This window comes from Vibrio sp. 10N.239.312.D08, from assembly GCF_041466145.1.
Classification (GTDB): domain Bacteria; phylum Pseudomonadota; class Gammaproteobacteria; order Enterobacterales; family Vibrionaceae; genus Vibrio; species Vibrio crassostreae_C.
Genome location: NZ_JBFSSD010000003.1, coordinates 1 through 57671, shown reverse-complemented (window position 1 = coordinate 57671; position 57671 = coordinate 1). Strand labels below are relative to the sequence as shown.

The 57671-nt window shown below is 44.3% G+C and carries 45 protein-coding genes, 2 pseudogenes and 1 riboswitch (1 of these 48 running past the window's edge); of the genes and pseudogenes, 21 read left to right on the top strand and 26 right to left on the bottom strand.

Annotation, left to right across the window (positions count from 1 at the left end; all coding sequences use genetic code 11):
• On the bottom strand, positions 1-917 hold the 5' portion of the coding sequence (locus tag AB6D58_RS02745) for a methyl-accepting chemotaxis protein (protein WP_017070026.1). Its footprint begins 1201 nt before the window's first position; 917 of the gene's 2118 nt are visible here — the first part of the coding sequence; it begins with the start codon at positions 915-917; its stop codon lies beyond the left edge, outside the window.
• Positions 918-1416: 499 nt separating this feature from the next.
• Here AB6D58_RS02745 and emrD point away from each other — a divergent pair, with 499 nt between their 5' ends.
• The 6 genes and pseudogenes from emrD (at position 1417) to AB6D58_RS02715 (ending at position 12446) form a co-directional block, all read left to right on the top strand.
• Entirely contained in the window at positions 1417-2622 is a 1206-nt protein-coding gene (emrD, locus tag AB6D58_RS02740) for a multidrug efflux MFS transporter EmrD (protein WP_372156465.1), read from the top strand.
• A gap of 348 nt (positions 2623-2970) precedes the next feature.
• A pseudogene (locus AB6D58_RS02735) lies at positions 2971-5061 on the top strand (S9 family peptidase).
• 169 nt (positions 5062-5230) lie between these two features.
• Positions 5231-6037 (top strand): exodeoxyribonuclease III, encoded by an 807-nt coding sequence (gene xthA, locus AB6D58_RS02730; protein WP_372156463.1) that lies wholly within the window; start codon positions 5231-5233, stop codon positions 6035-6037.
• A 156-nt stretch (positions 6038-6193) separates the two neighbouring features.
• Positions 6194-7879, top strand: coding sequence for a type I secretion system permease/ATPase (locus AB6D58_RS02725; protein ID WP_372156461.1), 1686 nt, complete (start codon positions 6194-6196; stop codon positions 7877-7879).
• Positions 7872-9212, top strand: coding sequence for an HlyD family type I secretion periplasmic adaptor subunit (locus tag AB6D58_RS02720; RefSeq protein WP_017070029.1), 1341 nt, complete (start codon positions 7872-7874; stop codon positions 9210-9212). Before AB6D58_RS02725 ends, AB6D58_RS02720 begins: the two co-directional genes overlap by 8 nt.
• A 12-nt stretch (positions 9213-9224) precedes the next feature.
• Positions 9225-9308, top strand: a riboswitch (cyclic di-GMP riboswitch).
• A gap of 33 nt (positions 9309-9341) precedes the next feature.
• Positions 9342-12446 (top strand): hypothetical protein, encoded by a 3105-nt coding sequence (locus tag AB6D58_RS02715; protein ID WP_372051813.1) that lies wholly within the window; start codon positions 9342-9344, stop codon positions 12444-12446.
• Positions 12447-12609: 163 nt separating this feature from the next.
• Here the strand turns inward: AB6D58_RS02715 and AB6D58_RS02710 are convergent, their stop codons facing one another.
• The 4 genes from AB6D58_RS02710 to AB6D58_RS02695 form a co-directional block, all read right to left on the bottom strand.
• Positions 12610-13287, bottom strand: a complete 678-nt coding sequence (locus tag AB6D58_RS02710) for an ABC transporter permease (RefSeq protein ID WP_017062123.1) — start codon at positions 13285-13287, stop codon at positions 12610-12612.
• A 2-nt stretch (positions 13288-13289) separates the two neighbouring features.
• Entirely contained in the window at positions 13290-14030 is a 741-nt protein-coding gene (locus AB6D58_RS02705; RefSeq protein ID WP_017062124.1) for an ABC transporter permease, read from the bottom strand.
• Between the two features lie 79 nt (positions 14031-14109).
• Positions 14110-14880: an ABC transporter substrate-binding protein gene (locus AB6D58_RS02700; protein WP_017062125.1), complete on the bottom strand. Its 771-nt coding sequence runs from the start codon at positions 14878-14880 to the stop codon at positions 14110-14112.
• 137 nt (positions 14881-15017) lie between these two features.
• A complete protein-coding gene (locus AB6D58_RS02695; RefSeq protein WP_004736532.1) occupies positions 15018-15788 on the bottom strand; it encodes an ABC transporter ATP-binding protein in 771 nt (256 codons plus the stop codon).
• Positions 15789-16587: 799 nt separating this feature from the next.
• On the opposite strand from AB6D58_RS02695, the gene AB6D58_RS02690 reads away from it, so the two are divergent.
• The 8 genes from AB6D58_RS02690 to AB6D58_RS02655 all read left to right on the top strand — a co-directional run bounded on the left by AB6D58_RS02690 (position 16588) and on the right by AB6D58_RS02655 (position 29003).
• Positions 16588-18129, top strand: coding sequence for a DUF3360 family protein (locus tag AB6D58_RS02690; RefSeq protein ID WP_017062126.1), 1542 nt, complete (start codon positions 16588-16590; stop codon positions 18127-18129).
• A gap of 307 nt (positions 18130-18436) precedes the next feature.
• Positions 18437-20713 carry a formate C-acetyltransferase gene (gene pflB, locus AB6D58_RS02685; RefSeq protein ID WP_017062127.1) on the top strand — a complete coding sequence of 759 codons (2277 nt, stop codon included), beginning with the start codon at positions 18437-18439 and terminating at the stop codon, positions 20711-20713.
• A gap of 200 nt (positions 20714-20913) precedes the next feature.
• Positions 20914-21915 (top strand): lipid A deacylase LpxR family protein, encoded by a 1002-nt coding sequence (locus AB6D58_RS02680; RefSeq protein ID WP_017063491.1) that lies wholly within the window; start codon positions 20914-20916, stop codon positions 21913-21915.
• 164 nt (positions 21916-22079) lie between these two features.
• Positions 22080-22820: a pyruvate formate lyase 1-activating protein gene (gene pflA / locus AB6D58_RS02675; RefSeq protein ID WP_010437353.1), complete on the top strand. Its 741-nt coding sequence runs from the start codon at positions 22080-22082 to the stop codon at positions 22818-22820.
• A gap of 220 nt (positions 22821-23040) precedes the next feature.
• Positions 23041-23541 (top strand): YfbU family protein, encoded by a 501-nt coding sequence (locus AB6D58_RS02670; RefSeq protein ID WP_017066932.1) that lies wholly within the window; start codon positions 23041-23043, stop codon positions 23539-23541.
• 543 nt (positions 23542-24084) lie between these two features.
• Complete coding sequence (locus AB6D58_RS02665; RefSeq protein ID WP_048607448.1) at positions 24085-26019, top strand: PrkA family serine protein kinase; 1935 nt, start codon at positions 24085-24087, stop codon at positions 26017-26019.
• A gap of 120 nt (positions 26020-26139) precedes the next feature.
• Positions 26140-27411, top strand: coding sequence for a YeaH/YhbH family protein (locus AB6D58_RS02660; protein WP_065676844.1), 1272 nt, complete (start codon positions 26140-26142; stop codon positions 27409-27411).
• A gap of 11 nt (positions 27412-27422) precedes the next feature.
• Positions 27423-29003 carry a SpoVR family protein gene (locus tag AB6D58_RS02655; protein ID WP_372156459.1) on the top strand — a complete coding sequence of 527 codons (1581 nt, stop codon included), beginning with the start codon at positions 27423-27425 and terminating at the stop codon, positions 29001-29003.
• Positions 29004-29195: 192 nt separating this feature from the next.
• On the opposite strand, the gene sohB is transcribed toward AB6D58_RS02655, so the two are convergent.
• Positions 29196-30257: a protease SohB gene (gene sohB, locus AB6D58_RS02650; protein ID WP_371713371.1), complete on the bottom strand. Its 1062-nt coding sequence runs from the start codon at positions 30255-30257 to the stop codon at positions 29196-29198.
• A gap of 142 nt (positions 30258-30399) precedes the next feature.
• Between sohB and AB6D58_RS02645 the strand changes: the two genes are divergently transcribed.
• The 4 genes from AB6D58_RS02645 to AB6D58_RS02630 all read left to right on the top strand — a co-directional run bounded on the left by AB6D58_RS02645 (position 30400) and on the right by AB6D58_RS02630 (position 36684).
• Positions 30400-31140, top strand: coding sequence for a YciK family oxidoreductase (locus tag AB6D58_RS02645; protein WP_050621848.1), 741 nt, complete (start codon positions 30400-30402; stop codon positions 31138-31140).
• A gap of 154 nt (positions 31141-31294) precedes the next feature.
• Positions 31295-32002 (top strand): translesion DNA synthesis-associated protein ImuA, encoded by a 708-nt coding sequence (imuA, locus tag AB6D58_RS02640; RefSeq protein ID WP_372156458.1) that lies wholly within the window; start codon positions 31295-31297, stop codon positions 32000-32002.
• A 3-nt stretch (positions 32003-32005) separates the two neighbouring features.
• Positions 32006-33493 carry a DNA polymerase Y family protein gene (locus tag AB6D58_RS02635; protein ID WP_372156457.1) on the top strand — a complete coding sequence of 496 codons (1488 nt, stop codon included), beginning with the start codon at positions 32006-32008 and terminating at the stop codon, positions 33491-33493.
• Between the two features lie 98 nt (positions 33494-33591).
• Positions 33592-36684 (top strand): error-prone DNA polymerase, encoded by a 3093-nt coding sequence (locus AB6D58_RS02630; protein ID WP_372156456.1) that lies wholly within the window; start codon positions 33592-33594, stop codon positions 36682-36684.
• A 333-nt stretch (positions 36685-37017) separates the two neighbouring features.
• Here AB6D58_RS02630 and AB6D58_RS02625 read toward each other — a convergent pair whose 3' ends face one another.
• Positions 37018-37959, bottom strand: coding sequence for a chemotaxis protein CheV (locus AB6D58_RS02625; protein WP_017062139.1), 942 nt, complete (start codon positions 37957-37959; stop codon positions 37018-37020).
• A gap of 168 nt (positions 37960-38127) precedes the next feature.
• Positions 38128-39345: an ROK family protein gene (locus tag AB6D58_RS02620; RefSeq protein ID WP_017062140.1), complete on the bottom strand. Its 1218-nt coding sequence runs from the start codon at positions 39343-39345 to the stop codon at positions 38128-38130.
• 319 nt (positions 39346-39664) lie between these two features.
• Between AB6D58_RS02620 and pyk the strand changes: the two genes are divergently transcribed.
• Complete coding sequence (gene pyk / locus AB6D58_RS02615; RefSeq protein WP_017062141.1) at positions 39665-41113, top strand: pyruvate kinase; 1449 nt, start codon at positions 39665-39667, stop codon at positions 41111-41113.
• Between the two features lie 159 nt (positions 41114-41272).
• Here the strand turns inward: pyk and AB6D58_RS02610 are convergent, their stop codons facing one another.
• Positions 41273-42487 (bottom strand): patatin family protein, encoded by a 1215-nt coding sequence (locus tag AB6D58_RS02610; RefSeq protein ID WP_017063485.1) that lies wholly within the window; start codon positions 42485-42487, stop codon positions 41273-41275.
• Between the two features lie 41 nt (positions 42488-42528).
• Positions 42529-42618 carry a YnhF family membrane protein gene (locus AB6D58_RS02605; protein ID WP_100214626.1) on the bottom strand — a complete coding sequence of 30 codons (90 nt, stop codon included), beginning with the start codon at positions 42616-42618 and terminating at the stop codon, positions 42529-42531.
• Between the two features lie 145 nt (positions 42619-42763).
• Between AB6D58_RS02605 and AB6D58_RS02600 the strand changes: the two genes are divergently transcribed.
• The gene (locus AB6D58_RS02600) at positions 42764-43357 is read left to right on the top strand and encodes an outer membrane beta-barrel protein (RefSeq protein ID WP_017067207.1); all 594 of its coding nucleotides are present in this window, start codon (positions 42764-42766) and stop codon (positions 43355-43357) included.
• 92 nt (positions 43358-43449) lie between these two features.
• Here AB6D58_RS02600 and AB6D58_RS02595 read toward each other — a convergent pair whose 3' ends face one another.
• From AB6D58_RS02595 to yceD, 15 genes are all read right to left on the bottom strand, one after another.
• Positions 43450-43854 (bottom strand): hypothetical protein, encoded by a 405-nt coding sequence (locus AB6D58_RS02595; protein ID WP_017062144.1) that lies wholly within the window; start codon positions 43852-43854, stop codon positions 43450-43452.
• A gap of 229 nt (positions 43855-44083) precedes the next feature.
• Positions 44084-45514, bottom strand: a complete 1431-nt coding sequence (gene ptsG / locus AB6D58_RS02590) for a PTS glucose transporter subunit IIBC (RefSeq protein WP_048610590.1) — start codon at positions 45512-45514, stop codon at positions 44084-44086.
• A gap of 445 nt (positions 45515-45959) precedes the next feature.
• Positions 45960-46727, bottom strand: coding sequence for a TatD family hydrolase (locus tag AB6D58_RS02585; RefSeq protein ID WP_372156455.1), 768 nt, complete (start codon positions 46725-46727; stop codon positions 45960-45962).
• Positions 46718-47683 (bottom strand): DNA polymerase III subunit delta', encoded by a 966-nt coding sequence (locus AB6D58_RS02580; RefSeq protein ID WP_017070536.1) that lies wholly within the window; start codon positions 47681-47683, stop codon positions 46718-46720. Before AB6D58_RS02580 ends, AB6D58_RS02585 begins: the two co-directional genes overlap by 10 nt.
• Before the next feature lie 6 nt (positions 47684-47689).
• Positions 47690-48322 carry a dTMP kinase gene (gene tmk / locus AB6D58_RS02575; RefSeq protein ID WP_171732063.1) on the bottom strand — a complete coding sequence of 211 codons (633 nt, stop codon included), beginning with the start codon at positions 48320-48322 and terminating at the stop codon, positions 47690-47692.
• A 10-nt stretch (positions 48323-48332) separates the two neighbouring features.
• The gene (gene mltG, locus AB6D58_RS02570; RefSeq protein ID WP_371713366.1) at positions 48333-49349 is read right to left on the bottom strand and encodes an endolytic transglycosylase MltG; all 1017 of its coding nucleotides are present in this window, start codon (positions 49347-49349) and stop codon (positions 48333-48335) included.
• Positions 49346-50224: an aminodeoxychorismate lyase gene (gene pabC, locus AB6D58_RS02565; protein WP_017062150.1), complete on the bottom strand. Its 879-nt coding sequence runs from the start codon at positions 50222-50224 to the stop codon at positions 49346-49348. The genes mltG and pabC overlap by 4 nt, the downstream gene beginning before the upstream one ends.
• Before the next feature lie 104 nt (positions 50225-50328).
• Complete coding sequence (fabF, locus tag AB6D58_RS02560; protein ID WP_010437291.1) at positions 50329-51573, bottom strand: beta-ketoacyl-ACP synthase II; 1245 nt, start codon at positions 51571-51573, stop codon at positions 50329-50331.
• A 93-nt stretch (positions 51574-51666) separates the two neighbouring features.
• Positions 51667-51900 carry an acyl carrier protein gene (gene acpP / locus AB6D58_RS02555; RefSeq protein WP_004737381.1) on the bottom strand — a complete coding sequence of 78 codons (234 nt, stop codon included), beginning with the start codon at positions 51898-51900 and terminating at the stop codon, positions 51667-51669.
• A gap of 166 nt (positions 51901-52066) precedes the next feature.
• On the bottom strand, positions 52067-52801 hold the full coding sequence (gene fabG, locus AB6D58_RS02550; RefSeq protein WP_170962450.1) for a 3-oxoacyl-ACP reductase FabG: 735 nt from the start codon (positions 52799-52801) through the stop codon (positions 52067-52069).
• Between the two features lie 25 nt (positions 52802-52826).
• On the bottom strand, positions 52827-53750 hold the full coding sequence (fabD, locus tag AB6D58_RS02545; protein ID WP_372156454.1) for an ACP S-malonyltransferase: 924 nt from the start codon (positions 53748-53750) through the stop codon (positions 52827-52829).
• A gap of 80 nt (positions 53751-53830) precedes the next feature.
• Entirely contained in the window at positions 53831-54781 is a 951-nt protein-coding gene (locus AB6D58_RS02540) for a beta-ketoacyl-ACP synthase III (RefSeq protein ID WP_017054985.1), read from the bottom strand.
• A 5-nt stretch (positions 54782-54786) separates the two neighbouring features.
• Positions 54787-55812, bottom strand: coding sequence for a phosphate acyltransferase PlsX (gene plsX, locus AB6D58_RS02535; RefSeq protein ID WP_017062152.1), 1026 nt, complete (start codon positions 55810-55812; stop codon positions 54787-54789).
• Between the two features lie 9 nt (positions 55813-55821).
• Entirely contained in the window at positions 55822-55992 is a 171-nt protein-coding gene (rpmF, locus tag AB6D58_RS02530) for a 50S ribosomal protein L32 (RefSeq protein WP_004737376.1), read from the bottom strand.
• A gap of 35 nt (positions 55993-56027) precedes the next feature.
• A complete protein-coding gene (yceD, locus tag AB6D58_RS02525; RefSeq protein ID WP_017062153.1) occupies positions 56028-56555 on the bottom strand; it encodes a 23S rRNA accumulation protein YceD in 528 nt (175 codons plus the stop codon).
• Positions 56556-56704: 149 nt separating this feature from the next.
• On the opposite strand from yceD, the gene AB6D58_RS02520 reads away from it, so the two are divergent.
• Entirely contained in the window at positions 56705-57286 is a 582-nt protein-coding gene (locus AB6D58_RS02520; protein ID WP_372156453.1) for a nucleoside triphosphate pyrophosphatase, read from the top strand.
• A 204-nt stretch (positions 57287-57490) separates the two neighbouring features.
• Here the strand turns inward: AB6D58_RS02520 and AB6D58_RS02515 are convergent.
• Positions 57491-57671, bottom strand: a pseudogene (locus AB6D58_RS02515) (hypothetical protein); the annotation flags it as partial.

Below are 57671 nucleotides of genomic sequence, written 5' to 3'. Positions count from 1 at the left end.
TCACCGTTCTCGCTCCATTGCGTTGTCACTTCACCACCAAAGATAAAGTCGGTCATTAAATCACTGTTTGTATTGCCACTTTGGAAAGTTGAACCGACTGCAATGCTTGAATCATCAGAAGCGATGACCGAACCATCTAGACTAACCACGTAAGCTTTACCCGCACCGTTAAACAAGCTCTGGTCAGATTGAGTAATCACACTGGTTAAACCATCAAGTCTTAGATCAATACCAAGAAAACCAATAGCAACGTCGTCAACCAAAATAGGGACTGAAATAGAGGACGTAAGTAGTGCTACACCACCGCTGTTCACGACTCTCGGTGTACTAATACACGTTTGCCCTGAAGACAAAGGACAGTAAAAACGTTCGCTATTGCTGTCATCATTCAAGATAGATTCTGAAAGAACGTTCGCTAGAACATTTTCACCGTTATCTGCCACCTTCCAGTAAGGAGCAAAACGACCTTTTTCGTTAGAACCAACATAATCAGCATCGACATAATTCGCATCTTCACTATCGAGCAAGTCAGGCTTGAAAACTAGATACGCACCTTGAATAGAGTCGAAATTTAGAACCGAGCGACGAACCATTTCATCCAAGGCGGTACGAAGCTCTTCACTTGGCGTAAAGTTTTCGTCCGCATTGTTTTTTAGAAACTGAGCACTGGCCGCAAGCATCTCTGCGCGGTAAATAGCTTCGTCTACATAACGTTGAGTTTCTTGAGCATTAAGCTGAGAAACAGACGCCAGCAACTGCTGAGTTTTATTGATAACTGATTCTGAACTTTGAGATTTGATGACTTGTTGATTGCTCGTTGCGTTGTAGATCGAGAAACCAATAAGAGACAGTGACGTAATGATTAAACAACAACCTGCTAAGAGGGTTATTTTCCACTGTACCGATAGAGAGCGCATTTAATATCCTTATTTAAGCCAAAAGACTTCCATAACCATAACTATCACATCGACAACGAATTGCTGTACAAAATGTAAACAAGTTAGACGAATAGCTTAGCGGATAATTACAGCACAAATTGCTTACATATAAAACGAAAGTTTATACAAATGTTAATAGCGCGTGTTTTCTTCCTTTTTTCTGTGATTTAAAATGATGTACTCATATAATCATTGGCTGTGTTGCTTAGGTTTTAGCGCTTTGGACATAGCCAGAACATCGATATTTAAAGGAAGCCCACTCCACCCTCTCCCTCTTTAAAATGCAGCAATTTCGGATTAGTTTTTATAATCCAAGCTATAGATTTTTATCTTGCTCAACTTCACACTTTTTGATTGCTAAGCCCGCAATCAAGCTCTAATATCTCGCGCCTAGATTCCCTGAACACTTTATTCATTTGGCTCTCCTTTAATGGAGCGCTAAGGCTTTTTACGTCTTAATTTTTGGAGAGATACGCAAATGTCCGCCTCGTTTCCATTAGCGAAACTTACCTTTTTAATCGCTATTCTGACTGCCGTAGGTCAAATGACTCAAACGATGTACGTGCCTTCTATCGGTCATATGGCAGGTGAGTTCTTAGTTTCGGCATCTTCACTGCAGGCAGTGATGGCGTGTTACTTGATCCCTTATGGTCTGTCGCAATTTGTTTACGGCCCACTTTCAGATCGCCTAGGTCGTAAACCGATCATCGTGATTGGTTTGATCATCTACATCATCGGTACTTTGGTAGCATTGTTCGCTCACGAATATGAATGGTTCTTAGCGGGCAGCTTTATCCAAGGTTTGGGCATCGGTTGTGGTGGTGCGATGTCTCGTACATTGACTCGCGACTGTTTTGAAGGCGCAGAGCTGCACCGTGCAAACAGCTTGATTAGCATGTGTGTGATTTTCTCACCATTGATGGCTCCTGTACTGGGTGGTTACCTAACAGAAGTTTTCGGCTGGCGTTCTAGCTACTTATTCCTCGCGCTGTTTGGTATTGCTGTTGTGATCACTATGATGACGAGCATGATGGAAACACTGCCGAAAGAACGACGCAAGCATGAATCGGTTGCCAACAGCTACAAGTTCGTTCTGTCTGATAAACGTTTCCAAGGTTTCTTATTGGTATTAGTCGCAACCTTTGCTGGTGTAGCCGTATTTGAAGCAGCGGCAGGTGTGTTGCTTGGTGGCGTACTTGGCTTACCGGCAACCACAGTAAGCTTGCTGTTTGTCTTGCCTATTCCAGGTTACTTAGTCGGTGCAGGCTTATCTAGTTACATCGCACAACGTCGCTCTGAGTGCCGTGCATTGAATGTTGGTCTGGTTGCGATATTGGTAGGCTCAACAGTGGTATTGATACCGGGTCTGTTTGGTCAAACAACAGCATTAACTTTGATTGGCGGTGCCACAATTTACTTCTTGGGCGCTGGCATATTATTCCCAGCAGCAACAACAGGGGCACTTTCGCCATTCCCGTACCACGCTGGTACTGGAGGTGCGATTTTAGGTGGTATGCAAAACCTAGGTGCTGGCATCTCAACACTATTGGCATCGTTCTTCCCAGCTCAAGACCAACTGCCACTCGGTTGCCTGATGATTGCTATGTCATTCATCGCTATGCTTGGTTTACGTTGGGTTAATCGTAAACCTGACCACTCAAACGAAATGCCATTGGCTATTTAACGTAAAACTCGAATCTTGCTAAACAAAGGAAAGGGACATACTGAAAAGTGTGTCCCTTTTTGTTGCACATTTATTCCTTCCACTCTCACGTATCAGTAATTTCATTTAACATTGCTTTGATTTTTTGAAAACAATAACAGACACTTACGATGAAGGTGCATATCCAGAATCCAATTATAAATAATATCACTGGAAGAACACCAATGTACCTGAACTCTCACAACAAAGGATGCTGGCATTAAAACGAGTAAGGTACACACTAAGGATATACAGATGCGTATCGCTTTAACCACATTAGCCGTATCAATAGCGCTTGTCGCCGGATGCAGCAATCAAGGAATCTCAACCATTAACCACTACTCTCAATCACAGCTCGTTGCTCAGCAAACCCAAGCACCCGTTGCTAAGAAAGTCCCTCACGCAATGACGATTCATGGTTAAACCCGAATCGATGATTACTATTGGATGCGCGATAATGCACGCCAAGATCCAGAGATATTGCAACAACTTGAGCAAGAGAATCAGTACGCAGATACGGTGTTGAAACATACAGAAGCAGCACAAAAACAATTATTTGAAGAGATTAAAGGCCGAATCGCGAAAGACGACAATTCGGTACCGGTTCGCAAAGGCAGTTACTACTACTCGAATAAGGTCACAGGCGACAACGAATACCCAGTTCACCTGCGTGAAAAAAACTTTTTAGGCACAGACAAGCAAGTCATCTTAGATGTAAACGAGCTAGCAAAAGAGCATGAATTCTTCAGTATTGGTGGCTTAACGATCAGCCCAGACGAAAACTTGTTGGCCTATGGCGAAGATACGCTAAGCCGCCGAATCTACACCATCAAGATTAAAGACCTCACGACAGGTGAATACCTAAAAGATGAAATTGAAGGCGCTTCAAGTGCTATCGCGTGGCAGAACGACAACCAAGCCTTCTACTACATCAAAAAAGATCCACAAACATTGCTAGGTTATCAAGTTTACCGCCACGTTTTAGGCAGCGCTCAAGCAAGCGATCAGTTAATCTACGAAGAGACCGATAGTGCTTACTACACCTCTTTGAGTAAAAGCAAAGATGGTGAACAGGTCTACATTTGGCATTCGAGCACAGAAACCAGCGGTGTCTCAGTCATCGATGCCAACAACCCAGAGGCTACAGCTGAGGCTTTCTACCCAAAAGAGACCGGCATAGAGTACAGCATCGCTAAGCTAGGTGATTGGTATTACATCTACACCAACTACCAAGCGGTCAATTTCCGTTTAATGAAAGTCACAGCTGAAGAGATGCATGATCGCTCAAAATGGGTCGATGTCATCCCAGCAGACGATAATACTCAGCTTGTAGATTTCGAGTTGTTTGATGACCATCTTGTCTACGAGCAACGCGCGGATGGCTTGTCTACAGTGAAAGTTCGCCAACTCTCAACAGGCCACGAGTTTCCACTTGAATTTAACGACACCGCATTTGCCGCTTACCTAACGAGTAACTATGAATTAGATAACGCAAAAGTTCGTATCTATTACAGCAGCTTAACCACGCCAGGTACTTACTATGATTTCGACCTAAGTACAGGTGAATCCGAGCTCATGAAGCAAACACCCGTATTAGGTGATTTCGAAGCGGATAACTACCAATCAGAGCGAATCATGATTACGGCTCGCGATGGTAAGCAAGTTCCTGTCTCTTTGGTTTATCGTAAAGACTTATTTAAGAAAGACGGCACTAACCCAATCTACCAATACGGCTATGGGTCTTACGGCTCTACGATTGAACCTACCTTCAGCTCAACTCGCCTAAGCCTACTGGATAGAGGTTTTGTTTATGCCATCGCACATGTCCGCGGTTCAGAAATGCTTGGTCGCCCTTGGTATGAAGATGGCAAAAAACTGACCAAACAAAACACGTTCAACGACTTTATTGATGTAACCAAAGAGCTTGTTGAAGAAGGCTACGGCGCGAAAGATAAAGTGTTCGCCGTTGGGGGGTCTGCTGGCGGTCTATTGATGGGTGCAATCATCAATCAAGCACCAGAACTGTACCGTGGTATTGGTGCACATGTTCCGTTTGTAGACATTGTGACAACCATGCTCGATGAATCGATTCCTCTAACCACCAACGAGTATGACGAATGGGGTAACCCGAACGATAAAGCCTACTACGATTACATGCTGGGGTACTCACCGTACGACAACATTAAGGTACAAAACTACCCGAACATGTTGGTGACAACAGGCCTCCATGATTCACAGGTGCAATACTTTGAGCCAATGAAATGGGTCGCAAAGTTACGGGAGATGAAAACAGACAACAACGTGTTGCTGTTCAAAACCGATATGGAAGCCGGTCACGGTGGCGCTTCTGGTCGATTTAAACGATTGAAAGAAGACGCACTTGAATACGCGTTCTTTTTGGATTTACTAAAGACTCAATAGATTCTACGTAACTGTAAATATTCACATCATTTAATGTCGCCATTTTGTCTCTACAAAGTGGCGACAGAAATTATCAAGCATGGTTAAATACGATGAACCATGAAATCCACCAAATCAAAAACCTTTAAAGACAAGCAGTGACAAAGGTTTACGAGAGGTATAAAAACAAATGAAAGTAATTAGCTTCAACATCAACGGTCTTAGAGCCCGCCTTCACCAACTGCAAGCTATTATCGACAAACACCAACCTGACGTGATTGGTCTGCAAGAGATAAAAGTGCACGATGAAGCCTTCCCAATTGCTGATGTTGAAGCAATGGGCTACAAGGTTTACTTCCACGGTCAAAAAGCCCACTACGGTGTGGCAATGTTGTGTAAGCAAGAGCCTATCTCTGTGCAGAAGGGTTTCCCAACAGATAATGAAGATCATCAAAAACGCATGATCATGACGACGTTTGAAGATGAAAATGGTGAAAAGGTTACCGTGCTAAATGGCTACTTCCCTCAAGGGGATAACATCAAGCATGAAACCAAATACCCATACAAACGCCAGTTCTACAAAGACTTAATGACTTACCTAAACGACTATCACAACAAAGATGAGCAAGTGATTGTGATGGGCGACATTAATATCAGCCCTATCGACGCAGACATCGGCATTGGTGAACCTAATGCGAAACGTTGGTTGAAAACCGGTAAGTGCTCTTTCCAACCTGAAGAACGCGAATGGCTAAAAACTCTAATGGATTGGGGTTTTGTGGATAGCTTCCGTCTACTGCACCCTGAAGTGAATGATCAATACTCGTGGTTTGATTACCGCTCAAAAGGCTTCGTAGACAACCGCGGCCTGCGTATTGATGTAGTCCTAGCGACTCAAAAGCTTGCCGATAAGTGTACTGAAGCTGGCATCGATTACGAGCTACGCGGCATTGAAAAACCGTCAGATCACGCTCCGATTTGGTCGACGTTTAAATAAAATCCAAATTAAATTTCAAATCAAAAATGCACAAGCTTTTGTTTAGCTTGTGCATTTTTTTTACTTAGCTCAAATCCACTCAAAAAGCTTGAGATAGTTCACATTCTCGCCACTGCCCATCTATACTATTTGGACAACCAATGGAGAGAGTTTTGTATGGACGCAAAGCCTTGGGCCGGTATAAATCCAATTAATCTGCGTAGTTTACTTCCGATGATGGTGGTCAGCGGAGCGATCAGCGTATTGATGTTAGTCGTTCCCTTATTCAGCCTTCAAGTGTTTGATCGAGTCCTCTCAAGTCAAAGTTTAGATACGCTTCTATTCTTGGCTTTCATTGCTGTGTTCCTACTTACAGCCCAAGCGTTCCTTGACGCGTCTAGAGCCAAGTATGCACAAAAGAAAGCGATCAAATTTGAATTTATCGCGTCTCAGCAGCTATTTGAACAAACCTCCTTCTCATCGAAATCAAAAGAAAAACATCTGTTCAACGATATAAGTGAGGTAAAGAGCCTACTCTCTTCTCCAGCCTACTTTGTCATGTTTGATCTGCCGTTCACTCCCCTGTTTCTTATTATTATGTTTGCGATTCATCCATATATAGGATTAGTCGGTGTGGGTGCCGTTGTTTTTATTCTCATGACAACATTGCTTTCTCATTGGGTTAAATCTAAGCACTTTAAAACCACTTACTTAAGCCAGCTCGCAACACAAAGAAAAAACGACGAGTGCTTTCAAAAACACGCCACGATCTTTAGCCAACATCAACAACAAGGTTTAAGTAAGACCTACCAAGAAATATTGGCGGAGAAGAGCTGGTCTCGAAGCCATTTAGATCAAGCCACCTGTTCACTGAGTGCATTTTCTCGTTACATACGTATGGTCCTTCAACTCATCATCATGGCTGTCGGAGCAAGTCTAGTCATTCAAAATGCCATGTCTGCTGGTGGAATGATTGCGGGTTCAATCCTAATGGCGAGAGCACTCCAGCCAATTGAGATGCTCTCTAGTGGTATTCAAGCATGGAAAACTGGTTTGGATGCAAACAAACGCTTAGCTAAGGAATTTGCTTCTCATACTAAACATACCGAGCGAACCGAGTTGGAAACAATTAAAGGTGATCTGGTCATCGACAACGTCACATGGTTCGCGTCTGAAAAACTTAACAAGCCGACTCTTAATGGTTTGAAGCTAAGACTGGAATCAGGAAATCGAGTCGCATTGATAGGCCCTAGCGGGTCAGGTAAGTCTTCCATCTGCAAAATGATCACTAACGGCATATCGCCCTCAAAAGGTGGCATTTCTATCGATGGACTCAATGTTGAGTTGTGGAATCTGAATCAGTTCAAACACACCGTCGGTTATGTTCCTCAGCACATCGACTTTTTACATGGCACTGTCAAACAAAATATCGCCCGATTTGATTCCAACGTTACGGATAGCCAAATCGTCAGATCCGCTATTCAAGCCGGTGTGCATGATGCTGTTGTCGCCTTACCGAATGGATATGAAACGATTATCGGTTCTTTTGGTCATCAGTTATCTGGTGGACAAGCCCAGAAACTTGCCATCGCAAGAGCATTGGTTTTCTCACCTAAGCTACTCGTGCTTGATGAGCCTGATTCCCATCTCGACAAAGAAGGCGAAGAGTTTCTTGTTTCGCTATTACAATTGGCGAAAGAGAAATCCATTTCTGTCGTGATGGTAACGCATAACCCAAGCTTACTCAGACATGTCGATTGGGTTGTTGAATTGAAAAACGGCCAGATAACGCAAGCAGGCGAAGCGAGTAAAGTTGTCCGGTCGCTCTTCAATGTCGCTTCCTCGGAGGTGTCGAATGGCTAGTATTCATCATGACGATAAAGGTATTCACTTCGACGATGGTAGAAAACTGATCTTTTCTACATTCAAAATACAGGTGTTCATCTGGTTAGTTCTTGTGACTACTCTTGGTGGCTTTGCTGCTTGGGCATACCTAGCCCCGCTTTCTTCTGCTGCCATTGCGCCAGGCGTGATTATCGTAGAATCAAAGCGAAAACCCATTCAGCACTTAGAAGGCGGGATTGTAGAAATCGTCCATGTTTCTGACGGCGACCATGTTCAAAAAGACGAACTGCTCATCACGTTAAGTCACACACAAGCTCAAGCATCGCTTCTAAGGCTAAGAGCTCAGTGGCAAAGTGATTTAGCGCGGCTGAACCGCTTACAATCAGAGTTAGCGAGTCATCAAGAAATTCAATTTGATATGAGATTACTCTCCCTTATGAGTGACCCAAACGTATCAAGCTTACTTGATACGCAGAGTAAACTTTTCAGCAAAAGACAATCGTTAAAATCCGGTGAATCCGATGTGTTACAGCAAAAAGTCGAGCAATCAAAACTTGATCTGCAAGGCTTCCAACAACGATTCTTAGCCGGAAATCGAAGCCTGAAGTATTTAGAAGAACAGGTACAAATGCACCAAGATTTGCTTGTTTCCGGTAACACATCCAAATCTCGCTTATTGGATTTACAGCGAGAACGCTCTCAATTACAAGGTAACGTTGCTGACCTCAAAGCTAGAATCGGACACGCCAAGCGCACCATCGCCGAAGCGAAATTAGAGCTGATCAACGCGGATTATACTTACGCCAAAACGCTCGGCGAAGAGATACAAGATTTAGAACGAAAGCTGAATGAAACCAGAGAAGCTATGGTCAATGCTCAAGATATTCTTACCCGGGTTGAAATAAGAGCACCTCAAAGTGGTGTGGTGGTTGGACTTAATGTGGTCTCCGAAAATGCCATTGTTCCACCCGGTGAAACCTTAATGGAATTGGTTCCGCAAAATGACGAGTTGATTGTAGAAGCGTTAGTCAAGCCAGAAGACATTGAAGCCTTACGAATTGGGTTGGATACCCAAGTAAGACTGACCGCATACAGTTTCCGTAAAACACCACCGATTCGTGGAAAGTTAGTCCATATTTCGGCTGACCGCATTAGCGATCAAGCCACAGGATCTTCTGCTTACTTAGCGAGAGTATCGTTAGATAAGTCTGAGCTAGAAGCATTAGAAAACATCTCATTGTACCCGGGCATGCCCGCAGAAGTGATGATATTACTTGAGCAACAAACACCGCTCGAGTATCTACTCAACCCACTCTCTGTGAGCGCCTATAAGGCAATGAGAGAAATTTAACCAAGCGCACAAAGAAGATAAAGCCAAACTCATCGTGAGGTGAGGACGGAAAGCTCCAGATCTCAGGGATGAAGCCGAGATGGCTGGGCTGCCTCTTATATCAAACCGATATATCAGAGGATGATAGCAATGGCTATTCAATTAACAAATAATGTAACTGGAACATTAGCCCAAGAGGCCGGAAATAAGGTTGCTGTTCCAAGTCAAGACCAGTCCCAAAACGGTAACGACAACCCTATTATTCTTGGAGACACCAGTGACAATGCCATTAGAGCAGGGAAAGGAGACGATATTGTCAAAGCCAAAGACGGTGATGATTTTATAGCCTCTGGCCGCGGTTCAGATGCGATTTTAGCTGGTGACGGCAATGACGTTGTTGAATCATGGAATCACTCTATCAACGCAAAAGATGAATCAGGCACATTAAGTATGCCTGAATCTATTCGAGCCCGAGACTCCGACATCGTGAATAATGTCGATGATGTCATTGTGGCTGGTTCTGGTAATGATTACGTTGAAGGTGGTGGTAACAATGATGTGATCTACGGCGACAGAGGAGCCAAGGTCGCTGGGGACAATCTAATCACCAATGGTAATTTTCAAGTTGATCAATCAGATACTAGTGCTGGAGGGCCTGGCTTAGGTGGAAGTTGGGGAACCTACTCTTCATTTAACGGCTGGGAAGCAGACAACGACAACGATGGCGTCGATGCCACCCCCGAAGGATTAATGGAAGTTCAGTTTCAGAGTGTTGGTGGCGCTCCATCCGGCGACCACCCTACCAGCAATGTACTTGAACTTGATTCTCATAACCATAATGGCATTGGCAGCGACCAAACGAATACGACAGCTTCTACCGTCTTCACTGTTGAGCCCGACGCAATTGGCCGTGGTGGTACATTCCAGTTAACTTTTGAATACGCTAATAGACATAAAGGCAGTGAAACTGATACTAGCCCTTTTCAAGTTCTAATTGATGGTGAGGTTGTGGCCGAATTCGATAACAACGGAATCGGTAATGAGCATCAATGGTACACCGCAAAACTCAACGTTGATTTGACACCTGGAGACCACACCCTTTCTTTCAGAGCCACAGAAACAGATACTAGCGAAGATACTTACGGTGCTCTCATCGCTAATGTTGAAATGTATCAATACGAGGCTAACGACTTCTTAGTTGGTGATGGTACACCTCGTGACACAAATGGTAATTGGGATGAAACTTCCGTTTCCGGAGACGATTTGATCCGTGGCGGTAAAGGCGACGACATCATTATCGGCGATAACTTTAATCCTCTCTATTACGATGAACAGCAAGGCGAATTTTTCCTAGATTTTGACAATACCTACAGTGACGAAGACAGTAATAATGTCGCGCTCGACAACGATAACCTTTCAGCTTATGCCCCAGATGGCAGCGAAGCTGACGTCTCCGAATCTAATGGAGGAGTGAGCTCTGGTGGCACGGGTTATGGTGTAGTTGGTTTAGCTCAAAGTGGTGTGAGTGCTCAGATAGGACTCTCATATAACCCAGACGGAACAACAAACGGATCTGAAATGTTGTCGGTTTCCGTTGATGAACATACCATGGCAGCGAAAGTCGGCATCTCCAATTTGTACCTAAATGAAGGAGGGAGCGGAGTCCATGAAACAGGACATTGGGCTGCTTATCGTGAAGGTATTCTTGTTGCTGAAGGCGACTTTACTGCTAACGATTTAGTGAAAGATGACTTTTCTGAAAGTACATCAAACAACAACGGTTTTCTTATCATTTCACCTGTAGATACAGGTTTTAAAGCATTTGATGAAATCCAATTCACTGCTGTAGGTGAAGCCTTCGATAAAAATAGTAACAATACCGCTGATGATTCCAGTGATTACTTCGTTACCTCTATCGACTCTTTAGAGTTGAGTGGTGATGGTACAGATTACCTCGTTGGTGGTCACGGCAATGATGTTATTCTGGGCGGTCACAACAGCAATGGCTCACTCGTCTTAAATGACGACGGTACTTACTCTCTCAATGATTACTCAGGAACTCTCTCAATCACTTTGGAAAGCTCAGAGGCAGGCTACAATAACTCATATGGTTATTATACTGTCGACGATCAAGGCGGTGTAAATATAGACGTTGTGTGGGGAGATGTTCACGCAGCACTAGATAATGCGGGTCAAGAGAAACCAAGCTTTGAAGTCTCTGTCGACGACAGTATTGAAACGCTTGGCTTCTTTATTGTCCCCGACGGCGGTGATAAAGGCGTGACCGACGGCAGCAGTCTTTCTTTCAATGTTGAAGACCTCCAAAATGATTCATCAGTACAAACTCAATCCAACACCGACCAAGATATCTCTGTCGTAGCCGGAGATAACCTTCAATCTGTTGTTTTCAATCTGCAGGTTGATACACCTCCGGGCTATAGCGGTGTTGCTGGTGAAGGTAACCAACACTTTAATGACAATCCAGGCAGTGGTGACAGTGACTTTGATGATGTAGTTACCACTGTTGAGCTAGAAGCTGACGTAGAAACACTACTCGGAGGTAAAGGTGATGATTGGTTAGATGGCGGCGCAGACAACGACCTAATTAAAGGTGGTAAAGGCGACGATACACTGATTGGAGGTAGTGGTGACGATGTCTTAAAAGGCGGCAAAGGTGATGATGTTCTTGCCGGCGGCGAAGGCGAAGATACCTTAAAAGGCGGTAAAGGGGATGACATTATCGATGGTGGTGAAGGCAGCGACATTATAAAAGCTGGCTCAGGTAATGACACCGTTATTTATGATGCTGACGACGCCTTGATCCATGGTGGTAAAGGGTTCGATGTACTGGTCGCCAATGACCCTGGTGGTGTCGATATCGACATGTCGAAGGGGTCAAACATCAATGGGTTTGAAGCAGTCATAGGGGGAGACTCAGCTAATGACAAACTGACTATTTCTCTAGGTAAAACCTTCAATCAAAACCATGACCTTGATGGTAATAGAGCAAAGAACGACGACCAAGTTGCTGAATTCTTTGCTTTAGGAATTGAAGATATCGACGCTAGTCATCTTCAAGGATTCCAATACCAAACCGCAACATCAGTGACGCTAGACCAAGATATGCAAGATAAACTTGGACTCGATGGAACTGAAACGATTACCGCTTATAGCTTCACCAAAGGAGGCAAAGAAGTCATCATCTACACTGATGCATCCTTTGATGGTGATTTCATTGGCGTTAATGAAGTTTAATTGCTTTTTGAACTAGTAAATCAGAAACAAAGTTAAAGGACTTATTGCTTGTGTAATAAGTCCTTTTTGCTTCAAAGAGCTACTCAACTAATTCCTATACAAACCCTAAATAAGAACGGCGCTCAATGAGCGCCGTTTTGTTAACTGTGTGAATACCGTGCAATTAGCTAAGTGGTCTTAGGTAAGCAAGGAAACGTTTCTCTGCGAATTTGAAAATCGCGATGATGATGAACGTTAACGCCATGTAGAACAGCCCTGCCGTTAGGAAAGACTCGAATGGAGCGTAGTAACGTGAGTTAACCAAACGTGCAGCACCGGTTAAGTCCATAATGGTTACGATACCCGCTACCGCAGAGCCGTGAAGCATGAAGATGACTTCGTTACTGTAAGCCGGCAATGCGCGACGCAGAGCACTTGGTAAAATGATACGACGGTAAGTCTTCGGTGTACTCATGCCGTAAGCTTTTGCTGCTTCGACTTCACCTTTAGGTAAGCCGTTAATCGCACCACGAATGATCTCTGCGGTATAAGCTGACGTGTTAAGAATGAATGCCACCAAAGCACAGAACCATGCGTTTTCCCATAATGTGTCTTTCACTGGGAAGAATTGGTCCATACCGTAGTAAATCAGGTACAGCTGAACCAGTAATGGCGTACCACGGAAGAAATAGATGAATGACCAAGCCGGAGCATTAATCAGCATATTTGGACTGTTACGAGCGATAGCTAGTGGTATGGCGACGAATAAGCCAATGATCAAAGCAACGCAAACCATCCAAGCCGTTGTCCATAAACCACCAAGGTAAATCGGCAGGCTTTCAATTATCAATGAAAAGTCCATAACTACCTCGCGTGGATACTGAATTTACGTTCAACCAGCTTAAGTAAGCCCGTTGAAACACTGGTGAAGAATAAGAAGATAATCGCCACAGTCATGTAGAAAGTGAATGGCATTTTGGTTGAACCCGCCGCCAGTGCACTAACACGTACCATGTCTTCTAGGCCAATAATCGAAACCAGCGCAGTGGTTTTAAGTAATACCAGCCAGTTATTCCCAAAACCCGGTAATGCGTGACGAATCATCTGCGGTAGCAGTATGCGGTGAAACGCCTTTACAGGGCTCATACCATAAGCTTTTGCCGCTTCCATTTCACCGCTGTCGACAGCCATGATGGCACCACGGAACGTTTCTGCCATATAGGCACCGAAAATAAAGCCTATGGTTAAGACACCAGCAACAAATGGGCTGACATCAATATAATCAGGTAAGTAAGCGGTCCATTCGTGGTTAGGATCACTGGATGCAAACCACTCGTTGAGCCACTCGTTGATGGAATACAAACTGTTGTTTAAAAGGATTTGTCCACCAAAGAAAATCAGCATCATCAGTACGAGATCTGGAATGCCTCGAATGACGGTTGTGTAGAGGGTTGCAATAGCACGAGCCCAGCGATAAGGCGCGAGTTTTGCTAAGGCACCTAGCATACCAAGAACCATAGCTAAAATTAGCGACAGCAAGGCAACTTCGATTGTGAGCACCGCCCCTTTCAGGATCGACGCTTCATATCCTTGTAAATCAAACATAATGGATTCCAACAGAACTGCGAAAAAGTTGGTAAGACAGGGAGAGGAGAACCTCTCCCTTAAGAATTGACGCTAAAGATTACTGACCGTATACGTCGTAGTTGAAGTATTTAGCCGCGATATCTTGGTAGATGCCTTTTTCACGTAGTGAAAGGATTGCCGCATCTAATTGCTTAGTCAGATCTTTGTCTTGCTTACGAACAGCAATACCCATACCTTCACCGAACCACTTAGGATCCGTTAGAGAGGGGCCAACAAACTCGTAGTCTTCACCACCAGCTTTGTTCAGCACGCCTTCTTCTAGAGCAGATGCATCACCTAGTACAGCAGCAACACGACCGTTTGCTAGATCAAGGTAAGCTTCGTCGAATGAACCGTAACGAACGATCTCTACTGTATCGCCGTAGTTGTCTGTTAGGTATTTATCGTGAGTTGTTGCACGTTGAACTGCAATCTTTTGACCGCTTAGATCATCAAAGTTAAGGCCTGCACCTTTCTTAGCGATGAACTTGTTTGGGATAAGTGCGTATTTACCAGTGAAGTCGATTTTTTTCTTACGCTCTTCCGTGATAGACATTGCCGCGATGATCGCATCATATTTACGAGCAAGTAGAGAAGGAATGATACCATCCCAGTCTTGTGCAACGATCTTACACTGCACCTGCATTTCAGTACAAAGTGCGTTAGCCATATCGACATCGAAGCCTTTCAGTGACCCGTCAGCTTCTGTCCAGCTAAATGGAGGGTAAGCACCTTCAATACCAAAGCGTACTGTTTTCCATTCTTTTGCTTGAGCTACGCCCGTTGCAGCAGTTGCAGCAAGTGCCGCGACTAATAACCACTTTTTCATATCCCTACTCCTGTGATTTAGGTTTTTATGTTTTGCTAGTTTTAATATTGTGTTTGTTGTTGCTTATTAACTTACTTGTTGTGTTTTATTGTTCACACCGTCGCTGTTTACCGTTGGCAACGGCGTTTCAATTCTGATTAATAAATCGATGAGATAAATTGTTGTAAACGTTCAGATTCAGGTTCCGTAAACAGTTTAGCTGGATCGCCCTGTTCTTCCACTAGACCTTGGTGCAGGAACATCACATGGTTTGATACGTCACGAGCAAAAGCCATTTCATGTGTTACCACAAGCATGGTTCTTCCTTCTTCTGCTAGATCTCGCATTACACCGAGTACTTCCCCTACTAACTCAGGGTCAAGTGCTGATGTTGGCTCATCAAACAGCATCACTTCCGGATCAACCGCTAACGCTCGAGCAATTGCCGCTCGTTGTTGTTGTCCACCGGATAAATGACCTGGGTAGTAATCTTTGCGCTCATACAAGCCTACTTTTTTAAGTAGTAGTTCTGCATTTTCAATCGCTTGAGCTTTAGGTACACCTAATACGTGAACGGGTGCTTCGATAACATTTTCGAGAACGGTCAGGTGAGACCAAAGATTGAAGCCTTGAAAAACCATCGCTAAGCGTGAACGGATACGCTGTACTTGTTTTTCGTTGGCAGGAACAGATACGCCTTGGCGGTTGTTTTTCATTTGAATTAATTCGCCATTAACCCAAATCTCGCCTGCAGTTGGTGTCTCTAAAAGGTTGATACATCTAAGGAAAGTACTTTTACCCGACCCTGAAGATCCGATAATCGATACAACATCGCCTTTATGCGCAGAAAGTGAAATTCCCTTTAAAACTTCATTTTGACCAAACGTTTTGTGTAGATCCTTTATGTCCAGCGCTGGTACATCTTTCATGCGCTTTCTCTCCCAAGTTTGTGAAAATGCAAGGTACTCCGACCTTTTCATGCGATACAAACTAGCACCACACGAAACAACATGCAACAAATTATTAACCTGATAAATTGGAATAAATAGCGATTCACTCTGACTTATTATGCAAAAGGTAGCGTTTTCGCCTCAATTTAATGAATGAGTTCTATCAATAAGCTGCAATTACACCCCTTACATTGTTTAAATAAAGTTAATCAAAATGAGATTCACGTAGCTTGATGTCTCACAAGAAAAACAAGTTTTGTGAACTTAGATACGCCGAGATCTGCAAAATATAATCTGCACGCTCAACACTACATACACACCGTAAGGCACAATTATTTTAAGGTTATTACATTGTAAGCATTTCACTCGGAACAGTTGGGAAGCAAGTAATAGTGAAATAACTCAGTAAGAATTGAGTATTGAACTCGAGCCATGACGACAAAGGCTCGAAGAAGATAGGTAAACGTCAATTTGTGAAAACTAATTACACGATTCATCAATGGGAAGTTAATGAATCGCTGCGTTTTGTAGCTTTCTTTCACATATACTCATAAAGTGATCAAGATCAATCACCCTAAAGGGTAAGCTTGTTAGACTCCTCAGCAAAGAATAAGGCATTAAAAATGCCAAACATTTCTTTTAACTTAGCTGCATAAAGCACAGCAAAACCGTGCAACATAATGTTAATGAGTTATAACTAAGAAATAACGCAATTACGCAATTACGCGAACTTATAGAATTCAATTTTAGAATTACTAACAAAAAATATGAGGAATCTATGTCAGACGTTGTCAATAATGCGAACTCTGAAGTAGAAGAGAAAAGCTATAAAGAGCTACACCGTCCTGCTTCTGAATTTGAGAGCCGCTCAGATTATCTAGATCACGAACTTCAAATCATGAAGCCTCGCCGCTTCGGTTTAAACCTTCCAGGTCGTGACTTCCGCTTTGAACTTGAAGATCTTGTTCCTGCACTTGCTGGTACTATTGGTATCATTGCGATGTACTCTGCAGTAATGATGTCGTGGGCTGATGGCCTAACTCAAGCTTGGGATCACGTAAACCTAGGTAAAGACTTCGCAATTGAAGTCGCTCGTGTAGAAATGCTTATTCCTGCACTACTGTTTTGTATCCTTGCTTCTGGTTTCTTTAACCCTAAAGCAAACCTTGCCGGCAACCACGGCCCAATGATCCCTCTTATCGGTACCATCGCTCTCGCTGGTGCTCACCCTCTTGCATTGGCCATCCTGATCGGTGTGTTCGGTCTCATCCTAAGTTTCCTAAAAGGCGGATCTAAACTTGTTAACCTAACTTCTGAAGGTACAGCAGGTGGCTTGCTCATATTCTTAGGCTTAACCGGTACCATGAGCCAAATCAACTCAATTCAAGCATGGGCGGTTGGTCTTCAATCTTCTACTGTTGAAGCGGGTAGCATGGGTTACGTGGGTCTTATCGTTCTTGCTATTACTATTGCTATCTACGCTTTCTTAGCAAAAGTGAACAAGCGTTGGTTAGCTATTCCAGTTTGTGCGTTTACAGGCCTTGCTATTGCATTAGCATTAGGCGCTGGTTTCGATATCGTGTTCGAAACTGAAATGGGCATTCCAAACCTAAACCCAGTTTACTGGTGGGGTTCGACTTCTGAAGGTTGGATGCTTGGCTTGCCAAATGTTGAGCACTTCATCGCTTCGCTACCGTTCGCTATTCTTGCAGTAGCAATGTGGTCACCAGACTTCCTAGGTCACCGTATCTTCCAAGAGCTGAACTACCCTAAACGTTCTGAAAAAGTTCTGATGGACGTAGATGACACAATGACGATGTGTTCTGTTCGTCAAATGGTCGGTACTGCAGTAGGTGGTGGTAACATCACATCTTCTTGGGGTACTTACATGATCCCAGCAGCAATCGCGAAACGTCCAATCCCTGGCGGCGCAATCTTGCTTGGTTCTCTATGTATTATTGTTGCGATTCTTGGTTTCCCGATGGACGTAGCAGTCTGGCCACCAGTGATGCGTGTTGCGCTACTTGTAGGTGTATCTCTACCTCTACTTGAAGCAGGTATGCAAATGGTTAAGGATTCAAAAGATTCTCAAGCGGCTGGTATCTGTATCTTTGGTTCAGCGGTTGTTAACCCAGTATTAGCATGGGCACTAACTATGCTTCTTGATAATAATGGTCTAATTGGTGATAAAGAGCGTGCAAAGCGTCTATCATTTGTAGATAAGATTGTTATCCCTGTTGGCGTTTTAGTTATCTGTCTAGTGGCAATGCTTGCAGTTGGTATGCTAGAAGGTCAGTATGGTCTAAAAGCTTGGCTATAATAGTCCTTACTACACAAAAGTAGTATTGGGATTAAAAAAAAGTTTGGGTGGCAACCCCTGCCACTCAAATTTTTTCAACTTTTTTTGGCATTTATTGATTTAGTTTAAGGTTTGCAGAAATTTTTTAGCGTAGTCTTGAATACATAGAGTAAAGACAACATATAAAAGGTAGTGACAATATATATAACCATATGATGCTTATATGCTCATATATATTGTTATTAATAAGAGTGTACTACCCTTACGAGGGGCGCTGGCTCAACAGTGTTAATGTACGTATTTTTTCTACTAAAAAGGTAGGTATGTCATGGCAGAGCAATTTGCTAAAGCTTGGGAAGATTTTGCTGCAGGTGAGTGGCAAAGCGAAGTAAACGTTCGTGATTTCATTCAAAAGAACTACACGCCGTATGAAGGCGACGAGTCTTTCCTAGTTTCTGAGGGTACTGAAGCAACTAACAAGCTTTGGTCTTCGGTAATGGAAGGTATCAAACAGGAAAACGCAACTAAAGCACCTGTAGACTTCGATACTTCTGTTATCTCTACCATTACTGCTCACGATGCAGGTTACATCGAGAAAGATCTTGAGACTATCGTTGGTCTACAAACTGAGAAGCCACTAAAACGTGCAATCATCCCTAACGGTGGTGTACGTATGGTTGAAGGTTCTTGTAAAGCATACGGTGAAACTCTTGACCCAATGGTTTCAAAAATCTACTCAGAATACCGTAAAACACACAACGCTGGCGTTTTCGATATCTATACTCCTGATATCCTAAAATGTCGTAAGTCTGGTGTTCTGACTGGTCTTCCTGATGCTTACGGCCGTGGTCGTATCATTGGTGACTACCGTCGTGTTGCACTTTACGGTATCGACTTCCTAATGAAAGACAAGCAAGCTCAGTTTGCTTCTCTTCAAGAGCAATTCGAAAACGGTGAAAACCTAGCAGAAACAATGCAACTGCGTGAAGAGATTTCTGAGCAACATCGTGCTCTAGGTCAAATCAAGCAAATGGCTGAGAAATACGGTTTCGATATCTCTGAGCCAGCTCAAACTGCTCAAGAAGCTATCCAGTGGACTTACTTCGGCTACCTAGCTGCTGTTAAATCTCAAAACGGTGCTGCAATGTCTCTAGGTCGTACTTCGACTTTCCTAGACATCTACATCGAGCGTGATATCGCTGCTGGCAAAATCACAGAAGACCAAGCACAAGAAATGATCGACCACTTCGTAATGAAGCTGCGTATGGTTCGTTTCCTACGTACTCCTGAGTACGATGAGCTATTCTCTGGCGACCCAATCTGGGCAACAGAGTCTATGGGTGGTATGGGTATCGACGGTCGTACGTTAGTAACGCGTTCGAACTTCCGTTTCCTAAACTCTCTATACACTATGGGTCCTTCTCCAGAGCCAAACATCACTGTTCTTTGGTCTGAGCAACTACCTGACGGCTTCAAACGTTTCTGTGCGAAGGTATCTATCGATACTTCTTCTATCCAGTACGAAAATGATGACCTAATGCGTCCTGACCTTGAGTCTGATGATTACGCTATCGCTTGTTGTGTATCTCCAATGATCGTTGGTAAGCAAATGCAGTTCTTCGGTGCTCGTGCTAACCTTGCGAAAACAATGCTTTACGCAATCAACGGCGGTGTGGACGAAAAACTTAAGATGCAAGTTGGTCCTAAAGAAGCTCCAATGACTGACGCTGTTCTTGATTACGATAAAGTAATGGACCGTCTAGATCACTTCATGGACTGGCTAGCTAAGCAATACGTGACTGCACTAAACAGCATTCACTACATGCACGACAAGTACAGCTACGAAGCGTCTCTAATGGCTCTTCATGACCGTGACGTTCGTCGTACAATGGCTTGTGGTATTGCTGGTCTATCTGTTGCAGCTGACTCACTGTCTGCAATCAAGTTCGCGACTGTTAAACCAATCCGCGACGAAGATGGCATTGCAACTGACTTCGAAATTGAAGGCGATTACCCTAAATACGGTAATAACGACTCTCGTGTAGATGATATTGCTTGTGAACTAGTTTCTACGTTCATGAACAAGATCCGTAAGCTTAAGACTTACCGTAACTCTATCCCTACACAGTCAGTTCTTACTATCACGTCTAACGTGGTTTACGGTAAGAAAACAGGTAACACTCCAGACGGTCGTCGTGCTGGCGCTCCTTTCGCTCCTGGTGCAAACCCAATGCACGGTCGTGATGAGAAAGGCGCTGTAGCTTCACTAACGTCTGTAGGTAAACTACCGTTTGCTGACGCACAAGATGGTATCTCTTACACGTTCTCTATCGTGCCAAACGCACTAGGTAAAGAACAAGACAGCCAACGTGCTAACCTTGCAGGCCTAATGGATGGTTACTTCCACCACGAAGCTGGCATTGAAGGTGGTCAACACCTTAACGTTAACGTTCTTAACCGCGAAACTCTTGAAGACGCAGTTAAGCACCCTGAGAAATACCCTCAGCTAACAATCCGTGTATCTGGTTACGCTGTTCGCTTTAACTCTCTAACTGCAGAGCAACAAGCTGACGTAATCGCACGTACATTTACTGAGTCTCTATAAGCTCACGCTCAATAGACAGTAAATAATATTAGCCTCGCCAATGTGCGGGGCTTTTTTATATCTGAAATAAATCGCACTACACTCACCTATCCCGCGAAATGTTAGGTTGAGCAAAAAAGCACCCTGCCATTCACTTTTTTTCCACAAATTCTGTCAAATTACGGTAATATCGCGGTTCATAATTTAAGAGTAACTGCTCCATGAAATACCTGCGTTGTTTACCCCTGATTCTTCTCTCTTTCTCATCTTTAGCCTCTGAGCGTTCTACGTTAACTTTTGCTTTAGATAATGATGGTATTTTTGGTGTCGACCAAGACTATACCAACGGCTTATTTCTGGGTTACACATCATCAAGTATTACGCCATATAACTGGGTAAAACCATTGAGTCTTTCCTACTGGGGCGCAAGCTCTCTAGACAAGTGGGAAATCACCATTGGCCACAAGATGTATACGCCTTCTGACATTGAGTTAGAAACGCCATCGCCTAATGATCGCCCATACGCAGGTTACCTTCACACTGAATTCAATTACATCAGCTTAAACCCACAGCAAGCCCAGCGTTTTAATATCACGTTTGGTACTACGGGCGAACGTGCACTGTCTGAAGATGCTCAAAAGCTGGTTCACTCAATCACTAAGTCGGATGAGCCGATGGGTTGGGAATACCAAGTCGATGATGAATGGGCGGGAAGCGTTGGTTACCTAAGCCATTTCAACCTAATGCGTAATCAAGCTCTTGCGAATACTGACTACGAAATCTCTAACGTTTCTGAAATCAACGTCGGTAACTTTAGAAGTGACATTTCAACGGGCTTCATGTTTCGTTGGGGTACAGACTTAGGCGGTAACTTTGGTGCAGCTAACATCACCACAGAAAACCCATTCAAACCGGGCATGATCGGCGCATCAAACGCTGGTTGGTTTACCTATGCAGGCCTCGAAGGTCGCTACCGATTCAACGACCTGACTATCGAAGGCGATCGCTCAGGTGTTGATGAGTACGCTAATAAAAACAACGAAGATCCAGCGATCTACGATGTGACTTTAGAGAACATTCAAGCAACTGCTGTATTGGGTGTCGCTTGGTATAACCGATACGTTGGTGCCTCTTTAGCGCTAACCGCAAAAACACCGGATTACGAAGAAGCGAAAGAGTCAGTGTACACCACTGGCGGTATCACAATGTTTGCTTTCTTCTAGCCACCAGTAAGGGCTTTCGTCCTTTACTTTTCAAGTTTAATAAAGGCAATCATCTTCACAGGTGGTTGCCTTTATTTTTAAAGGTCTCGTTACCATTTGACCCTATTTTATGTACCGTTTTTGTAATAAAATAAACGGTATAAATTCCTCTACGAGAATAGCTCATGTCTACAACTGGTCGCATTCACTCATTCGAATCTTGTGGTACTGTCGATGGCCCTGGTATCCGCTTTATTGTGTTTCTTCAAGGCTGCTTAATGCGCTGTATGTACTGTCATAACCGTGATACATGGGATCTTCATGACGGAAAGGAAGTAACGGTCGAAGAGATCATCAACGAAGCAAAATCATACCGTCATTTCATGAAAGCATCGGGCGGTGGTATCACCTGTTCTGGTGGTGAAGCGATGCTACAACCTGAGTTTGTTCGTGACTTTTTCCGCGCAGCTCAAGCTGAAGGCATCCACACTTGTCTTGATACTAATGGCTACATTCGTAAGCACACTGAAGTGGTTGATGAAGTCCTAGAAGCCTCAGATCTAGTTATGTTGGATCTTAAGCACATGCGAGATGAGATTCACCACGATTTCATTGGTGTATCAAACAGACGTACTCTGGATTTCGCACGCTACTTACACAAAATCGGTAAGAAGACGTGGATTCGTTATGTGATTGTCCCTGGCTACACGGACACACCTGAAGATGCTCATCTGCTAGGCGAATTCATCAAAGACATGGATAACATCGAGAAAGTAGAACTGCTTCCATACCATAAGCTTGGTGCACATAAGTGGGAAGCACTTGGTTTTGACTACCCTCTTGAAGGTACAAACCCGCCAAGCAAAGAGAAAATGGACGAGATTGTTGCTGTTCTTAGCCAGTACCATTCAAACGTAAAATACTAATCTAGACTGACGTTCATAGTGATTTCAAGCGCCTCAATTTCGATTGGGGCGTTTTCTTTTCGAGCCAAACAATCCTTTCACTTTTCTTTACAACTTTTGTTTATCAATTCAAAAAATCATATTAAATCCGTGTTGAGATCATGTTTCCACTCGTAGGAATGCTGTTACTCTTACTGCAACAAAAGAATACAACATTTAGTTTTTTAGTGAGGCTCCTCCCATGGAAATGACCAATGCTCAGCGTCTAATTCTATCAAATCAATACTACCTAATGTCTCAAATGGATCCTGAGAACTCCGCTAAATACCAACGTCTACAAACGATTGTAGAACGTGGTTACGAACTCCAAATGCGTGAGCTTAACAAAGAGTTTGGTTGTTTGACTGAAGCAGAATGTCGCGAAATTATCGACATCATGGAGATGTACCATGCAATGCAAGAGTCGAACAAAATGCTTGCAGAGCAAGAGCGTGCTGAAGTAGACCAACGTCGCCTGCAGTTCTTAGGTTTTGATATCGCTTCTGAAGCGCAGATCGTACACTACGTGCGTTTCCTTGTTGATTCTGAAGGTCTTTACCCTCAATTCGACAAAGCCGATCACCACTTCAATAGCCAGATGCCAATGCTAGAGAAGTACCGTCGCATGCTAACAACATGGCGCAACTGCCCTCGTCAGTACCACCTATGTGCGACAGAGCTATCTCAAATCTTTAGCGCTTAATTCGTTAATAGATCAGCGATAACTTTTAAAAAGTTTCAAGAAAAAGGGTTACTCATCATGAGTAACCCTTTTTTTATTCGAATCACTTGAACTAGAAAACGCAAGCAGCGTCAAATAACGCAGTAACCTTCTAGAGTATCAATTTACCATTTCAAACATAATGAGAATCAATAACGACTTTTTTGATAAACCATTCTCACATTCTCTTGTTATTTTCTGATAGCCAAGCGCATTAGACCGTTCATCATGCAAGATTATCAATAAGGCTCGGCTATGTATCTAACATACATAAATCCAGCACGGGTATTATTAAGCAACCTAAAATCTCAAAACAAACGGCCAGATCCCCTCGAATGTAAAATAATTTGATTCTACGCGCCTCAAGTTGCCTATTGCGCTCGCCACGTTTTTCACACGCAAAATTGTAAATAAATACATAATTGTTAAGCAAAATTGTGGAAGCGGGTCTAACCTTAAAATGTAGGGAGAGCCTATTTTTCAATCGCTCGTCAGTTTTGACTGGTTAACAAGGGGAATGTGACTATGAGTATCTTTGACCACTATCAATCACGTTATGAAGCAGCCAAGGAAGAAGAGCTGACATTGCAGGAGTTCTTAGGGCTGTGTAAAGACGATAAAAGTGCTTACGCTAATGCTGCCGAGCGCTTATTACTAGCCATTGGCGAACCAGAGGTTATTGACACTGCTCAAGACCCTCAACTGAGTCGTATTTTCTCGAACCGTGTCATCTCACGCTACAGCGAATTTAAAGATTTCTACGGTATGGAAGATGCGATTGAACAGATTGTTTCTTACTTAAAACATGCTGCGCAAGGTTTAGAAGAACGTAAACAAATCCTTTACCTACTTGGCCCTGTGGGCGGTGGTAAATCTTCTCTCGCTGAAAAACTCAAAGCCCTGATGCAGAAACTACCAATCTATGTATTGTCTGCTGACGGTGAACGAAGCCCAGTAAACGATCACCCATTCTGTCTATTCGACGTTAACGAAGACGGCGACTTATTGAAGAACGAATATGGCATTGAGAAACGCTATCTTCGCTCAATTATGTCTCCGTGGGCAGCGAAACGTCTACACGATTTTGGCGGTGATATTTCCAAATTCAAAGTCATCAAACTGCGCCCTTCTATCCTCGATCAAGTTGCGATCGCGAAAACAGAGCCTGGTGATGAAAACAACCAAGATATCTCATCTCTTGTTGGTAAAGTAGATATTCGTAAACTTGAGCACTTCTCTCAAGATGATCCTGATGCCTACAGCTACTCTGGTGCGCTATGTAAAGCTAACCAAGGTGTTATGGAATTCGTGGAGATGTTTAAAGCGCCAATCAAGGTATTACACCCACTACTAACGGCCACACAAGAAGGTAACTTCAACGGTACCGAAGGGCTTTCTGCACTGCCATTTGACGGCATGATTCTGGCTCACTCGAACGAATCCGAGTGGCAGACCTTCCGTAACAACAAAAACAACGAAGCCTTCCTCGACCGTGTGTACATTGTAAAAGTCCCTTACTGTCTGCGCGTCTCTGAAGAAGTTAAGATCTACCAAAAACTGCTTGAGCACAGTGAGCTATCCAAAGCCCCTTGTTCGCCAAGCACACTCGATCTGCTATCGCAATTCAGTATCTTATCTAGACTGAAAGAGCCTGAGAACTCGTCTCTGTTCTCAAAAATGCGGGTTTACGATGGTGAGACTCTAAAAGACACCGATCCAAAAGCGAAGAGCTACCAAGAGTACCGAGATTATGCGGGTGTTGACGAAGGAATGTCTGGGCTATCAACGCGTTTCGCCTTTAAGATTCTGTCTCGAGTATTCAACTTCGACCAAGCCGAAGTGGCCGCAAACCCAGTGCACCTGTTCTACGTTATTGAGCAGCAAATCGAACGTGAGCAATTCCCTCAAGAGACCGCTGAGAAATATCTAGAGTTCTTGAAGGGATACCTAGTGCCACGTTACGTAGAGTTCATCGGTAAAGAGATTCAAACTGCTTACCTAGAGTCTTACTCTGAGTACGGTCAGAATATCTTCGACCGCTATGTAACCTACGCAGACTTCTGGATTCAAGACCAAGAGTACCGCGATCCAGAAACAGGCCAGCTATTTGACCGTGCATCTCTAAATGGTGAGCTAGAGAAAATAGAGAAAACAGCCGGTATCAGTAACCCTAAAGACTTCCGAAATGAGATTGTTAACTTTGTGCTTCGTGCCAAGGCGAACAATAACGGTCAAAACCCAGTTTGGACCAGCTACGAGAAACTGCGCACTGTGATTGAGAAGAAAATGTTCTCTAACACCGAAGAACTGCTTCCTGTTATTTCGTTCAATGCTAAGACCTCAACGGATGATCAGAAAAAACACGACGACTTCGTTGCTCGTATGATGGAAAAAGGCTACACCGAGAAACAAGTTAGACTGCTATCTGAGTGGTATCTAAGAGTTCGTAAATCCTCATAAACCAAACTGTATTGAGCTGCTCACGTGAGCAGCTCGTACAAACCAATAACTCTTATATCCTAATAACTCTTATACACTAATAAAAAGTAGGATCGTGACATCAGCTGAGAGGGAGTTCTTATGGCACAATTTATCGATCGGAGGCTCAATGGCAAGAATAAGAGTGCTGTAAATAGACAGCGATTCTTACGACGCCATAAAGAGCAAATCAAAGAATCTGTGGCCGATGCAGTCAACCGACGTTCAATCACCAATACTGAAACTGGTGAAGACGTTACTATTCCTCATAAAGACATCAAAGAGCCAAGCTTTCACCAAGGTCAAGGCGGCGTAAGAGAACGTGTCCACCCTGGTAATGATCAGTTCATCACTGGCGACAAAATTGAGCGCCCTAAAGGTGGCGGTCAAGGTGGTGGTTCTGGCCAAGGCGATGCAAGCCCTGATGGCGAAGGCCAAGATGAATTTACCTTCCAAATTTCAAAAGATGAGTATCTTGATATTCTCTTTGAAGATTTAGCTCTGCCTAATCTAGAGAAAAATCAGGTCAACAAAATCACCGAATGGAAAACCCACCGCTCTGGTTACCAAAGTGCGGGGATTCCATCCAACATCGCTATTGTTCGTTCACTGCAGCAATCTCTAGCTCGTAGAACCGCGATGACGGCAGGTAAAAAGCGCGAGCTTAACCTACTGATGGAGCAACTTGACCAAGTTAAAATGACGGAACCGGCACAACCCTTCGAAGAAAGTCGCTTAAAAGAAGAGATTGCCGAGCTACGCAAAAAAATTGAAAACGTGCCATTCATTGATACCTTCGACTTACGTTTTAAAAACTATGAGAAGCGCCCTATTCCATCTAGCCAAGCGGTAATGTTCTGCTTGATGGATGTGTCCGGCTCAATGGACCAAGCTACCAAAGACATCGCAAAACGCTTCTACGTGCTGCTTTATCTGTTCCTAAACCGCACCTACGAAAACGTCGATGTTGTGTTTATTCGTCACCATACTCAGGCTAAAGAAGTCGACGAGCATGAGTTTTTCTACTCCCAAGAAACCGGTGGCACCATCGTTTCTAGTGCACTGAAACTAATGAAAGAAATAGTTGCAGATCGCTACCCAGCTAATGAGTGGAACATCTATGCAGCACAAGCCTCTGATGGCGATAACTGGGCTGATGACTCTCCTCGTTGTAAAGAGCTGCTGGTGAATACGCTTCTGCCAACTTGCCAATATTACTCTTACATCGAAATAACACGCCGCTCTCATCAAACGCTTTGGCACGAATACGAAAAACTCGAGAGTAGCTTCGACAACTTCGCAATGAAAAACATTAAGACGGTGGATGATATTTTTCCTGTGTTTAGAGAACTGTTCCAGAAAGAGACAGCGTAAGGGGGCTTACCATGACAGCGAAATCAAACGTTGCAGAGAAATCAAACATTGCCGATAGAGACAAGGCTACACAGAAAAAAAACGACAAGATGCTGCCTGATGGTCCAGATTGGACGTTCAACCTATTGGAGAAATATCACGTCGAAATTAAGCGTGTGGCGCAGCATTACCGTTTAGATACTTATCCGAACCAAATTGAAGTGATTACTTCAGAGCAGATGATGGATGCATACTCAAGCATTGGTATGCCTATCAATTACAACCACTGGTCTTTTGGTAAAAAATTCATTCAAACCGAGCAAAACTACAAGCATGGCCAAATGGGCTTAGCCTACGAAATTGTGATCAATTCAGATCCTTGTATCGCTTATCTGATGGAAGAGAACACGGTAACGATGCAGGCTCTGGTAATGGCTCACGCTTGCTACGGCCACAACTCTTTCTTTAAAGGCAACTACCTGTTTCAAACCTGGACAGACGCCGGTTCCATCATCGATTACTTGCTGTTCGCTAAGAAGTATATCAGTGGTTGTGAAGAGAAATATGGCGTCGCTGAGGTTGAGCAGCTCCTTGATTCTTGCCATGCATTAATGAATTACGGCGTAGACCGATACAAACGTCCTGAGAAGATTTCCATTGCTGAAGAAACCGCAAGGCAGGAAGAGCGAGAGGCTTACCTACAATCTCAAGTCAATGAGCTGTGGAGAACTGTGCCTAAAAATCAAGACAAGGAAAAAGAAACCAAAATCCGCTTTCCTAGCGAGCCTCAAGAGAACATTCTTTACTTTATCGAGAAGAACGCACCACTGCTTGAACCTTGGCAGCGTGAGTGTGTTCGTATCGTTCGCAAGGTAAGCCAGTACTTCTACCCTCAGAAACAAACTCAAGTCATGAACGAAGGCTGGGCAACCTTCTGGCATTACACCATTCTTAACCACCTTTACGACGAAGGCTTGGTGAGTGATAAGTTCATCTTAGAATTCCTACACAGCCATACCAGTGTCGTCGCACAACCTGCCTACAACAGTCCTTATTTCAGCGGGATAAACCCTTATGCGCTTGGCTTTGCGATGTTTAGAGACATCCGACGCATTTGTGAAGAGCCAACCGATGAAGACAAAGAGTGGTTCCCTGAACTCGCCGGAAGTGATTGGTTAGAGGCAGTGCACTTTGCAATGCACAACTTCAAAGATGAAAGCTTTATTAGCCAATATCTTTCTCCAAAGATCATTCGTGACTTTAAGCTGTTTTCAGTGCTTGATGATGACCGAAAAAACACCATTGAAGTAAGTGCTATACATGATGACCCGGGCTATCGCCTGATTCGTGAGAAGCTTGCGGCGCAATACAATCTCAGCAACCTTGAACCCAACATTCAGGCGTTCAATGTAGATGTACGCGGCGATCGTTCAATGACACTCCAGTATGTGCCTCATGACCGTATCCCGCTTGATAAAGGCTACGACGAAGTGATGAAGCATCTCTATCGCTTGTGGGGCTTTGATGTGATTTTGGAAGAGCTCAAAGATACGGGTCATAGAGAGATTCTGACGACTTGTCCAAAACGTAATGACTATGGAGCCAAGATTTAATACCAATCGCAGTTCATCGGTGATGGCAATAAAACTCCGCTCCCCCTACACCATAGTGGTCAACCCGCTCGGAAGTGGAGCAATAAAAAAGCGCATAAGTCTGATGACTTATGCGCTTTCTTTTTAAGGCTCAAACGTCTTTAAATAGACGTGAGCCACTAAAGCTAGAGCTAGAGCTAAAACTGAATAAACTTAAACAATTGGCTTTTGGCCGCGTTCAATCAGTTTCATCAGCACGCTGTCTGCAGATTTGCCTGCCACGCCCGCTAGTTTGTCTGAAAGCTTTTTCTTCTGTACGTAGTGAATCGCTAGAACCGTTTTGTTCTTACATGCCTCTACGACTAAATCATCAGAAGTGCAGATCTCATCCACCAGCCCAAGTTCATGTGCTTGCGTGCCAAACCAGTGTTCGCCAGTTGCTACTTTTTCAAGATCTAACGCAGGACGATGGTCACGAATGAAGTCTTTGAATAGGCCATGTGTCTCTTCTAACTCTTCTTTGAATTTCTCACGTGCTTTATCGCTGTTCTCACCAAACATGGTTAATGTACGTTTGTACTCACCTGCCGTTAGCTGTTCGAACTCGATATCGTGTTTCTTCAGCAGTTTATTGAAGTTTGGCAATTGAGCGATAACGCCAATAGAGCCAACAATAGCAAAAGGTGCAGATACGATTTTGTCTGCGATACATGCCATCATGTAACCGCCACTTGCTGCTACTTTGTCTACCGAGATAGTCAGAGGCAAACCTGCTGCTTTGATACGATCAAGTTGAGAAGACGCCAAGCCATAGCCGTGAACCATGCCACCGCCAGACTCAAGCTTAAGTAATACTTCATCGCCTTCACGAGCCACAGCCAGAACCGCCGTTACCTCTTCACGTAATGAAGCCACTTCTTTAGCATCAATGCTGCCGTTAAAATCAAGAACGAATAGATGTGGTTCACGCTTGCTATCAAGCTCCCCCTCTTTCGCTGCTTTCTTCACTTCTTTACCGCGTGATTTTACTTTCTCTTTTTCCGCTTTCTTTTCTGCTTTATCACGGGCTTTGATGAAAGCATCGTCGTGTAGATGGTGCTCTAATTGTTCAATCGTCTGTTTATGGTGTTCAGATAGGTTCGTGATTTCCAGCTCACCTTTAATCGCGCTTGATTTCCCACCCACAGATTTAGCAATCACTAAAATTGCGATGATGGCGATTACAATGGTCGCAATCTTGGCTAAAAACAGGCCGTAGTCCAACAAAAATTCCAATGTCATATCCCCTATTGTATGAATTAGTGTATTGTAACCATCTTGTCACGATTACCAAGAATTTCTCATCATTCCTGCGGTTATCTGTGTGATTAAACATCAATGGAATGACGAACATAATAAAGAAAGAAGGATAAGCACAGTGGATTACCCAATCTCTACAGATGCCCTCAAAGATAAAGTAATTTTGGTTACAGGTGCCGGTGCTGGCATTGGTCGCCAAGCTGCACTAAGCTTCGCTCAACATGGCGCAACTGTCATTCTGTTAGGCCGCAATGTAAAAAACCTAGAATTCATTTACGATGAAATCGAAAGCGCTGGTTACCCGCAGCCTGCAATTATCCCATTGGATTTAAAAGGCGCGACAAAACAGAACTACGTTGATATGGCTGAAACCATTGAATCGCAGTTCGGTCGTTTAGACGGTCTACTTCATAACGCTGGCGTTTTAGGTACTCTGAGCCCGTTTGAGCAGATTGATGAAGAAACCTTTGATGATGTTATGCAGATCAATGTGAAGTCTGAGTTCTTGATGACTCAAGCACTACTGCCTGCACTTAAGAAAGCAGAAGCGGGTCGTATCGTATTTACCTCTTCAACGGTTGGTCACTCTGGCCGTGCATTCTGGGGCACTTACGCAATTTCTAAGTTTGCTACCGAAGGTATGATGCAAATCCTAGCGGACGAGCTTGAAGACACAAATATCCGTGTTAACGCAATCAACCCAGGTGGCACTCAAACACGTATGCGTGCAAAAGCGTACCCTGGAGAAGATGCGAATAAGCTAAAAACGCCACTCGACATCATACCGCTGTACCTACACTTAATGAACCCAAGTGTGACGGACATTAATGGCCAATGTATCGATGCTCAACCTAAGTAGTTGATATTATAACCAATCGTAAAAAGTCGCTTTAATAGCGGCTTTTTTTGTATCTAAATCAAGCACCTAAAACTTAGTTCCTCTGATTTTCATCATTTTGCTTTGCATCTTTTTCATTGTTAAATATACTGTACAAATATACAGGTATTTAATTATGCATGAACTCATAAAAAACTTACAAGACCGCCAGCTAATCTGGAAAGGGCTACAATCAACAACGCTAGGAAGTACCACTTCTACAGGCTATCCGCAATTGGATAAACAGCTTGATGGTGGCTTTCCGACACACGGCGTTATTGAAGTTGAATCACAGCAAGGGATCGGTGAACTTCGCCTTCTTACGCCCTATTTAGCTCAGAAAAACTCGCAAAAACTGGCCATATTCATTAACCCGCCAGGGAAGATTTGTGCCGAGTTTTTTAGCAGCCAAGGCATTGAATTAGAGAACATTCTCATTATCCAGCCGCAACGCGAACTCGATGCGTTGTGGGCGGCTGAGCAGTGCCTCAAAAGCGGCGCTTGTCACTCTGTATTGCTATGGGGAGCCGATCTAGAAATCCACCAAACCAAGCGCTTACAAGCAGCCAGTGAAACGGGCAAGTGCCTGCAGTTTCACTTTAAAGCCACCAGCCATAATCAACTATCCCTACCCGTTTCTTTGAGCATGAAGCTGTCTTCTCACGCCCAAGGATTGAAGGTAGAGGTAACAAAAAGAAAAGGCAGTTGGTCATATGGCAGCTTTATTCTCGATATGACCCACAATTGGCCGTTACTGACAGAAAAAGTCATCAGCATCGACAGTTCACATCATAATCTGTCAGATAATACTGTGTTGGCCTTCCCTATTGCGAAGCAAGGTTAGCGCATGCTGTGGCTTTATCTGCACTTTCCATCTCTGCAGTTGGATACCTTGTTTAATTCTGAGCTATCTAACTCCGAGAAAGTTCACTCTAATGAAGAGTCACACGAGCAACCTATTCTCATCGTGGATGAAAAAGATCACCGTGTGCTGCAAGCTAACCAAGCTGCTCTACAATCGGGAATTTCACTTGGTATGGGGCTAGGGTCTGCGGCGGCGCTTTGCCATAACTTACACGTCCACCCTTACAGTATTGAGCTAGAAAAAAGCAAGCTCAAAGAGATCGCTCAATGGGCGTATTTGGTCACTTCTGACATGGCTTTACTACCACCGAATGGTTTGTTGATTAAAGCTTCTAATATGCTGTCACTTTACGATGGGCTAGATAACTACTGGCATGAGCTCAAAAGTCATTTAGAAACGCTCAATATCCAGTTCAGCTTCGCGACGGGTTACTCGCCACTTTCTGCGATCCTTTTGGGCAAGCAATCCATCAACCAAGTCACTAATAATGTTGAGCAAATGAAAGCATGGGTTAATCAACAAGTATTAAGTTCCAGCGAGCTGCCAACTAAGCAAGTGGAGCGTCTGAACCGCGTCGGCATTAACTTAGTGGATGACCTATTGAAACTGCCTTTGCAAGATGTCGCACGTCGCTTTGATATCGACTTGGTCAATTATGTTGGTCGCCTTAACGGACAGTTCAAGCACCCGATTGATTTCTATCATCCACCGGAGAATTTTCAGCAATATCTCGAGCTATTGTTTGATATTGAAAACATCCTATTTATCGAAAAGCCGCTGCTGAAATTGTTGAATCAACTGGAATGCTTTTTGAAGCTACGTGACCGAGTAGCGTTTGAATTAACGCTGATTCTGCATCTTAGGGATAAAGACGATCATCCTGTCTCTTTCTATTCGGCACAAGGTGATTACCTTGCTGAAAAATGGGCAAGCCTTACCCATCTAACTTTAGAGTCACTAAAGCTCACAGCACCGGTTCAAGGGCTGACTCTCTCTTTGATTCGTCATGGAGAACCGCAAGTCGCCTACCATGATCTTTTCGATGGCAATACAGGAACACTTGCCGCGTTAGATTTGATCTCATTACTGCAAGCTAAATTAGGGCAAGCCTGCATTCAAACACCGAAAATACAGCACGACCCAAGACCAGAGAAGGCCAACCAATATTTACTACCGACACTGGGGAATACGGTAAAAAAGGGACAAATTTCCCAAGATATCGCGCAACAAACTATGACAGCTTCCAACATCAACCAACAGCGACTCAGGCCCAGTATTTTACTACCAGAGCCCGAAGCCTTAACCGAAAGCGTCACCTTATCTCAGGGCCCTGAGCGTATTGTTTCTGGGTGGTGGGATGGCGAAAAAATCATTCGTGACTACTTTATTGCTCACAGTGAAAACGGTCGATGGCTATGGGTCTTTAGAACGCCAAATAAACAGTGGTTTTTGCACGGCTTATTTAGCTAGTCAGCAAGAAAATTTAGTTAAGTCGCACGTTCCACGTACTCTATTTCAACATCCCTTTTCAATCATGTTTACTCGCAATGATTAAGTGAGATTACGTTATGTCTCAGCAATACTCAGAGCTTTTCTGCCAAAGTAATTACTCCTTTCTTGAGGGAGCTTCACACGCGGAAGAGCTGGTTTTACAGGCCGACTTCTTACGTTACAAAGCACTCGCTGTTACTGATGAGTGCTCGGTCGCGGGCATCGTGAAAGTCCACTCTGCAATCAAGCAACATAAACTGTCGCTCAAGCAAATTGTCGGGAGCATGTTTTGGTTAAATGAAGAATGCCAAGTGGTTTTACTATGCCCAAATAGACAAGCCTATGCCGAGCTGTGCCGCATTATTACCAATGCGAGACGTCGTAGCAGCAAAGGGCATTATCAGCTCTCTGAGTGGGATATTATGTCGGCTAAGCACTGCTTCATCCTGTGGCTACCTCAGCAAAAAAATGAAGACGCGCATTGGGGACAATGGCTTTCTCAACATCATTCCGGTCGGTTGTGGATTGGCTTACAACGACACCTCAAACAGACCGACCAACAATACACGGATTACTGCATTGAGCTGTCACAGCATCACCACCTGCCGATTACAGCTTGTGGTGGCGTGTTAATGCACAATGCTAATCGCTTGCCCTTACAGCACTCACTCACCGCGATTAAATATCAAAAACCAGTGACCGAAGTTGGCAGTCACTTACTGGCAAATGCCGAGCGCTGTTTGCGAAGCATCAATAAGCTCTCTCATATCTTCAAAGCGGAGTGGCTAGAAGAGAGCAACCGAATTTCTGAACTGTGCGAATTTGACTTAGGTAGTCTACGTTACGAATACCCAAGTGAGTTGATTCCTCAGGGTGAGACGCCCATGAGCTATCTACGTATGTTGGTTGAAAAAGGAAAACAGGCTCGCTTTCCACAAGGTGTCCCTAATGACATTCAACAAATCATCGATAAAGAGCTGGGGCTGATTGGTGAGCTCGACTACCCTTTCTTTTTTCTCACCATCCACGACATCGTGATGTTTGCCAAAAGCCAAGGAATTCTTTACCAAGGTCGAGGTTCAGCGGCCAATTCCGTGGTCTGTTATTGCTTAGAAATCACCTCTGTCGACCCAAGACAGATCTCGGTGCTGTTTGAGCGTTTCATCAGTAAAGAGCGCGATGAGCCGCCTGATATTGATGTCGATTTTGAACACGAACGTCGTGAAGAAGTCATCCAATACATCTATAAAAAATACGGTAGAGAACGGGCTGCACTTGCTGCAACAGTCATCTCTTATCGCTTCAAAAGTGCGGTGAGAGATGTGGGGAAAGCATTAGGGCTACAAGAAACTCAGCTCGACTACTTCATCAAGAACACCAATCGCAGGGACAAAAGCTTAGGTTGGCAGGCTCAGCTCACTCAATTAGGGCTACAACCTGATTCTTTGAAGGGGCAGCAGTTTATCCACTTGGTTAATGAGATTATCGGCTTCCCACGTCACTTATCTCAACATGTCGGTGGCTTTGTCATATCCTCAGGGCCTTTGTATGAGCTGGTTCCCGTCGAAAATGCAGCGATGCACGATCGAACCATTATCCAATGGGATAAGGATGATCTAGAAACCTTAGGCTTGCTGAAAGTTGATGTGCTCGCATTGGGTATGCTCTCTGCGATTCGTAAATGTTTCGACCTGATCAAACGTATTCACGGGCGATCACTGACCATTGCTGAGATCACTCGCCTTAAGGACGATCCTCAGGTTTACGGCATGATTCAGCGAGCAGACACAGTCGGGATATTCCAAATTGAGTCACGCGCACAAATGAGCATGCTGCCAAGGCTTAAACCGAAGACTTATTACGACTTGGTGATTCAAATCGCTATCGTACGCCCAGGCCCTATTCAGGGTGATATGGTGCATCCGTTTCTCAAGCGTCGAGATGGCATTGAGCCAATCAGTTATCCATCTAAAGACGTGGAATCAGTACTGTCGCGCACCTTAGGTGTACCGATATTCCAAGAGCAAGTGATCAAACTCGCGATGGTCGCTGCAGGGTTCACAGGCGGAGAAGCAGATCAACTCAGACGGGCAATGGCCGCTTGGAAGAAAAATGGCAACGTCTTTAAGTTTAAAAACAAACTCATCGAAGGAATGCAAAAGCGCGGCTATGAGACAGAGTTTGCTGAGCAGATCTTTAAACAGATATGCGGCTTTGGCGAGTACGGTTTTCCTGAAAGCCACTCCGCTTCGTTTGCGGTGTTAGCGTATTGCTCCGCTTGGTTGAAATGCTACTACCCAGAGTGCTTCTACGCTTCTCTGTTGAATAGCCAACCGATGGGGTTTTATAGCCCTTCACAGTTAGTACAAGACGCACAACGACACAATGTGGTGATACTTCCGGTATGTGTGAACGCTTCTCAAAACGACCACACGGTTGCCCCTCATCAGAATGGTCTAGCGATTCGCTTAGGGCTGCGACAAATCAAAGGATTCAGCGAGCATGGAATTCAAAGCGTGCTCGCCAATCGTCCACCATCCGGTTATCGCCACCCTAGTCAGGTGAAACAGTTATCGATGAATAAGAAAGATATCGAGCTACTGGCATCGGCCAATGCGCTACATAACGTTTCTGGAGACCGCTTCCAGACTCGCTGGGCGATCATGGACTCGGCGTCGGATTTACCTCTGTTTAGCCAAGCCTATGACGATGCTGAGGCAGGACATGACGAACATGTACTGCACAAGCCCAATGAGATGCAAGATCTACTCGAAGACTTCACCAGTGTCGGAATTTCATTGAACAAGCACCCCATCACTTTGCTCGAAGAAGCAGGACGATTAGGTCGATTCACACACATGAAAGATTTAATACAGCAAAGACACAAATCTATGGTCACCGTTGTCGGATTAGTCACAGGTAAACAATCTCCCGGCACCGCGGCAGGTGTCACCTTTGTTACGCTGGAAGATAGCACTGGCAATATTAATGTCGTGGTATGGGGAGCAACCGCACGCGCTCAACAGCAAGCTTATCTCACAGCCAAGGCGTTAAAAGTACAAGGGATATTAGAAAAAGAAGGTGAAGTCGTGCATGTTATCGCGGGAAAACTTATCGATATTACCGATGAAATTGTTGGCTTGAAAACCAAATCTCGGGATTTTCATTAGCGAAGTACCAACTGTTCTCAATCGATCATTGGCTAAAGAAAAGAGAGAAAGAAAAACGAAAAAGGGAAGCATCCGCTTCCCTTCAATTCCAGTTGTTGAGTTATGACTCAACTTCAGCTTCCGTACGTCTTTTCTTAAATTCCCTATACAGTAATAAGCTCAAAGTCATGACGACTTTAGACGTTAACCATATCATTAAGAGGAACTACCTTAGATTGTGTGTGAAAAATTACGCTAGTAGTTGAGCATATTTCGTTAAGAAAAATATGCTGCGTGAATATTAGCAAGCGTTTTCTATAAGGCCACTCAAAACAAACCGTACAGCAGCATTAATTATAAAATCTGACGCATTCGCTCTTGAGTCACTTCAACCAAGAGGTCTGGCTGGAACTTAGAAATAAAGCGGTTACACCCTACTTTCTCAACCATAGCTTCATTAAAACTTCCACTTAATGAAGTATTTAGCGTGATGAATAGGTCATGCATTCTTGGGTCAGTACGTACTTCGTGTGTCAGCTTGTAGCCGTCCATTTCAGGCATTTCAGCATCGGTGATCATCAACAATATTTCTTGATTGATGTCTTTGCCTTCATCACACCAGCCCTTAAGTAAGGTCAGTGCTTCTAAGCCATCACAACACTCAATAATGTTCAAACCCAACTGCGACAAGGTGCCTTTGATCTGGTTACGCGCTGTTGAAGAGTCATCAACGATAAGCACATTGCGTCCTATCATCTCCTGAGCTAATTGTTCATCTAAAACGCCTTCAGAGATCGAGACATCGTAATCAATGATCTCAGCCAACACTTTCTCAACATCGATGATCTCGACGATCTTGTGCTGCTCTTCTTCTTGAATATGCGTAATAGCGGTTAGGTAGTTTGCACGGCCTGTTGTCTTTGGCGGCGGCTGGATTTCTGTCCATGTCGTGTTCACGATATTACGAACTTGCCCAACCAAGAAACCTTGTACGGTTCGGTTGTATTCCGTAATAATCAGGTTGCTCTCTTGAGACTCCGCACGAGATGGCGGAAAGCCAATGGCACTGCGTAAATCGATAACAGGCACCGATTCACCACGTAAAGACGCAACACCCGTAATATGATGATGAGAGCCCGGTAAGCGAGTGAGTACTGGCACTTTGAGGACTTCTTTCACTTTAAATACGTTAATCGCAAATAGTTGACGACTATTTAAGCTGAATAACAAGAGTTCCAGACGGTTTTCACCGACCAGTTTGGTTCTCTGATCAACCGAATTTAAAACGCCAGACATACAACACCTTAGTGACAAATAATAACTGTGGCTACAATAGCCTACTTCAATAGGTTAAAGCAAAGCGCCAATGCACAGAATGCTTAAACTAAGTACAACAAATGATGTTATACAAAGCTTAAGTACATGGAAAGGTTCAAGGTAAGGCTACAAGACGAGAAAAAGGGGTTAACCTTCAATAACTTTCATTAACAGTTGGCCATCGTATAAGGCCTGCTTGATGAGCGCAGCACCTGGCATGGTTGCCTGCTTATAAAAACGAGATTCCACCAGCTCTAAGTCTTTATGGTAAACCGATAGACTCTGCTCTTCGATACACTTTTGAATCGCCGGGTATAACACGCTCTTCGCCTGATTGATAACACCACCCACCAAGATTTTCTCTGGGTTGAACAGGTTAATCACAATCGCAATCGCAGAACCTAGATAACGGCCTAACTGTTCAATCACTTCGACAGCCAGCGGATCCCCATTAGCAGCGGCAGCACAGATCTGTTCAATAGTGACGTCTTCAAACACCGTTAGCGTTGATTCTTCACCATTTACCAATCGCTCTTTGACTTGCTCACGGATTGCCTGAGAACTCGCCACCGTTTCTAAACAGCCTCGATTACCACAGTGGCAAAGCTTGCCTTCCTTGTCGATCTGGATATGCCCCAACTCACCGATGTTACCGTGACGTCCTTGCAGAACGCGACCATCAAGAATGATCCCGGCACCTAAACCGTGGTGAATCGAGATAAGAACAGAGTTGTCGTTGTCTTGTGAGTTACCAAACAGCTTTTCTGCTAATGCCCACGCTCGGGTATCATTGGCAATAAAAACTGGCAAACCGGTTTCTTTGTAGATCTCCGGCCCCAACGCTAAGTTTTCAACGTTATAGTGCGGCATCTGCAACACAATACCTTGCTCTGAATTCACCAGACCTGGCAGTGTGATAGCGATACTCGTCACCCTGTCGAGTTGCTCGGCATAGGTTTGGAAGAACTCATCGATTTCATGGAGAAGACGCGCAAGCACATCGTCTTGATCACGTTCATGGATATCAATCTTGGTATCGATAAGCACGTCGCCGCCCAATTCATGGAGCGCGATCGTCAAGTATCCGCGACCAAGGCGCATCGACAAAAATTGCCAACCTTCGTTATTGGTTTGCAGACCGACAGCAGGACGCCCACGAGTCGTGGCTTCTTGAACCGTCGTTTCGTGAATAAGGTGAGCTTCAATGAGTTCACGGGTAATTTTAGTAATACTCGCCGGAGCCAACTCACTTTGCTTGGACAGATCGATACGAGAAATAGGACCTTTAAGGTCAATTAGTTTATATACACGACCAGCATTGACCTGTTTGATATGATCAATATGGCCCGGTTGAGCCATGTACATTTTACGCTCCAGAAATCATCAACGAGGTAATTTTTTTACTTTGCGAAGTAATTGTGAAGTCACTTGGTATATCGCCGTGACCAGTATCACGTATATACATGAATCTTTGTGTATCGAGTCAAATAGTTCGAGGAAAATTAACACCCACATCGATAATTTGCGACTTAATTTTCAGAATAAAACATCGCATTTGAGCCCTGAATTCAATAATTAAAGGCAAATCAAGAAATATCCTCCTAGCTCCCAATAAATTATCAATTAATGCATATACTTAATTCAGTCTTTTAAAAGATTACTTGGCCTCACTCTAGGAGTATTCATGACAGCCGAATTAAGAAAAACGAAAATCGTCACAACGCTAGGCCCTTCTACTGATAAAGGTAACGTGCTTGAAGAGATCATCAAAGCCGGTGCCAATATTGTTCGTATGAACTTCTCTCACGGCACCAGCGACGACCATATACAACGCGCAGAAAAAGTCAGAGCAATAGCAAAAAGACACGGTACTCAAATCGCCATTCTCGGAGACTTACAAGGTCCCAAGATTCGTGTGTCGACATTCAAAGATGGCAAAATCCAACTTGCCGTAGGCGACCTGTTCACTCTCGATAGCAGCCTAGGTTTAGGTGAAGGCAATCAAGAAGCCGTTGGCCTTGATTACAAAGAACTGCCTAACGACGTATCCGCCGGCGATATACTGTTGCTTGACGATGGTCGTGTTCAACTCAAAGTAACCAAAGTGGAAGGCTGTCGCGTTCATACCGAAGTCATCATTGGCGGCCCACTCTCAAATAACAAAGGCATCAACAAAAAAGGGGGTGGCCTTTCCGCAGAAGCGCTAACAGAAAAAGACAAGCGCGACATCGTCACCGCCGCACAAATCAAAGTGGATTACCTAGCGGTGTCTTTCCCTCGTAATGGTGAAGACATGCACTATGCTCGTCAGCTTGCACGAGAAGCCGGCTTAGAAGCTCACCTCGTCGCAAAAGTGGAGCGAGCAGAGACAGTAGCTACAGTTGAGAACATGGATGACATCATAATGGCCTCAGATGTGGTCATGGTGGCTCGTGGTGACCTCGGAGTGGAAATTGGCGACCCTGAGTTAGTCGGAGTACAAAAACAGCTTATACGCCGTGCCAGAGCGCTTAACCGAACTGTCATCACCGCAACTCAGATGATGGAATCAATGATTTCTGCGCCAATGCCAACCCGTGCCGAAGTTATGGATGTTGCCAACGCCGTACTCGATGGCACCGATGCTGTGATGCTGTCTGGTGAAACTGCAGCTGGTGACTACCCAGTCGAGACCGTAAAATCGATGGCTGAAGTCTGTATTGGTGCGGAAAAAATGGCAGGCATTAATAACCAATCCAATTACCGTATTGACCGCACCTTTGTTACTGCCGAAGAAACCGTTTCGATGGCGACCATCTACTCTGCAAACCATATGGAAGGCATTAAAGGCGTTGTCACTCTCACCGAGTCAGGCCGCACCGCACTGATGATGTCTCGCCTGAGTGCCGACATGCCGATCTACGCGCTGTCTCGTAACGAAGGAACGCTTAATCGCTGTACCTTATACCGAGGTGTGACACCAATCTACTTCGAGACAGAAGCCGAAGACAGCTTTGACATTGCACTATCTACACTCACTTGCTTGAAAGAGAAAGGACACCTTAAGTTTGGTGACCTAGTGATCGTCACTCAAGGCGACATTATGGATGTAGCAGGGTCAACCAACTGTATGAGAATCTTGCCTGTCACCTAATATTTGACCTTAAGGCGAAACGATTCGCCTAATCTCAAAAACTTAAAAGGGTTATCGAACCAAGTTCAATAACCCTTTTTCATTTCAGAACACGACTCACTAAAATCTGCTTAAACAGCATAACGAGCTCACAGCATGCTAGCTCATCAACTTCGGGAATTAGTTACCCGCAGCAATGGTGGCTAACTGTGGCATATGCGAGTTGCGAGCGTTTTCCGTTGAGGTATAGGTCTCCACAAATCGGTAACCGGCTTCTAAACCCAATTCGTAATCATGCAGTAAATCATCTTTATGACTCATTAATGAGCTCGATTTAAGCGTTTGACTAGGTGCTATCTGAACCACAAACGCGTCGTCTGGTGGCGAATTCAAAAAATCCTGAGTCAATGAGTAGGTCTGATAATGCACCATCAGCATGTCAGCCAACCCTGAATCAAACTTATCTCCGATTAAATGACTTAAGCGATAAATATCATCTGCACCAAATAGCCAGCGACCACCGTTCAGCAGGTCTAAATGCCCACGGTCACGCTTCTGCTCTTTTGAGCGCATAATTTGTTGTTGGAAGAAAGAGGTCCAGTCGGTTTTCCACTGTTCCACTTTCTGTTGCCAATGGCCTTGAACACTGTCGAAAGATTCGCGGAACCACTCCAGTTCTTCTGCAGATATAGGTTTAGGCGCTTTGACTGAAGATCCCTTAACTGGTGCTTCAACCAAATGGGTATTACCTTCCTCCACCACTGGCTCAGTACGAATCACCACAATAGAACGAGCTTGTCTTCGCCACGCTTCCTGAACTGGGATACACGCCGATACACCACCGTCCACATAAGCACTGTCACCAATAAAGACTTCGTCATTGTACAAGCGAGGAATAGCACAGGTCGCAATCATCACCTTGTACCAATCTTCGCCCAATAATGGGAAGTAGTGGTCTCGTAAGTCTTTGGAATCCGTTACAGCCGCATAGAAGTGGCGATCGCCTAGCGTTTGTCGCCCTAAATCCAGATCGAGCTTATATGGGTAAGCCATGATTTGTTCTAGCGCCCATTCTAATCCTAGGTTCTTTCTGTGTCGTATATAGGAAAAGAGATTGAAGAACTCTGGTGAGGTTGTGAGGTCGAGAACAAAAGAACGTCCAAGGCCTTTATCACGGCACAGATAAGCACATAAGTTGAGAGCACCTGCTGAGGTACCAAAAAATTCGTCGAAGGGGTCAAAATTTGAGAGAAGAAAGGCATCCAGCACTCCAGAAGTAAAAATACTTCTCTGTCCGCCACCTTGAGCGACCAGTGCTGTTTTTCCAGCAATAAACTTAGCGTAATAATCCAAGTCTATTGCTGTATCAATATTGGTTATAATCCCACTATTCATTATTCCCTGAGTATCAAAACTCAGCCTCGCAATAGATGGTATTAACTACCAATCGCAATAAAGCCAAATGAAAGAATGATCATGTAGATAAACACGGTAATTTGTAGGGCATTTTTCAGATTATGGTCCATAGACACCTCTGGTTTATTATTAATTTGTCGAGTCTCTATTTAAGTACTATCAGGTGTGTGAAGTATCTTCAAGAATCGTCGAAATTAGTCGCACAATATTGATGTAACCATCACAATTAGTAAGTGTATGGATAAGGATATACTCATGAATAACAAAGCAAATATGATGGCACTGATTACGCTTCTCTCCGTTTCAAGCGCGTATGCTTCGCCGGAGATCATCATTACACCTATGGTAGGTTATACCGGCGGTGGCAGTGTCGAAGACCAGGACGGTAAAACCTATGACATGAAAGGCTCTGAAAATTACACCTTTGCCATTGAAACGCCACTTGAAAAAGGACGCATCGGCTTCTTCTACTCCAATCAGAGCTCGGAATTAGAAACGCTTAACCTAAGCTCCTCCATCCAATACCTGCACCTTCAAAGCAGCATCTACTACCCTGCTTCGCCTGTGTTGTCGGGTTATCTAGGGCTAGGCCTGGGTGCTTCTTACGTCGATGTAGACTGGGCAAAAGATAAGTATGGATTCTCAACTTCTATCTTTGGTGGCTTAGAGTACAAATTTAGTGACCGACTAGCGTTGAACACACAAGTACGTTGGTTAGGCACGGTTGTCGACAACGATACCTCCGGTGTTTGTAATATCCCAAATAACGGGCAAGAGTGCATCATTCGCTTTGATACCGACTGGATGAACCAATTCCAAGCCAATGTCGGACTGAGTTTTACTTTCTAAGCGGCTCAATGAAGCAAAAATATAAGATCGGCCCAAACTAAAAAACCAGCTAAATGCTGGTTTTTTCATTATTAAAACGGTTTTAGTTCAGGTTAGAACTTATAGGTAACACCTAAAGCGCCGCCCACTTGCAACTCAACACCTTTATACATATCGAGTTCAGGGTGAACTTGAGCGTAAGCATTCCAACCTTCGTAGAAATTCACTTTCACGCCTAACGGCAAGCGTAAGCCAAAGTCGTCATTCCATTCAGCCCAAGCACCAGCACCGACGTACCAGCTCAACGGAGCTTCAGTCTCGAACTGACCACGCTTCAAAATGTAATCAAAGGCAGCGCCGTCATTGCCAATCGTAGCACGGTATTTCTGATCAAATTCCACAACGACACTCAGGTCTTGGTCAATGGCGAGTCCCACTTCCAAAGCTGGAGCTTCAGAAGCTTGAGCAAACGAGGCTCCGCTGCAGCACATAAGGCCGATCAAGTAACGATGTTTCATAATATTCTCAGACTGTATTTAAAAAACGGAAGTCTACTGGAATCTCAGCAAAAGGTGTCATCGCTGGGTAAAAGATAAAAGACACGAAAAATTTAAGAGCAACCATCAACTGATCGAGTTGAATGATAAGTATCTGAGTTAATGGAGATTAAGCACAATAGATCTTTCATAGAGCAGAAAACAAAAAAGGAGGCCTTTCGGCCTCCTTTCAATTTATTGAATCAGAGAATTAACCGTTGTTACGGATCCACTCATCCATGTCTGTCTTAAGGTTGTCAGACTTAGTACCGAAGATAGCTTGTACGCCACCAGCAACTACAACAACACCTGCAGCGCCTAGTTTCTTCAGTTTGTCTTGGTCAACAACTGCTGTATCAGCTACTGCAACACGTAGACGAGTAATACAAGCGTCAAGACCAGTGATGTTCGCTTTACCACCGAATGCAGCAACTAGCTCACCAGCAAGTTCAGAACCAGTCGCAACTGACTCTTCTTCAGTCTCGTCTTCACGGCCTGGAGTTTTAAGGTCTAGAGCTTTAATCACAGTGCGGAATACGATGTAGTAAATTGCAGCGTAAGCAATACCACATACAACCATTAGGCCCATCTTAGACGCGTTGCCAGATAGAACTAGGAAGTCGATTAGACCGTGTGAGAAAGATGTACCGTGTACAAAACCTAGAGTGTTCGCAAGAACGTATGCAGAACCAGCTAGTAGAGCGTGGATTGCGTACAGTACTGGAGCAACGAATAGGAAAGAGAATTCGATTGGTTCAGTGATACCCGTTAGGAATGAAGTCAACGCAGCAGAAGCCATGATGCCCATTACTTTAGCGCGGTTTTCAGGCTTAGCTGAGTGTGCAATCGCGATTGCAGCAGCAGGTAGACCGAACATCTTGAACATGTAACCACCAGCTAGCTGACCGAAGCCATTGCCCGCTGCACGAGATGCGTCATCAGCAACTAGGTAACAAGTAAGAACACCGTTTTGAGTTTCGCCAGCAGCGTTTACACAAGTACCAGCTTCAAAGAAGAAAGGTACGTTCCAAACGTGGTGAAGACCAAATGGAATTAGAGAACGCTCAACGATACCGTAGATACCAAACGCCACTTGTGGGTTTTGGTGAGCAGCCCAATCAGAGAACGCAGAGATAGCGCCGCCAACTGGTGGCCATACTACAGATAGTAGGATTGCTAGACCAATCGCAGAGAAACCTGTGATGATTGGCACAGCACGCTTACCAGCGAAGAAGCCAAGGTACTCTGGTAGTTGAATACGGAAGAAACGGTTGAATGCCCAAGCAGCAACACCACCGACTAGGATACCACCTAGTACACCAGTATCGATTTTATCAACGCCCATTACACCAGCCATTACGCCAAGTGTAGCAGTCATGATGCCATAACCAACGATAGCAGCTAGACCCGCTACACCATCGTTGTTAGTAAAGCCAAGTGCAACACCTACTGCGAACAGTAGTGCCATTTGACCGAATACTGAACCACCAGCTTGTTCCATTAAGTTTGAAACGATTTCTGGAATGAAAGGAAGATCTGCTGCACCGACACCTAGCAAAATACCCGCAACTGGTAAAACTGATACTGGAAGCATCAGAGACTTACCAACTTTCTGCAGGCTAGCAAAAAGGTTCTTAAACATGTTTATGCTCCTGATAAAGATAAAATAATTATATTGGGTTCTAACGGCACACCCCCGTAGCCTATATGTTAGCACCCTGCGAAAATGTAACCATGTATTGCATTATATTTTCTGCCGCTAAATATATATTGATGGGGAACTAACTTTCTAGTCACTTACGAAATTTAGTTTCAAAACACGTCTTGGATCACATGTCAAATCTAGAAATGCAATCCTTTACAAGCATTTAATCAATTGAAATATATAAGTATTTTTCAATAGTCCTATTATTTTACTGAGTAAATAAAATAGGAGCGAATGTTATTTTTAGTAACAAAATTACAAATGTTATAATTAGCGCTCTCAAGTTCAACATAATTCGTAAACATTAAAAAAAAACGTATTTTTAGTGATCAAAAACACAAAAAGGGAGCTTTCGCTCCCTTTTATTTGTTTACTTAGATTTTTATTGCAAAAAAAGTTTTTGGTAATTTTTGGTCGTTTGTTCGGCAACCTCTTTCATCGACACACCTTTTAATTGCCCAATGTAGGCCGCCACTTCGACGACATATGCAGGCTGATTCTGCTTCCCACGATATGGAATGGGCGCCAAATATGGAGAATCTGTCTCGATCAGCAACCTGTCTAGCGGTAGGTTCTTAACAACTTCTTTAAGTTCTGTAGCCTGCTTAAAGGTCACAATGCCTGAAATTGAGATATAGAAACCTAGTTCCATTGCTGCTTCAGCGAACGCTTGATCTTCGGTAAAGCAGTGAATCACACCACCACACTTCTCAGCTCCGCCATCACGTAAAATAGCTAATGTGTCTTCACGTGCGTTACGAGTGTGAATGATCAAAGGTTTATTCAGCTCAACGGCTAACTCAACATGCTGCTTAAATCGTAGCTGTTGCAGCTCCGCCGTCTCTGGTTGGTAGTGATAATCTAAACCTGTCTCTCCAATCGCCACAACCTTAGGGTTGCTCGCGTATTCACGCATTGTCTCTAGGCTGAAATCACTTTCAACATCGAGAGGGTGAACGCCACAAGAGGCTTTAACGTTATCAAACGGCGAGATCATCTCGAGCATATTTTCAAACGAATCGAGTGTCACACCGACAGAAAGCAATTGGTCTACGTTAGCAGCCTTCGCCTTGTTAACCACATCTTCTACGCTGGTGTGTAAATCTTGGTAATCCAGTTTGTCTAAATGACAGTGGGAATCTACGAACATGTTTCCTCGCAAGTGGCTATCAGCCAATTCATTATGAGTAGCTCCGTATTGAGCCCAGGGTGTTGCTTTAACTGCTCAATCAATGTCAGCAGTTTATTCGATGCTGCATAAGCACTTTGATAAGACATCGCCTCACACAATGCTTTCGCACTCGGAGTGAAAGCCTGATTCGCCAAACCAAAATGCAGCTTCTGTACATCTGACAATAGATGCCAAAGCCAGCCAAGTTGAATCAAAGGGTCTTTGCTAAGCTCTGTAGAGAACTTTAGCATGTCAGGTTGAGTGCCTTTTATCACATTCACAAAGCCATCGAGCGCTTTTGTTGAAGCTTCAACGCCACCTTGCTCAAACATCGCTTTTGCTTTTAAAGGCGCGTTGTCATTGAGTGCTAAAATATACTGCGGTACCGCTTTGCCCACTTCACCATCTAACCACGCTGATGCTGTCTCTAACTGCGGACAAACCACATTGAATTGCTGACAACGGCTAATAATAGTCGGCATTAAGCGATTACTGTTACGAGTAGACAGAATGAAGATGCACTTGCTTGATGGCTCTTCCAGAGTTTTCAATAGTGCGTTGGAAGCTGATTCGTTCATTGCTTCAGCAGGGTTAAGCAAAATAACGCGCAAACCACCTAACTGAGAAGACTCTTGAGCCCAGCGGTTACTGGCACGCACTTGATCAACCGTGATCGACTTACCTTCTTTCTCGGGTGAGATCACATGAAAATCAGGATGACTGCCCGACTTCATTAACTCACAGCTGTGGCAAAACCCGCACGACTCGCTTTCATAGTTCGTGCACATCAATGCGTCGGTAAGTTGGCTAATCAAAGCATCAACGCCGAGCCCTTCCGGTGCATTAACAATCACAGAGTTAGGAAAACGCTCCGCATCGAGACTTTTTTTCCACTCACTCCATACCGGTGTGAGCCAAGAATACACTTCAGCCATGACTACCTACTGTTTGTCGAGCCAAGCAGTTAGCGCGACTTTAATATCAGCGGCTACTTGCTCAATTTCTTGCTGCGAGTTAATCACAAGTACAGAATCATCTTGTTCTGCAATTTCTAGATAGCGCTCACGCGTGCGGTCGAAAAATGAGATGTCCATCTTTTCAATTCTATCAAGCTCACCACGGCCTCTAGCACGCTCTAGCCCTACTCTAGGGTCTAGGTCCAAATATAGCGTTAGATCGGGTTTAAAGCCGCCTAGCGTGGTTGCTTTCAGTGATTCCATAGTCGTGCGCGCGATCTGGCGACCACCACCTTGGTATGCCTGTGAAGACATATCATGACGATCACCCAATACCCATTGACCATTGGCGAGTGCCGGCTTGATGACGTTCTCGACTAATTGAACACGTGCTGCATACATCAACAGCAATTCAGTCATGTCTTGAAGCTTCTCGCCTTCGTGCTCTTCTTTAACCAATGAACGCATCTTTTCAGCTAAGACAGTACCACCCGGCTCGCGAGTATTAACAATATCTTCAACACCCGATGCTTTTAATGTCTCAACGATGGCATTGATTGCTGTGCTTTTGCCAGCGCCTTCAAGGCCTTCAACCACGATAAATTTCGACTGATTCATAATTATTTCTTTATCTGTTTTTTCTTAATTGCTTTAAGTAAGCTCGCACTGCACGGTTATGCTCAGTCAAACTCTTTGAAAATACGTGACCACCTGTTCCACTCGCAACGAAATACAAGTAGTTGCTCTTCTCTGGATTCAACGCCGCGTTGATAGACGCTTTGCCTGCCATAGCGATAGGTGTCGGTGGCAAGCCACTCATTGTATAGGTGTTGTAAGGCGTTGGCGTGCGTAAGTCTTTCTTACGGATGTTGCCATCGTAGCTGTCACCCATGCCATAGATAACCGTTGGGTCAGTTTGCAAACGCATACGCTTGTTTAGACGGTTAACAAACACAGAAGAAACACGCTCACGTTCTGACGCAACAGCGGTCTCTTTCTCAATGATAGATGCAAGAATTAACGCTTCGTATGGCGATTTAAGAGGCAGCTTATCCGCTCGATTTTCCCACTCTTCATTCACCACGCTCATTAGGTCTCGATGCGCGCGCTTCAACAAATCTAAATCAGTGGTGCCGTAGGTGTAGTGATACGTTTCTGCTAAGAAGAGACCTTCTAGCTTTTCGTTTTCAATACCCAACTTTTCAGCGATCTCTTTTTCAGAAACGCCATCCAATGTCTGTTGAATGAATTCGTTGTCTTTTAGCTGAACAAGCCATTCGTCAAAACGACTGCCTTCAACAAAGGTAATAGTAAACTGGTGTTCTTTCCCTTCTACAAGCACCTTTAGCGCTTGCTCTAAGGTTAAACCCGGTTCAAGCAGGAAAGTACCCGCTTTTACGTCTACAAGCTCAGGATGTAACTTACGGATTAATTTCTCGTAAGGAGAAGCCTCAAACAGCCCCTCGTTAATCAACTGGGCTAGAACGCGGTTAAAGCTGCTACCTGAAGCAACAGTCACGACTTGTGGTTTTTCTAATTGAATAACTTGTTTCAGGTTATCTTGCGCTTGGTTGTAAACATAAAAACCAGCAGCACCGGCTGCAATTAAGCACAAGATAATAAAAATAAATAACTTTTTGATCACGAGTTTAGTTGTCCTTGAAGGCTACGAGTAATGGTTCCAATGTTAAATTGGGTATCACTAATACGGGTAACTGGGGCAACCCCTAAAATGGAGTTTGTCATGAAAACCTCATCAGCTTGCATGAGTTGAGATAAGCAGTAGTCACTAATTGTAACGGAAAGTTCAGCCTGATTCAGCGCGGTTAACACTTGCTTACGCATAACCCCCGCGACACCACTTTGAGTGAGTTGAGGTGTGTATATCGACTGACCTTTGCGCCAGAACAGATTGGCCATGGTGGTTTCAATCACATTGCCCGATATATCAAGAACCACGCCATCCACTTCATTAGCTTGATCCATTTCATCTTTCATCAAAATCTGCTCAAGGCGATTATTGTGCTTATGGCCAGCCAGTAGTGGGCTCAAACCTAGCGCTTGATGGCAGATACCGAGTTCAACACCGGAGTCTTGCCACGCTGAATAATGGCTTGGGTAATCAAAGGTACTGATGGTGATTGTCGGCTTGGCGATATTCTTGGTACTGTAGCCACGCCCACCCGCTCCACGACTAACGTGCAGCTTGATCCCTGCTTTTTGATTATGAGGCTTGTTGGCGTTATGGAGCTTCTTTGAACCATCAAGGCTCTTTGTGCCATGAAGAGCGTTATGTTGGATGTGTTGAAGCGCAGTATCGAGCCAAAGACTAACAACATCCCAATCAAGAGCAGAAATGCGTAGCGCTTTAAGGCACTCGTCGACACGGTGCTGATGATCGTGAAGATGTTGTATCTCACCATCACTCACGAGCATTGTCGTAAAACAGCCGTCTCCGTACTGAAACGAGCGATCCAAAATATCGATAGTTTGCTGGCTTTCTCCATCAACCCAAAACATGTTTTTCCCCATAAAAAGAAACGGCTCAATGCTAAAGCATCAAGCCGTTTAAAAACAAGTCTAATTGTGACTATCTACGAGTGTTTACGTCTTTAATAAGATGATTAAATCTTTTTGAAGATCAAACAGCCGTTTGTACCACCGAAACCGAATGAGTTACATGCAGCATATTCCATGTTGCTAACTTCACGCGCAGTGTGAGGTACTAAGTCAATATCTAAGCCTTCTTCAGGATCATCTAGGTTGATTGTTGGTGGAACAATTTGGTCAACCAGAGACATAGCCGTGATGATAGCTTCAGCAGAACCAGCAGCACCTAGAAGGTGGCCTGTCATTGATTTCGTAGAAGAAACCAATACTTGCTTGCTGCCTGCTTCGCCAAGAGCACGCTTGATGCCCTTAACTTCCGCTACGTCACCTGCAGGAGTCGAAGTACCGTGTGCGTTTACATAACCGATTTGTTCACCAGTAATGCCAGCATCACGCATAGCCGCTTCCATTGCTAGTGCGCCACCTGAGCCATCTTCACTTGGAGATGTCATGTGGTAAGCGTCACCCGACATACCGAAGCCAACTAGCTCACAGTAAATCTTAGCGCCACGAGCTTTCGCATGTTCGTACTCTTCAAGAACCATCATGCCTGCACCGTCGCCAAGAACGAAGCCATCACGGCCTTTGTCCCATGGACGAGAAGCTTTTTGAGGCTCATCGTTACGAGTAGAAAGTGCTTTAGCCGCACCAAAACCGCCCATACCTAGTGGAGTTGATGCTTTTTCAGCACCACCCGCTAGCATTGCGTCTGCATCGCCGTATGCAATCATACGAGCCGCGTGACCAATGTTATGTAGGCCAGTCGTACATGCAGTAGAAATCGCGATGTTTGGACCGCGTAGGCCACGCATGATAGACATGTGACCAGCAATCATATTCACGATCGTCGACGGTACGAAGAACGGGCTGATCTTACGAGGGCCTTTTTCAGTTAGAGCTTGGTGACCGGCTTCGATCAAACCAAGACCACCAATACCAGAACCGATAGCAACACCCACACGTGGAGCGTTTTCTTCAGTAATAGTTAGGGCTGAATCATCTAAAGCTTGAATACCTGCTGCGACGCCGTACTGGATGAACAAGTCCATCTTACGAGCATCTTTTTTAGTCATATACTCTTCGCAGTTAAAGTCTTTAACTAGACCTGCAAAACGAGTTGAGAAATTGGTTGCATCAAAATGATCGATATTAACGATACCACTTTGACCAGCTAGCAGGGCTTTCCAAGAAGATTCTACAGTGTTGCCTACCGGTGACAACATACCCATGCCAGTGACAACTACACGACGCTTGGACACGATTTTACACTCCGGGGATTGAGGTGATTTAAGATGAGGATAGATGAGTTAGATAAAACACAGGCGGTCGAGGTGACCGCCTGGGAGAGATTATTACTGAGCGCTAGTTACGTAATCGATAGCTGCTTGAACAGTAGTAATTTTCTCAGCTTCTTCATCTGGGATTTCAGTGTCAAATTCTTCTTCTAGAGCCATTACTAGCTCTACTGTGTCTAGAGAATCTGCACCTAGGTCATCAACGAAAGAAGCTTCGTTTTTAACTTCAGCTTCGTCTACACCTAGCTGTTCAACAATGATTTTCTTTACGCGTTCTTCGAGGTTGCTCATTTTTTCTTTTCCTTTACAGAGTTCGCTTTATGCGATGTTTTCCGTAGTTTATTCAATCTATTGAAAGTTGCAAGGTCAACTTTTCTGGTCAAACCACAATTTTCACGATTTTAACCGAAATTACGTATGATCTTGACTTAAATCATGCACAAATGTTGCACATAATTTACACCATGTACATACCGCCATTGACGTGAAGTGTTTCACCTGTGATATAAGCTGCCGCAGGTGACGCCAAAAATACCACAGCTTCAGCGATTTCGCGAGGGTCACCTAGTCGACCTGCTGGTACATTCGCCAAAGTTGCTGCACGTTGGTCATCATTTAGCGCTTTAGTCATGTCTGTTTCGATAAAACCAGGCGCTACAGTGTTTACTGTAATGCCACGAGACGCAACTTCACGAGCCATTGATTTAGTAAAACCAATTACGCCTGCTTTTGCAGCTGCGTAGTTAGCTTGACCAGCGTTACCCATTGTACCTACTACAGAACCAACGTTTACTATACGACCTTGACGCTTCTTCATCATGCCACGCAATACAGCTTTAGACATGCGGAAGATAGGAGTTAGGTTAGTATCGATGATGTCATTCCATTCGTCGTCTTTCATACGCATCAGTAGGTTATCACGAGTGATACCTGCGTTGTTAACTAGAATGTCAATCGCACCGAATTCATCGTTGATGGTTTTCAGTGTAGCAGCAATTGAGTCAGTATCCGTTACATTAAGAGCAAGACCTTTACCGTTCTCACCAAGGTACTCGCTGATTGCAGCTGCGCCGCCTTCAGATGTCGCAGTACCGATAACTTTAGCACCACGCTCAACTAAAAGTTCAGCGATTGCACGACCGATGCCACGGCTTGCGCCTGTAACTAGTGCAACTTTGCCTTCTAAATTCATCATAACTTCTCTATTAAGTGGTTATTTACTTAGCAGCTTCTAGTGATGCAGTATCATTAACTGCAGCAGCTGTCATAGTTTTTACGATTCGTTTTGTTAGACCAGTAAGAACTTTACCAGGGCCTAATTCAAGTAGCTTCTCAACGCCTTGCTCATTCATCGCTTGTACACCTTCAGTCCAACGAACTGGGCTGTATAGCTGACGAACAAGTGCGTCTTTAATTTTTGCAGGGTCTGTTTCAGCAATAACATCAACGTTATTGATAACAGGCAATGCTGGCGTGTTGAACTCTAGAGCTTCTAGAGCCACTGCTAGCTTATCTGCTGCTGGCTTCATCAGTGCACAGTGAGACGGCACAGAAACAGGTAACGGAAGTGCACGCTTAGCGCCCGCTTCTTTACAAAGTGCACCAGCACGCTCTACTGCAGCTTTGTTACCCGCGATAACAACTTGGCCAGGAGAGTTAAAGTTAACTGGAGACACAACTTCGTCTTGCGCAGCTTCTTCACACGCTTTAGCAATCGCTTCATCGTCTAGACCGATGATTGCGTACATTGCACCAACACCTACAGGAACCGCTTCTTGCATCAGTTGACCACGTAGTTCAACCAGCTTGATCGCTTCTTTAAAGTCGATAACGCCGGCACATACAAGTGCAGAATATTCACCTAGGCTGTGACCTGCTAGATTTACAGGTTGCTCTAGGCCAAGCTCTTGCCATACACGCCAAATTGCAACAGACGCTGTTAATAGAGCCGGTTGAGTGCGAAAAGTTTCATTTAGATTTTCTACAGGACCATCTTGAACCAATGCCCATAGATCGTAACCAAGTGCTTCTGAAGCTTCAGCAAATGTCTTTTTAACAACATCATACTGTTCGCCTAGGTCAGCAAGCATACCGATAGCTTGAGAGCCTTGGCCTGGGAATACGATAGCAAATTTGCTCATTGTAATTTTCCTTTAAGCAAAGCAAAAAATTGAATAAGGCACATAAGTTATGTGCCTTGTTTGTTGATTATCGCTTGGGGTTAGAATTTAACTAACGCAGAACCCCAAGTGAAGCCGCCGCCAAATGCTTCAAGTAGAAGCGTTTGACCACGTTTAATTCGCCCGTCGCGAACAGCCTCATCAAGGGCCGTTGGTACGGTAGCTGCCGACGTATTGCCATGCTTATCAAGAGTAATCACAACTTGGTCAAGCGACATCGTCAGCTTTTTAGCGGTTGCCGAGATAATACGGTAATTCGCTTGGTGTGGAACTAACCAATCAAGCTCTGACTTATCCATATTGTTCGCCGCTAATGTGTCTTTAACTAGCTTAGAAAGCTGAGTTACCGCCACTTTAAATACTTCGTTGCCCGCCATGTGCAGCCATTTGTCTGCATCACCGCCACGCTCTGGTACTTCTAGGCTTAGAAGCTCACCGTATTTACCGTCAGAGTAAATATGAGTAGACAAAATACCTGGCTCTTCGCTTGCGCCTACAACCACCGCGCCTGCTGCATCACCAAATAGGATGATAGTAGAGCGGTCAGTCGGATCACAGGTTTTTGACAGTGCATCAGCACCAATTACCAAAACGTTCTTACACATGCCAGTCTTGATGTGTTGATCAGCAACAGACAGTGCGTAGACAAAACCAGAACACGCTGCAGCCAAATCAAACGCAGGGCAGCCTTTGATACCAAGCTTGCCTTGTACCTGACATGCCGAAGACGGGAATGTGTGGCTACTGCTGGTTGTCGCAACGATGATTAAATCAATCTCTTCTTTGTCGATACCTGCCATTTCAATGGCATTTTCAGCAGCGTAAAACGCCATATCAGCAACGGTTTCGTTTTCCGCTGAAATACGACGCTCTTTAATACCCGTTCTAGCAACGATCCACTCATCGCTAGTCTCTACCATTTTCTCTAAGTCTGCGTTAGTACGCACCTGAGATGGCAAGTAGCTGCCAGTACCTAAAATTTTGCTATACATGAAGACTAATAATGCCTCTCGAGTAAAACCGCTTCCAAACGATCGCTAATGCGGCTGGGGACTTGTCGTTTGACCTCGTGTACTGCTTCACCAATCGCGTTGACGACTGCAGACACATCAGCACTTCCATGACTTTTAATGACAATGCCGCGCAATCCTAACAAACTTGCGCCGTTATACTGGTCGGGGTTCAAGGTTTTTAATTCAGTAAATAGCTCAGAAAACAGCATTCTGGCTATCCAACCCTTTATTGTTGAAGCCATCATGCGCGTTTTTAGCTTATCAATAAAGAGCTGAGCCGTACCTTCGCACGTTTTTAAGCAAACATTGCCCACAAAACCATCACATACGACGACATCAGCAGCATCTTGAAGTAATTGATTACCTTCAATATAGCCTATGAAGTTCACAGACTGAGTATTAGACAACATTTCAGCGCATCGTTTTACAAGGTCATTGCCTTTAATTTCTTCTGCACCGATATTCAAGATAGCGACACGTGGTGCGCGACCTAAATGTTGTTCTGCTAATGCACTGCCCATGACAGCAAACTGAAACAGTGAATCTGCGTCACTAGAAACGTTCGCCCCTAAATCAAGCATCCATGTGCGATTTCCGGATGCAGTAGGCAAAGCTGAAACCAATGCAGGCCTATCAATACCGGGAAGAAGCTTGAGTCTGAAACGGGATAAAGCCATCAATGCGCCAGTGTTACCACCACTCACACAAGCATCAGCCTGTGATTCGGCAACCAGATCGATAGCGGCACGCATAGAGCTACCCTGACTGTTACGCAAGGCTAGTGAAGGTTTTTCAGAATTGGAAATGACTCGATCACAATGCTGGATACTCAAACGAGAATCAGGCATTCGACCTAATGAAGATAATTGAGATGTGATCGCGTTTCGATCACCTATTAGAATGACTTTTAGCTCTGGGAAATACGACAGTGCCTGCACGGCGGCAGGCACTGTTACACGAGGACCGAAGTCCCCGCCCATTGCATCAAGCGCAACGGTTAGATTTTGCAAAGGTCAACCTTACTTGTTGATAACCTTTTTGCCGCGGTAGAAACCTTCGGCAGTCACGTTGTGACGTAGGTGAGTTTCACCTGAAGTTGCGTCCACAGAAAGTGCAGCTGTAGTTAGCGCATCGTGTGAACGACGCATGCCACGCATTGAACGTGATTTCTTGCTCTTTTGTACGGCCATTGACCCTACTCCTATGTAAATTCTTAAAGAAGCAATTACTTCTTTAAGCTTTTTAAAACATCAAATGGATTCGGCTTTTTGTCTTCCTCAATTTCTTCAGGAAGTTCACCAAACACCAAGTTATTTGAGTTAACGCTACATTTCGCATCGTCGTGCATTGCTATTTGTGGCAATCCAAGGATGAACTCGTCTTCAACTAATTGAATCAGGTCTAACTCACCGTACTCGTTCAGATCTACCAAATCGTACTCTTCCGGTGCTTCCTCTTCACTTTTCTCACTGTAAACAGGAGTATAAGTAAATTGGACATCGCACTCATGTGCGAAAACCTCATTACAACGTTGACACTCTAAATCGACTTCGACGTTAGCTTTACCAGAGATAACGACTAATCGTTGTTCATCAAGCCCAAATGACATTGAGACTTGCGCGTCACGTTTTACGCCTTCAGTTGCTTCAGTTAAACGCTTCAAAAGACTGACCTGGATGATACCATCCATATCGAGTCGTTTTTGAGCCGTTCTTGCCGGATCAACTGTACGCGGTATTTTTTCCTTTTGCATAGGGCGCGAATCTTATCTTCCAAATCGTGTTTAGTCAAAGGAAATGGCAAAAAAAATGTACTTTCCTGCCTTTCCTATTCAGAGCATTATGAATAGCAGGACAAGTTACGTTATCCTGAGATAAATGCTTCCTTGAATTGTAAATTAAAATGAGAAATTACCAACTAGTTTTAGCCTCTACATCACCATTTAGGCAAGAGATCCTCAAAAAACTACAGTTAAGCTTCATTACAGCCAAGCCAGACTGCGATGAAACGCCGCTTCCAGAAGAGACACCACAACAGTTGGTGATGCGCCTTGCTGAGACCAAAGCTAAGTCTTGTGTTGTGGAGCAACCTAGCTTAGTCATCGGTTCTGATCAGGTTTGTGTGATTGATGGAGAGATCATAGGTAAGCCTCACACTCGAGAAAAAGCGATCGAGCAATTATCTCGTCAAAGCGGCAAGAGCATTACTTTTTATACTGGGCTTTCGGTTTGGAACAACGAGACCAATGAAGCTGACACGCGTCTCGACACCTTTGTTGTGCATTTCCGCGATTTAACTAAGCAACAGATCATGAGTTATGTCGAGAAAGAACAACCTTATTACTGCGCGGGCAGTTTTATGTGTGAAGGGTTAGGCATCGCGTTGTTTAAACAGATGGAAGGTAAAGATCCAAATACTTTGATCGGCTTACCGCTGATCGATCTAGTCGATATGTTAGAAGCGCAAGGAATGGGTCTACTATAACGGATACGCTCTCTTTGTTAGAGATTCCCTACTCCTTCCTTCGTCAGTCTAGGGAATGGCGGAACACGCAATTTTATCTAACCAACTAATGATATAGAGCGTGATTTTAAAAAGTCGTCATCCTCAAGAGCGAGGAACGAGCGACTTGGGGATCTTCTACAACAGATGAATCGAGTAGGAGGAGGCCTCACGGCCTCCGTCCTCTCACACCACCGTACAAGCGTGGGTCGCATACGGCGGTTCCGAATATATTTTCAGTGACTCATACCCATCTCGCAATGAGTACAGGCCCAACTCCTCGAACCATTTTATTGGCATGGCGTGATTTAACTGCGGCGTTAAGGCCAAGTGCCACCACCCTTTATCTGACATCGCTACCTTCCAC

Coding starts and splice junctions, on each gene's coding strand:
- emrD (WP_372156465.1), top strand. CDS start 1,417: ATGTCCGCCTCGTTTCCATTAGCGAAACTTACCTTTTTAATCGCTATT.
- xthA (WP_372156463.1), top strand. CDS start 5,231: ATGAAAGTAATTAGCTTCAACATCAACGGTCTTAGAGCCCGCCTTCAC.
- AB6D58_RS02725 (WP_372156461.1), top strand. CDS start 6,194: ATGGACGCAAAGCCTTGGGCCGGTATAAATCCAATTAATCTGCGTAGT.
- AB6D58_RS02720 (WP_017070029.1), top strand. CDS start 7,872: ATGGCTAGTATTCATCATGACGATAAAGGTATTCACTTCGACGATGGT.
- AB6D58_RS02715 (WP_372051813.1), top strand. CDS start 9,342: ATGGCTATTCAATTAACAAATAATGTAACTGGAACATTAGCCCAAGAG.
- AB6D58_RS02710 (WP_017062123.1), bottom strand. CDS start 13,287: ATGGACTTTTCATTGATAATTGAAAGCCTGCCGATTTACCTTGGTGGT.
- AB6D58_RS02705 (WP_017062124.1), bottom strand. CDS start 14,030: ATGTTTGATTTACAAGGATATGAAGCGTCGATCCTGAAAGGGGCGGTG.
- AB6D58_RS02700 (WP_017062125.1), bottom strand. CDS start 14,880: ATGAAAAAGTGGTTATTAGTCGCGGCACTTGCTGCAACTGCTGCAACG.
- AB6D58_RS02695 (WP_004736532.1), bottom strand. CDS start 15,788: ATGAAAGATGTACCAGCGCTGGACATAAAGGATCTACACAAAACGTTT.
- AB6D58_RS02690 (WP_017062126.1), top strand. CDS start 16,588: ATGTCAGACGTTGTCAATAATGCGAACTCTGAAGTAGAAGAGAAAAGC.
- pflB (WP_017062127.1), top strand. CDS start 18,437: ATGGCAGAGCAATTTGCTAAAGCTTGGGAAGATTTTGCTGCAGGTGAG.
- AB6D58_RS02680 (WP_017063491.1), top strand. CDS start 20,914: ATGAAATACCTGCGTTGTTTACCCCTGATTCTTCTCTCTTTCTCATCT.
- pflA (WP_010437353.1), top strand. CDS start 22,080: ATGTCTACAACTGGTCGCATTCACTCATTCGAATCTTGTGGTACTGTC.
- AB6D58_RS02670 (WP_017066932.1), top strand. CDS start 23,041: ATGGAAATGACCAATGCTCAGCGTCTAATTCTATCAAATCAATACTAC.
- AB6D58_RS02665 (WP_048607448.1), top strand. CDS start 24,085: ATGAGTATCTTTGACCACTATCAATCACGTTATGAAGCAGCCAAGGAA.
- AB6D58_RS02660 (WP_065676844.1), top strand. CDS start 26,140: ATGGCACAATTTATCGATCGGAGGCTCAATGGCAAGAATAAGAGTGCT.
- AB6D58_RS02655 (WP_372156459.1), top strand. CDS start 27,423: ATGACAGCGAAATCAAACGTTGCAGAGAAATCAAACATTGCCGATAGA.
- imuA (WP_372156458.1), top strand. CDS start 31,295: ATGCATGAACTCATAAAAAACTTACAAGACCGCCAGCTAATCTGGAAA.
- AB6D58_RS02635 (WP_372156457.1), top strand. CDS start 32,006: ATGCTGTGGCTTTATCTGCACTTTCCATCTCTGCAGTTGGATACCTTG.
- AB6D58_RS02630 (WP_372156456.1), top strand. CDS start 33,592: ATGTCTCAGCAATACTCAGAGCTTTTCTGCCAAAGTAATTACTCCTTT.
- AB6D58_RS02625 (WP_017062139.1), bottom strand. CDS start 37,959: ATGTCTGGCGTTTTAAATTCGGTTGATCAGAGAACCAAACTGGTCGGT.
- AB6D58_RS02620 (WP_017062140.1), bottom strand. CDS start 39,345: ATGTACATGGCTCAACCGGGCCATATTGATCATATCAAACAGGTCAAT.
- pyk (WP_017062141.1), top strand. CDS start 39,665: ATGACAGCCGAATTAAGAAAAACGAAAATCGTCACAACGCTAGGCCCT.
- AB6D58_RS02610 (WP_017063485.1), bottom strand. CDS start 42,487: ATGAATAGTGGGATTATAACCAATATTGATACAGCAATAGACTTGGAT.
- AB6D58_RS02605 (WP_100214626.1), bottom strand. CDS start 42,618: ATGGACCATAATCTGAAAAATGCCCTACAAATTACCGTGTTTATCTAC.
- AB6D58_RS02600 (WP_017067207.1), top strand. CDS start 42,764: ATGAATAACAAAGCAAATATGATGGCACTGATTACGCTTCTCTCCGTT.
- AB6D58_RS02595 (WP_017062144.1), bottom strand. CDS start 43,854: ATGAAACATCGTTACTTGATCGGCCTTATGTGCTGCAGCGGAGCCTCG.
- ptsG (WP_048610590.1), bottom strand. CDS start 45,514: ATGTTTAAGAACCTTTTTGCTAGCCTGCAGAAAGTTGGTAAGTCTCTG.
- AB6D58_RS02585 (WP_372156455.1), bottom strand. CDS start 46,727: ATGTTCGTAGATTCCCACTGTCATTTAGACAAACTGGATTACCAAGAT.
- AB6D58_RS02580 (WP_017070536.1), bottom strand. CDS start 47,683: ATGGCTGAAGTGTATTCTTGGCTCACACCGGTATGGAGTGAGTGGAAA.
- tmk (WP_171732063.1), bottom strand. CDS start 48,322: ATGAATCAGTCGAAATTTATCGTGGTTGAAGGCCTTGAAGGCGCTGGC.
- pabC (WP_017062150.1), bottom strand. CDS start 50,224: ATGTTTTGGGTTGATGGAGAAAGCCAGCAAACTATCGATATTTTGGAT.
- acpP (WP_004737381.1), bottom strand. CDS start 51,900: ATGAGCAACCTCGAAGAACGCGTAAAGAAAATCATTGTTGAACAGCTA.
- fabG (WP_170962450.1), bottom strand. CDS start 52,801: ATGAATTTAGAAGGCAAAGTTGCACTAGTTACAGGCGCAAGCCGTGGC.
- fabD (WP_372156454.1), bottom strand. CDS start 53,750: ATGAGCAAATTTGCTATCGTATTCCCAGGCCAAGGCTCTCAAGCTATC.
- AB6D58_RS02540 (WP_017054985.1), bottom strand. CDS start 54,781: ATGTATAGCAAAATTTTAGGTACTGGCAGCTACTTGCCATCTCAGGTG.
- rpmF (WP_004737376.1), bottom strand. CDS start 55,992: ATGGCCGTACAAAAGAGCAAGAAATCACGTTCAATGCGTGGCATGCGT.
- yceD (WP_017062153.1), bottom strand. CDS start 56,555: ATGCAAAAGGAAAAAATACCGCGTACAGTTGATCCGGCAAGAACGGCT.
- AB6D58_RS02520 (WP_372156453.1), top strand. CDS start 56,705: ATGAGAAATTACCAACTAGTTTTAGCCTCTACATCACCATTTAGGCAA.